This is a genomic window from Nocardioides sp. Root140 (assembly GCF_001426745.1).
In the GTDB taxonomy this organism is placed as follows: Bacteria; Actinomycetota; Actinomycetes; order Propionibacteriales; family Nocardioidaceae; genus Nocardioides.
The window spans coordinates 1-57,671 of the sequence record NZ_LMFI01000014.1 but is presented as its reverse complement, the minus strand read 5'-3'; the positions used below and the strand labels follow the sequence as shown (position 1 = coordinate 57,671).

Below are 57,671 nucleotides of genomic sequence, written 5' to 3'. Positions count from 1 at the left end.
CGAACCGCATCGAGTTGACCCGGGCGTCGAAGACGATGTCCTCCCGCAGACCGAAGCGGTCGGCCACGTGGTTGGCGTACCTCTCGATGTCGGGCTGGGCGGAGAAGTTCTCGGGCCAGCTCCACTCCTGCTGGAGCTCCTCGTCGAAGCTGTAGGAGTACTGCATGCTCTCGATGTCGACGCGGGCACCCGGGTAGCGGTTCCAGTACCAGGTGCCGCCGACGCCACCGCCGGCCTCGAAGCAGATCGTCTGGGTGCCCTCGCTGCGCAGCCGGTGCAGGGCATACATCCCGCCGAAGCCAGCTCCGATCACGACCACCTTGTAGTGCCCGGTGACGAGTTCATTCACGACTGAAGGCCTTTCTTGAGAGCGGTCAGTGCCTCGGCACGCATCCGCTGCGAGACGGCGGCGGCCGGAATCGCGCCACCCGAGCCGTGGAAGGTCCCCGGGAACAGGTGGAGCTCGGTGGGCACGCCGGCTCCCAGGAGCCGTCGTGCGTAGTCGATGCCCTCATCGCGCAACGGGTCGTACTCCGCGACCACGACGTACGCCGGCGGCAGGCCAGTCAGGTCGTGCGCCCGGGCGGGGGCGGCGTACGCCGGAACGTCACCGCTGGCGTCGGGGCCGAGGTACTGCCGCCAGCTGTCGCGAGCGCTCTTCACGGTCCAGATGGGGGCGTCCGGGTAGGCGAGCATCGACGGCGTGCTGCAGCGGTCGTCGAGGACCGGGATGTCGAGCATCTGGAAGCAGATCTCCGGACCGTTGCGGTCCCGTGCCATCAGGGTCATCGCGGCCGCGAAGCAGGCACCGGCGCTTACGCCGGCGACGGCGATCCGCGCGGGGTCGATGCCCAGGGACTCGCTGTTCTTCTCCACCCAGAGCAGGACGGCGTAGCAGTCCTCCACCGGACCGGGGAACGGAGTCTCGGGAGCCAGCCGGTAGTTGACCGAAATCACGACCGCGCCCGCCTCCGCTGCCATCTGCGCAGGAAGGGCAAGGTCGCCGTCGGCGCTGCCGGTGACGAAGCCGCCGCCGTGCGCGTAGACCACCACCGGCCGGTCCGTCTCCTGGTCGTTGGGGGAGAAGATCAACACCGGCACGTCGGGCTCCCCGTCGGGGCCGGGAGCCTCTCCGCTCGTGATGGTGATCCCCTCGGGAGCCTCGAACGGCGGGATGCTGGCACTCATCTGCACGAGCATCGCCCGCGCGGCGACCGGGTCCGAGACGTCCAGGGTGGGGAGCATCGAGACCCAGGGCTGCAGCTCGATGTCGAAGTTGTAGGTCATGGGTCCCAGCCTCGCGGCGCAACGTGACCCGGGTCACCCTCCACGTGGCGTCGATCCGACGCGCCACCTAGCCAACTGGCTCGCTCAGGTCAGCAGGGCGACCCAGGCATCGAGAAGGGCCTCGTGCACGGTCGCTCGCCCGTGCGCCCACCCCTCGGCCGCATAGTGGTCGAATAGGTCGTGGAGCAGCCCCCACGCCGCCCGGGCTCGCACCTGCTGTTCGTCCTCGCTCAGGCGTGACCGGGACCCGAGCCCTTGGACGATGCTGCGCACGGCATCGCCTCGAAGCGTCGCGAGATCTGCGGGAAGGTTCGCCTCGATCTGATCGGCCTGCTGGATGGCCGAGAACGCCGGGGCGAAGGTCTCCCAGTGGTCCAGCGCCACGTCCAACCAGTCCGACATCCCGGTCCGGCCGCGGGCCACGGCGCCCGGAAGCAACTCCCACAGCTCGCTGGTGTCCTGCAGGATGGGCTCCCTGATCGCGTCGACCAGATCCAGCTTCGAGGCGAAGTGCAGGTAGAACGTCGCCCGGGAGACGCCAGCCTTCGTGACGATGTCATCGATGGTCGTGGCGGCGTACCCCTTGGCGAGGAAGACCGCGACGGCCGCGTCGATGAGCCGGGCCCGGGTGAGCGCCTTCTGCTCCTCCCGCTGGCTCGGAACTGCTGTCTGCGTTGCCCCAAGCCGTCTGCTGCGCCCCATTCCGCGCATGTTACGCGGGCCGGCATCAACGAGGGAGCAGCACGCCTCGGTCGCGCAGGATGTCGGCGTCGGCTCCGGTCTGGTCGCTGAAGACGATTGCCTCCTCGATGCTGGAGAATCCACGCGACAGCAGCTCGCGCTGGGCGACGATGCGTCCGGCGGCCTCGTCGGTGATGCCGAGGAACGAGGCAAGGGTTCCCCGGGGAGCGTTGTTCAGGTCGATCAGTCCGCCGTCGTGGTAGGTCCGCTTGTAGTCGGGGCGACCGATCATCAGCTCCCGGGCCAGCGACGGGTCGGAGGCGACCAGCCGGCGCGCCTCATCGCGGCGGTTGCGCGCCGCCAGGGCGTTGCCCACCGCCGGATCCACGAAGCCCTGGTGTGGGTGGTAGGGGGCAGGGTAGACGGCTTGTCGCGGTGCCCGCAGCTGCAGGCAGGCCATCACGATCATCACGATCGCCAGCATGGCCATCACGGTGGAGAGGACTCCGCCGAAGGTGCCCTGCGGGTCGCCGTTGGCGTCGGTCGGGGTCACCGCGCTCAGGCCCAGGAGCACGAGTGCGCCCGCGCCGTACGCCACGGCATTGCGGCGCAGCCCGGGCTCGTTCAGTCGTGACGATGCATGCACGAAGGGGATCCAGGCTCCGATCCCAGCGGTCGCGACGGTGACGGTGTAGTACCACCTGCCCTGCGCGATCAGGCTGCTGTGAAGGCTCACCGGCTCCCCCTTCCACGTTCTTCGCCGAGTGAGCCGAATGCTCGCAGAATCCGGCCCCTGCCGCCGGGTTTTGGGTCGATTCGACAGCGGCGCGGACGTACGGCGGGCATCCTTGGGCGTGGGGTCGAACCGAGGGGGAGTCACGTGCGGTGTGTAGGGGGAGTGCTCGTCGCTGCCCTCCTGCTGTCGGCGTGTGCACCCAGCGGCGCCGAAGGTCCTGACCCCAGCACGCTGGCCACCCCGGCCGAGCCCGCGATGAGTGAGTCGTCGTCGGCAGACACGGTCACGGCCACGGACGCTGAACGGACCTCGACCAACGACACGGCCGTCGCTGCTCTGGCCCTGCTCGCCGTGAAGGGGCGGGCGCCGATGACCGGCTACGACAGGGCGCGGTACGGACAGGCGTGGCTCGACGCCGATCGAAACGGCTGCGACACCCGGAACGACGTGCTCGCCGAGCAGCTCGCGGCCGTCGTCCGGGAGTCCAACGGGTGCGTGGTCGCCACCGGCGAGTACGACGACCCCTACACCGGCACCACCATCGACTACCGACACGGCGACGGCACCCTGATCGACATCGACCACGTGGTCGCCCTCGGCAACTCGTGGGCCACCGGCGCCTTCCGGTGGGACATCAAGAAGCGCGCGGCCTTCGCCAACGACCCGCTCAACCTGCTGCCGGCCGACGCGGGTGCCAACCGGCAGAAGGGTGACGGCGACGCCGCGACCTGGCTGCCGCCGAACAAGCCGTTCCGGTGCGAGTACGTCGCCCGGCAGGTCGCGGTGAAGACGAAGTACCGGTTGTGGGTGACCGCGCCCGAGAAGGCCGCGGTGGCCAGGATCCTCGCGACCTGCCCTGACCAAGCGCTGCCGGAGGACCGTTGGGCGGCATCCACCCGCGTCGACCACGACATCACCGACCCCGGCGTGTTGCCAGCGGTGAAGAGCTTCACGAGCACCTACTTCAAGAACTGTGACGCGGCTCGGGCCGCTGGTGCGGCACCGGTGCGCAGGGGAGATCCCGGCTACGGCTCGCACCTCGACCGCGACGGTGACGGAGTCGGGTGCGAGTAGCCCACTCCACGTTCAGGCGGCCCGCGGTGGTGGCATGGGGGCTCCGGGCTCTCGACTGACGTGTCGATGGCCGGTGGGGGTGGTGACGGTGACCTCGTGTGGTCGGTCGGGTGGCCCCGGTTGATGCTCCCAACCGGGCTGCTCCTTGGTGTAGTTGCACCACTCGCACAGCCCTTGACCGTTGTCGACGCTCGTCTCGCCACCTCGGGAGACCGGGACGGCATGGTCGATGTGGCGCACGGGCGCATTGCAGTATGGATTGCGGCAGATGTCGTCGCGCAGCCTGATGAAGTCGCGCAGGTCGGGTGGGAAGAGCCGTTGGGCGGACTCGAGCGACATCAACGACCCGTCGGGCATCGCGAACACGCGCCGCAGGGTTGAGCGCTGCTCATCGGACGCGGCCACCATCTGGCGCGCGACGGAGGCCGGGACGGGTCCGTGGCCGGGCAGGTGCCCGGGCGTGCTGTCGCCACCGAGCAGGGTCTCGGCCGAGACCAGGAGCTGGACCGCGACCGGTGGCTGCTTGGTGTCGGACTCCAAGCCGGCCAGTCGGGCGGCTGCGAGATCGGCGGTGATCTGCGAGCACGTGCGCTCGTCGCCTGCCGCGCGAACGGAGCCGGCGGCCTTGTCGAGGGAGCCCATGATGGCCGGGAGCATCGTGTCCGCGACGATCGCGGTGACGCGGGCGGTGCCGTCGCCCAGGTCGCGACCGACGACGCGGCGATTGCCCCAGGCCTTGGCGCGGCGCTTCAGGGCTGCGCTCTCGTCGAGCCTCAGGACGATGCGGCGGATGTCCATGGTCAGCGCCTTGTCGCCCTTGCCCTCGAGATCGAGCGTGATCTCGGCGTCGGCCTTCAACCGGTCTTCGCGGGTCAGGTGGGCGGTCTCTTCGGCGATGATCATCGCGCGGCGCTCGTTGAGGTCGCCGCAGGCCAGGGCCAGGTGGGTGCAGGGCAGGTCGTGGGCGAGTGCGAGCCCCAGCTTGGTCAGGCGCTGGCCGACATGGGGCGACTCGCGGCGGGCCGCGGCGACCTCGTTGGGCACCGACGCCGAGGGTCGGCCCGTCTTGGTCGTGCGCGCCTTGGCGAGCTCGGCGGTGAGAGTGGCCTGCAGGGCTGCAGCCGCCGACTTCGTGCGCTCGAGTGCGTCGATCTGGTTGATCAGCTCAGCGTCCGTGGCCGGGGGCTTGGTGCGGGCGATCCGTTCGACGAGGTCGCGCAGCCCGTCGGTGTCGAGCCGAGCGTCGTCGGCGTGGAACGGCGTGCTGGTCATTGCCTCGGCTCCTCTCGACCGGCAGACCCCAGGGGAGGGGTCGACAGTTCAACGGATGCCTTCGAGTCCCCGCCGCGATCGGCGTACTCCAGAAGGGAGAAGCGCTGCCAGCTCGATGAAGCGAGCGGAGCCCGGCACACAGGTCCCGGAGAGTCCGGGGACTCCTCTGAGAGAAGTCGGGCCCGACCGGTCAGTGTCGGTGTATTCGATCGAGCTTGAGATCAGTGTATGCCTGCTCGAAAAGAGGCACAAGCCCCAATTCACAGGTCTTCTGCAGAACATTCTGGCCGGAGGCACCGACAGTCGTCCGTGGGCCGGCGGCGGATTTCACCGAAGCCCGTACGGCGACTCGGCGCAAGCCTCACACTTGCCGCAGACCTGGGCGCGTGCCGGTCTGCGAAATGGCGGGGGAGCGGCGATGGGTGAGCTGCGCAGGTCGACCGTGCTGCCGGTCGCGATGTTGGTCGCCAGCCTGGCTGTGCTGGCCCTGGGCGGGTTCGTCCAGTTCGACGACGTGGCCGAGTCCGGCTCCGAGCGGTGGATCATGCCGCTGGGCGCAGTGGCCGCGGTCCTCGCCGTCGTCGCACTCCGGGTGGCCTGCAGGCACACCGCGTCGCGTCGTACGTTCGGTGCGGCCCTGGCCGTCATCGATGGGGCCCTCGTCGTACTCACCTTCACCCTCGAAGGGTTCCGATTCATCTGGCACGGCACCGAGGGCGAGCTGTTCCTGTTCGAAGTGGCGCTCGGTCTCGTCGCCCTGTGGATGCTCACCCCGACCTTCGAGGTCGGGCGCTCTGATCCGATGCGCGACGGCCGATCGCCCGCCCCGCAGGTGACGACGCAGGTGTCGCCATGGGTGCGCGTGTCGGCCTATGCGACGGGACTCGTGCTCGCGATCTGTCTGGCATTCATGATGGGGGCCGCGCACTTCGAGGCAACCCAGTGCAGCGATCCCGGCTTCGACGGAGAGTGCGACCTCGCCGGGCTGGAGGGCCTGGCCTGGTCGGTCCTCACCTTGATCGTGGTGTCGTCAGGGATCGTCGTCGCCGAAGTCCTGCGGGCACGAAGGGTGTCGGCGCGCTCGCGTCCGGACTCGTGATTCGAGGACAACTGATCGATGAGGCCCTGCCCGAGCCCAGCAGCAATCTCAGCGACGAGCAAGCACCAAGGCGAAGTCGCCGGCAGGATCGCTCCACCATCGCTCGGGGTGCAGTCCCGCGGCGGCGAGCTCGGGCTCGAGCAGCGACCGGCGGAACTTCGCCGAGATCTCGGTGCGGATCTCTTCCCCGGCGTCGAAGGTCACCTTCAGGTCGAGCGCCGCGAGCTGCGCGACGATCGGACGACGCGCCCGCAGGCGCATCTCGATCCACTCGTTCTGCGTGTCCCACAGCGCGACGTGCTCGAAGTCGTCCGGGTCCAGGTCGCCATCGAGCTCGCGGTTGAGCACGGCGATCACGTTGCGGTTGAACTCCGCGGTCACGCCCGCCGAGTCGTCGTACGCCGCCACCAGCCGGTCGGCGTCCTTGACCAGGTCGACCCCGAGCAGGAAGGCCTCGCCCGGGCGCATCGCCGCGGCGAGTGACGAGAGGAAGGTCTGGCGCTGACCGGGCGGGTAGTTGCCGAGGGTCCCGCCGAGCAGGGCGACCAGACGGCGTCCGGGGGCGGGCAGCTGGTCGAGGTGGTGATCGAAGTCGGCGACGGCGCCGTGCAGCACCAGATCGGGGTAGTCGCGGCGCAGCCCGGCCATCGCGTCGTTCAGGGCGCCGGCGCTCACGTCGACCGGCACGTACGCCGACAACCGTCCGCCGCGCGCCATCGCGTCGAGCAGCATCCGGGTCTTCTCGCTCGACCCCGAGCCCAGCTCGAGGAGCGCCTCCGCATCAGCCACCGAGGCGATCTCTTCGGCGTGCTCGACCAGGATCGCGTGCTCGGTGCGGGTCGGGTAGTACTCCGGGAGCCGGGTGATCTCCTCGAAGAGCCGGCTGCCGCGGTCGTCGTAGAAGTACTTCGGCGGCAGCCACTTCGGCGTCGCGGTCAGGCCGGTGCGGGCGTCGGCCTCGAGCGCGGCGCGCAGGTCGGCCGGGGTGAGCAGCTCGTCGAGGGTCACGGTGCCTCCTCAGGTGTTCGCATGCGGACAGGGGAGTGTGAAGCGGGTGGGGCCGCACTGGTCGAGGTCGACGACGGTGCCGACCGACAAGGGCGACCAAGCCTGGTCGTCGTCGGCCGGCGAGCCCACGGCGTACTCCCAGTTACCCAGCTCGAGCAGTGCCAGCCCCCGGCCCCAGGCGACCGCGGCCAGTTGCTCGCCGTCGGCGAGCAGCACCGAGCAGGGCGGCACGTCGTTGCGGGTGACCAGGCGCACCAGTGCGCTGGACAGTGGAAGTCCTGCCTTGCGTATGGGCGCCAACGCATCGATGACCGCCGTACGCTCGTCGGCCGTGGCCGCGTCGACGCCCACCTGCCAGCCGTCGAGCTGGGCGACTCCCTCACAGTCCGGGTGCGCGGCCCAGGTCGCGACGGTCTGGGCATGACCGAGGGCGCCGCGGTGCCGACAGGCCACCGTGCTGGTCCAGGTCACCGTCGCGGCTCCCGCGGCGCGCCGCCGTCGGCGAGGCGTACGCCGGTCAGCGGCCAGCGTGCACCTGGTGGGAAGAAGTTGCGGTACGACGCCCGCGCGTGACCGGGTGGCGTCAGTGCGCAGCCGCCGCGCAGCACCATCTGGCCGGACATGAACTTGCCGTTGTATTCGCCGAGGGCGCCGGCCGTGGGGTGGAAGCCGGGGAAGGGCAGGTACGCCGACGAGGTCCACTCCCAGCAGTCGCCGAAGAGCTGGCGCAGCCCGTCGACCGGTCCGCCTGCGGCACGGGGATGCCACGACTCGGTGTCGGCGAGGTTGGCAGTTTTGTCGGCACCGGCCAGCTCCTGCAGCCGGGCGGCGTGCTCCCACTCCGCCTCGGTGGGCAGCCGCTTGCCGGCCCAGGTCGCGTAGGCATCGGCCTCGTAGTGGCTCACGTGGCAGGCCGGCAGCTCGGCGTCGACCGGCCGGGTGCCGGTGAGCGTGTGCTCGAACCACACGCCGTCGCGCTCGGACCAGTACGCCGGAGCCGCCCACTCCTCGGACTGCACCCGACCCCAGCCGTCGCTGAGCCACAGCTCGGGCCGGCGGTAGCCACCGTCGGCCATGAAGGCCAGCCACTCGCCGTTGGTGACGAGCCGGTCGGCGAGGCGGTAGGGCTCGAGCCACTGCTGATGGCGGGGGAGCTCGTTGTCGAAGCAGAAGCCTCCGTCCAGGCCCGTCTCGTGACCGATCTCGACCAGCCCGCCGTCGAAGTCGCGCCACTCGAGGGTGCCCGACATGCCGCCGCTGCTCGGCTTGCCGGCGTACGACGGATCGAGCGGGTTGAGCGAGAGGACGTGCTTGATGTCCATCAACAACAGCTCCTGGTGCTGCTGCTCGTGGTGGAAGCCGAGCTCGATCGTCGGCGCCAGCTTGGTCAGCGTGCCCTCGTCGAGGGTGGCCATCAGGTCGCGCATGCGGTCGTCGACGTTGCCGCGATAGAGGCCGACGTCATGGGCACCGGGCCGGCTGATCACGCCGCGCATCGGCCTGGACCAGCGCGGACCGACGGCTTCGTAGTAGCTGTTGAAGAGGAACCAGTAGGTGTCCTGGTACGGCGCGAAGCGCGGCTCGTTGTCGGCAAGCACGAAGGTTTCGAAGAACCAGGTGACGTGGGCCCGGTGCCACTTGGTCGGCGACGTGTCGGGCATCGACTGGACGGTCTGGTCCTCGGGCGATAGTGGAGCCGCGAGTCTTTCGGTGTGGGCCCGGACGTCGTCGTACCGGGCGGGCAGTGAGGTCACGTCGATGCTCGCGGCGTCGCTCATGACCCCAACTCTTGCAGGCCGCCCCAACCCAAGTCACGCACTTTTCGTGGCGCCTCGAGGTCGGATCACCGCTTGGGTCGGTAGGTCCGACCGAAGCTGCGCCGGTTCGCTTCGTCGATCTCCACGAGCTCCCAGTCGACGCGACGTCCGCCGGGAACGTCGAAGATCCTGACCCCGTCGCCGAGGAAGACGGGCGCGACATAGACCTGCAGCTCGTCGATGAGATCGTGCTCGAGCGCCTGCCGGGCGATGTCGGCGCTGATGATCTGGACGTCCCTGTCGCCGGCGAGCTCCTGGGCACGTGCGATCGCCTCGGTGACGGAGCAGTTGAGTGCGATGACGGACGGGTCGTCCGCGAGTTCCTCCGGTCGGTGGGTGAGAATGAACTCGGTGCCGGACCACGCCCCGCCGTACGCCTCGGAGGTCATCTCGTCACGTTCGTCGGCCTGCGACTTCGCCGCGTCGTACCCCTCACGGCCGGCGATGATGACGCCCACCTTCGAGGCCATCGCCTGGGTGGTGCCCTCCGCATGGGGCTCGGAGGCGGACAGCCAGGACATGTCGTGGCCCGGCCCCGCGATGAACCCGTCGATCGAGCAGGTGAATCCCCAGGCAACCTTCCCCATCACTCCTCCTTGAGTGGTCTGATGACACCGGAACAGACCAGCCGTAGGCGCGGAAGTCATCGGCCCCGGCGATCGAGCAGCGGGCTTTCTTCGGTGGTCGAGCAGCGACCTCCCCTTGGTGGTCGAGCAGCCCGAGGAACGAGGGCGCCCGTCGAGACCACTTCTGCAACCATCAAGACATGCACACCCAGCCCCGGACCTACGTCACCGGCGACCGTGAGGTCGTCCTCGACCTGACCCGCGACTGCGCCGACTTCGTCGCTGGGCGCGGTGACGGACTGCTGAACCTGTTCGTGCCGCATGCCACGGCAGGGTTGGCGATCCTCGAGACCGGTGCCGGCAGTGACGACGACCTGCTGGCCGCAATGGCCGACCTGCTCCCTCCCGACGACCGGTGGAAGCACCGGCACGGCAGCCGCGGCCATGGGCGCTCGCACGTGATGCCGGCGCTGATCCCGCCATACGCCACGGTGCCGGTGCTGGGCGGACAGTTGGCGCTCGGGACGTGGCAGAGCATCTGTCTGGTCGACCTCAACGTCGACAACCCCGAGCGAGACGTGCGGTTCAGTTTCCTCGCGTGACCACCAGTGATCGAGCGGGCCGTTCTCGCACGCCAGCACGTCGCGATCCGTGTCGTGGCCCAGATGGCGCACTTGAGCCCTATGGTTCCCAATCCGGTGCCCTAGACGGCGGGAGCGCAGCTCAGAACTGGAACATCAAGAACGGCGGAGGGCTTGGTCAACGCCCTGTGCGGGTGGAGGCTGCCTCGACCCACAAGATCCTCGACACCCTGGAGGCCCTGTCAACCTGAGGGATTGCCTGTTTCGACCACCGGTCGCAGACTCGGATGACTGAACCAACTGGGGCAGGGGACGCGAGGAGGAAGTCATGGCGTGCAGTGGGTTGTCGTCAATTTCGGGGCTGCGTGTCGTACCCACGGGGTGGGTGCATCTCGACGGTGTCCACGTCGTTCGTCGTGAGCTCAAGCGGCTACTGACCGCTCACGGAGCGACGATGCATCCCGAGTTCAGTCTGCTGACGGATCTGGTGATCCTTGGTGACTACCGCAGCCACCAGACACAGAACGACCGCGTCGGCGGTACCGACGCTTTGGAACAGGTCTACCTGAGCCGGCAGGAACGCGCCCCACACGTGCACCTTGTCTCCGAACAAGACCTTGCCGATCTGCTTGCGGGAGAGCACGTGCCGTGCCGCCGGATCCCTCCAACGTGGGTTTCGGTGAAGAGGGTGGGCAGGCGTACGACGGTCCGAGTGCGACCACGCATGGATCCGTGAGTTGTCCCTCCGACGCATCCTCCTCGCTAGTGTCACGTGTCATGGATTCCAACCAGCTGGGCCACTTCGTCGGCATTGACCTCGCCTGGAAATCTGCCAACCGCACAGGCTTGGCCGCGGTCGACGACGCCGGGCGCCTGATTGCATCAGCTAGTGTCCGCAGCGACGACGAGATCGCGGCCTGGATCGCAGCCAACGCACCTCAGGTAGTCGTGGCTGCGGTGGATGCGCCGTTGATCGTGCCGAACGAGACAGGGCAGCGCGTGGGGGAGAACCTCGTTGCCAAGGCTTTTGGTGCGTACGGCGCATCGCCGCACTCCTCGAGCCGTTCCAGGTCCATGTTCAACCCGCCCCGGGCGCTTGAACTGGCAGACCGCTTCGGCTGGACGACGGACCCGGCGGAGCACGGACGTGTGAGTGCCCCGGCATGCATCGAGGTCTACCCGCATCCCGCGATGGTGGGGCTCTTCCGGCTGGGAACTGTGCTTCCCTACAAGTCAGGCAGTGGCCGCACACCGGAGTCGCGACGCGAGCAGTTCGCGGTTTTGATGGATCACCTTGAGGCAATCGCGCCACTGGCACTGGGGTCGGGAATGCGATGGCCCGAGTTGCGGGAGGCCGTGGCGGGCAGCACACGACACGTGGATCTGGATCTGATCGAGGACGAGCTCGACGCCATCCTCTGTGCCCACTTGGCGTGGCTGTGGCACGAACAACCCGATGCCCTCCACCTCTACGGAAGTCACGAGCTGGGCTACATCGTGGCGCCACCAGCTCCCAGTCATGCGAGTCAACGTCCGGTGCCGCGGGTAGCAGGAGCAGTGGTGCCGGAGCCCGCCGTCACGGATGCCGTGACGCCCGTGAGCAAGACGCTGGCGAGCTTCAGCCGCCACGTCATCGGTCTCCCGAAAGGCGCAGGCGGGGCGCGGCAGTGGGCTTGGCAGGACGCTGTCCGGGCAGCGTTCGCGGGCTGTGCACTACCGGAGCAATCACCGGTTGCTATCGATCTTGGTTTCACTCTTGACTCGACCCATCAGAGGGATGGCAATGAAGCCGATCTCGACAACCTGGTCAAGGCCACGATCGACGCGCTCGACGGACCGCTCGGCGCACGAAAGGGGACCGGGCTGCGCAAGGAGGCGGACGACGTCCGGGTCACTCGCATCACCGCGACCAAGCGGCACGGTTCAACCCCCGGTGCAGTGATCGTGGTCAGTGAGCTGCCGCCCGAGTGATGGAGCCGGCCGGGGCAGCGGCTGCCGGGGTCTGCTCCATCACTGGGTGGACGAACCCGGACGCGGTACGCCGCCACCCTCGCCGGGCAGTCGCCACCGGGCGTCGGAGCTGGTGGTGCGATCCGGTCGACGCGAGTAGTACTTCGGCGGACGGCCGACCGACCGCGGTGCATCCGGCGGGGGAGAGGTCAACACGAGTTGGGGCTCCATGCGGCGCTTGAACGTGTCCCACCGCAGCTCAGCGTTGAGTACACCCTCGTGGAGCTGGTGCAGTGCCTGCATCGTGAACGACTCCAGCAGGAGGTGTGCCGGGTCGGGGGATGTTTCGTAGCGATCGCGAAGGTCGTGCACCGCCAGACGGAGGATTTCGTCGTGGTCGAAGAGCAGTGGACGGGCGACCGCGCCGGAGTCATCGACGGCCAGCCACTCTCCGTGTGCCTGCACGGCTTCGTCCCAAGGCAGCCCCACCGACTTCACGATCGAGATGGTCCACGCCCGCGCGTCGCGCGTTGGGTCGTCGACCACGGTCAGCAGTCGCGGTTCGAAGTGCGTCGGGGTGATGCCTGCCTTCTCCTCGAACAGCGCCGCGATGGTCTGCTCGACCGTTTCGCGCTCACGGACGAAGCGGCCGGGCAGCACCCAGCCGCGGGGAGAGCGGGTGCGCTTCTGCACGAGGACTCGCAGGCCTGCGCGCTGACTTTCGGTGTCGGGCTGGACGGCGAGGATCGCCACGTCGACGGCCACGTTGGGTCGGGGATGGCTGCTCAGGGGAGTGCTCACGAAGCGACCCTAACAATAAACGGCGCAATTGCGGGAAACTCGTGGTAGAGTTTGAATATCAAGCAACGATGCATGAAAAAGGGGGAACCATGAACCAACACTTGCACCTCGGTCGGGGGATGACCCGCGGAGCTTTAACCATCCTTCCGATCTGGTCGACCACGTCGGCCAGGCCGCGATACACGTTCGACGCGACCAAGCTCCACGTCGCGGAAGCCGACAACCCGGTCGTCTCGCAGCTCATGATCGGCAACGTCGGCGATCGGCCGGCGCTGGTGATGGAGGGCCTGCTCTTTGAGGGCGGCCTTCAGCACCGCATGGCGACCAGGTCGATGATGGTGGGTGTCCACCAGCGCATCCCGCTCCCGGTTGCCTGCGTCGAGCAAGGCCGCTGGGGCGGAGCGTCGCAGCAGAGCACCCGCGGCCGCCGCGCCACGCCATACATTCGCGAGTCAGTACGCCGACCGGCGGGGCACGACGTCCAAGGCGAGGTCTGGAGCCGGGTGGCGGAACGCACGCACGGTCACCACAACCCGACCAGTTCATTCGTACGTCGCCTCGACGTGGCTGACGCCCGCCGGGTCGACTGGAGTGACGTAAAGCCACTCGAGGGGCAGTGCGGCGTGCTGCTCGCCATCGGTGGGCAGCCGTGTGTGGCCGAGGTGTTCGAGTCGTCGATGGTGCTGCATGGGCAGTGGCGCTCGATCCTCGAGGCCGCTGCCCTCGACGCCCAGGTGGCCCCGGCGGTGTTGACGCCCGGACGACGGGCCCGCCGGTTCCTCGAACGCATCGAAGCGCTCGAGCTGCGCGACAACGGATCGGCCGGAATCGGCGACGAGGCCGTGGCGCTCGATGACAAGGTGAGTGTGACCGCGCTCCGCTGGCACGACCGCGACGTGCACACCCGCATGACCAACCTCCGCCACCCGATGTTGGTGGCCTGACGATGGGGAGTGACATGAAGCTGACGAGTGTGCAGTTGGACCGGGCGTGTGGCGTGCTGCTCGGGTCGGCGGTCGGTGACGCGCTCGGGGCGGGCTACGAGTTCGGGTCCGCGGCGTACGGCGGCTGGCCGGCGATGATCGGCGGTGGCCTGGGCAACTTTGCTCCGGGGGAGTGGACCGACGACACGGCGCAGGCGATGGCGATCGCACAGGCGGCAGCGACCGGCGTCGACCTTGCCTCCACCGATGGCCTCGACCTGGTCGCCGCTGGCTTTGCCCGGTGGTTTGCCGAGGGACCGCCAGACGTGGGGATCCAGACCTCGGCCGTGCTGCGCCGGGCCGGCCGCGAAGCAACTGCTGAGCAGATGTCCGCGGCCGCGCGAGCCGTTCACGAGCAGACCGGCAAGTCGGCCGGCAACGGTTCGTTGATGCGTACGGCGCCGGTGGCCCTTGCCTACCTCGGCAAGCCCGAGGCCGAGCTGGTCGCGGCTGCGATGGCGGTCTCGGCATTGACCCATCACGACCCGCTCGCGGGCGAGGGCGCGGCGCTGTGGTGCCTGATGATTCGTCACGCCGTCCTGACGGGAGAGTTCCCTATCGCCGACGACGTATTGCCGCACCTCCCGAACGCCAGCTACTGGGCCGACGTTCTCGGGGAAGCGGAGACGTCCGAGCCCGGCACGTTCGTCACGAACGGCTGGGTGGTCGGTGGCCTGCAGGCAGCATGGTCGGCTATCACCCACACGGCGGTCGCGGACGACCTCGCCTGCCGACACCTGCAGGACGCGCTGGCGACAGCCATCGGGATCGGAAACGACACCGACACCGTGGCCGCGATCGCCGGAGGATTGCTCGGTGCACGCTGGGGCGCAAGCGCGATCCCGCAGGAGTGGTCGGGCCTGCTGCACGGGTGGGGCGTCGACGGGGCTGGTGCCCCGGAGCTGATGCGGCTGGCCATGCGCATCGTGCAAGGTGGCCGCGCCCGCGGCTGGCCGAACCTCGACCGGATGGACTACAGCTCCTACGCGGACCGGTCGACGTGTGTCGCGCATCCGTTGGTGGACGGCATCTGGATCGGCAACGCCCTCGCCCTCGACGAACTGCCCGACGAGATTGATGCGGTGGTCAGTCTTTGCCGAATCGGCGCCACCCAGTTGCCGGAAGGCCTGGTGAGCCACGCCGTACGCCTCCTCGACACCACGTCCGAGGAGAACCCGAACGTCGACTTCGTGATCGACGACTCGGCTCGGACGGTGCTCATGTTGCGTGACGAGGGCAAGCGGGTGCTCCTGCACTGCGTGGCCGGGCAGAGCCGTACGCCGACCGTCGCGGCATGGGTCGCCGTACTTGACGGATACGACCTGGACAATGCGTTGGCTGCCGTGACGGCCGTGCTGCCCGGAGCCCGGCCGAAGAGGTTTCTGGTCGATTCCCTGCGCCGGCTGAGTCTCTACGACGATGCTGGAGCCAACTCGAGGAGGACACGATGAACATCGACAACCTGCCGGACAAGGTCCGCAGCTCGTTGCTGCGTGGGTATGTCGAGAAATCGTGGCGGATGCCGTGGCTGGCGGTCGACTACGCGCACCTGGTGGATGTCCCCGTTGAGGATGCCCAAGCTTACGAGGATGGACTCGGGCTGCGAGGGTGCCTCGACAGCATCTTCTCAGCTGACATGGTCAGTGAACTTCGGAGCGATGAGCGCCGGTATGACGCCCTCGCTGGGGAGCTGAATGAGAGGTACGGCGAAGGGCTCGTGGTGCTGAGTGCAGAACCCGGCGATCCTGGATTGCGTGGCTTCCGGGTCAGCCCGTTCTCCACCGAGACCACCACGGTGCGCAACCCAGACGGGACGCTCGCCGAGTCAGTCAGGGACCTCGAAGCAGAGGTCGAGGCCCAAAACCAGACGGATCGGAAGAATTGACACGTGAGCGACACCGGGAGAGATCCCTCGAGTTGGGCTGAATCGGGACATGTCTTCGTCGTTCTGGGACGAATTGAGGCGATCGTCCACGACTTCGCACTAGTTCCCACGTCCAGCAAGTTCAGCATCCGTGGATACTGGAAACCGCTGTTGGGAGCGACGCCCGAACGGTGGAAGCCCGCAGCATGGCCGGGCAAGGGCTTCGCCATGGCCAACGGTCGGAATGACATTTGGTTCGTCAACGTAGGAGACCGGTCAACCGCCGGCGCAGCGAGGATCGTCGAGCGTGCTGTGGCGGCGTTACACGAGATCGCCGCTCTTGATCACGTGCCAGGCCGTGGCCGGGCGAAGCCACTCGTCGCCGTTCCTGTCATGGGCATTGCCGGTGGTGGGTTGAATCTCCACCGAGGTGAGGTCGTGAGCCAGTTGCTCGCCGGGCTGAGTCTGGCGGCCACTGAATTGAACCTGGATGTCGTCGTGGTCACTCCAGACGCCTCTGTCTACGCCGCGGCGCAGCACCTCCGGAGGCGTTCGAACTCTTGGCCCCTCGCCGCCCGGCAGTTGAAGAGCGCGCAGCGAATCGGTGGTCTGGCCAAGGATGGCCAGCTTGCCCTCTTCCTTGGGGCGGGCGTGAGCATACCGGCAGGGCTGCCAACTTGGGGCGGCCTGATTTCCCAACTTGCTGAGAAGAACGGGACGACAACAGGGAGGTTGTTCGAGAATCTCACGGCGCTTGATCAAGCCCAGTATTTGCACAACAACGTCGATGACTTGGGAACGCAGGTCGCAGAGGTGGTCAGGTCCGCGAGGGTGCCGGCGCTCGGCCACGCGTTGTTGGCAGCGCTCGGGTGTAAGGAGGCAGTGACGACCAATTACGACCGCCTCTACGAAAGTGCCATTCGGATGCAACGGGGCCGAGGCAATGTTGCATCTGTCCTGCCTTGGAGCAACCCTCGAGCGACTAAGCCATGGATACTGAAGTTGCATGGAGATGTCGAGACGCCCCGCAGCATCGTTCTGACCAGACAGCAGTTCGTGACATTCGATGCGATGACGCGGCCCGCCGGGGCGTTGCTACAGACGTTGCTGATGACTCGGCATGTGCTCTTCGTGGGGGCGTCTCTCACGGACGACAACGTGATTCGCCTCGCCGTAGAGGTCGATGTCTTCAGGAAGAACCATGGGCTCACGGGTGGAGTGGGCACGGTGCTCGACATTGACCATGATGAAGTGCGCGAGCAGTTGTGGCGGGGGCAGTTGACCTGGCAGCGAATGCGAGGCTCGGACGTTGCATCTCGCTCCCGCACACTTGAGATCTACCTGGACGCAGTCGCGGCGCACGCTTCAAGTGATTCCTCATGGCTGTTGGATCAGCGGTTTAGGGGCCTTCATCCTGACGATGATGAATTGGTGGCCAAGGCGCGTGATCTGTTCAGACAGGTCAACGGGGCTGGTGACGAGTGGCGCGGGCTCGCCGACGCCCTGCTCGCCTTTGGTGCTGCATCGGGAGAGTATGACGACGAGACGGCGATGCGTCGATGGACGGCTGGTCTACCCCGCTAGCCCGACTATTGACGGCGTCCAAGGCGGCACTCATGGGCATCATCACGGCGGCGCCTAACTACGACCCATAGATCAGCTGCCGGCCATCCGGTTCGGCATCGAGCAAAGCGCTCGGGCAGGGCAATTTACTGGCTCGGAGATTCAAGAGCGTGATTACCGAGTTTCCGCCCCAGCGCTCAGGCAGTTCCATAGGCTGCCGGCATGGCGACGGTGACGTACGTGCCCAAGGGGCGCAATGGGTTCTCGGTGACGGTTCGAACCAACAGTGGAACGCAAATGACCCTCGAGGGTCTGTACCAGTCTCCCGACCCTGCCGAGGTCGACGGGGACGATGTCTTGCGGAACAACCCCACGGTGTTCCAGAACCTCTGGGCCCACGGCTCTCACGAGGCACAGGTCCGTCGCCTTCGGTCAGAAGAGAAGCGGAAGAGCCATCGGAAGGCAGCGAAGGACCACTCGCGTATCGCCGAGTCAGTCGCAGAGCTCGCGGTGACGCAGACCGGAAAGACGAGCACGGCGTGGTGTTCCGGATGTTTCATGAAGACCGACCATCGGCGCGTAAAGGGCACCCGAATCACGACGTACTTGTGCGACAACTGTGGTGCCCCGACGATCCCGTGTGCGGCTCCGAGGTGCAAGAACCACGCGAACCGGGGGAGCGGTTCAGTGACCGGACCCAGGTACTGCGCCGAGCACCGTCACGACATTCCGTCGTTCGAGAAGCTCACGGACGGCATGGCCTCCCTGGACGATTATGCGGACTGGCTCACCTTCGAGAAGCGCAATGCGGCTCGCATCACGAAGGTTGCTGCCCTGACACTGGTCGGGGGAGCAGTCGCAGGGCCAGCGGCCCTCGCAGCAGCACCAGCGGTGGGCGGTGCTGTGGGTGCAGCCAGTGGCCTGAGCGGAGCAGCCGCCACCAGCAGCGGTCTCGCGACGTTGGGCTTCGGCTCCATTGCGAGTGGCGGACTCGGGATGGCGGGCGGCACGGCCGTCGTGACGGCCACGGGTACGGCGTTGGGTGGTGTGATGGGTGGCGTGACGGCCACGGCGTACGTCAGCGCCGACAAGTCCTTCAAGATCGTGAAGTTGCGCGACGGTGTCGGACACCCGGTGGTCATCGCGAGCGGGTTCATGACCGAAGGTGGAGACGACTGGGGCACCTGGCGCGGCCTGATTGACGAGCGCTTCCCCAAGAATCCCGTCTATCGCGTGCTCTGGGGGTCGAAGGAGCTCAAAGCGTTGGGCCTGTTCGCAGGCCCGGCCGTGGCCCAGGAGTACGCGCAATACGTCGCCACGGGGTTCGCAAGAAGGGCCAGCAGGAGCGCCGGTTTCGCTCCGCTCGGTGTTGCATTGGCCGCGATGGGTTTTGCCAAGAACCCATGGAGTGTTGCCAGGACACGAGCGGGAATGACGGGTGCCGCGCTGGCGGCCTTGCTGGCGCGCACGGAGGAGGGGCCTTACATCCTGGTCGGCCACAGCCTTGGGGCTCGTGTGATGGCGACTGCGGCGCGGGCGATGGGCAAAGAAGCGGGACCCAAGCGAATCGCGGAGATGCACCTGTTGGGAGCCGCCATCGGTCGCAAAGGTGAATGGCGGAGTCTCAGCGAATCCGTGGACGGCACCGTCTACAACTACTGGTCCAAGAACGACAACGTGCTCAAGTTTCTCTACCTAGCAGCTGAAGCCGGTCAGCGAGCTGTCGGTCGCCACGGCTTCGCCAGCAAGTTCTCCAACATCAAGGACCGCGACAAGTCGAGGATGGTGAAGGGACACTCGGGCTACTTCGAGGGCGTTCGCCTCGAGCGCTGACCGTCACTCAGCGCAACTACGCGAGAATCGCCCCCATTCGCAAGCCGGCCGCAGCGCTCTCCACTATGGTCGGTCCTGTGACGATCGGGACAAAAGAACAGTTCGCTGCACCAGGCTCTGTGCTCGAAATTCGCGACGAAACTTGGCTCGTGACGCGCGCCGAGCGGGCCACCGACGGGTGGTTCTACGAAGTCACAGGCCTCAGCGAACTTGTACGCGGCACCAACGCAATATTCTCCGATGCCCTCGACGACATCCGCGTGCTCGATCCAGAGCTGGCCACGGTCAAGGTAGACCTGAGCCCGGGCTTCATGCAGTCGAAGGTGTGGCTGGAAGCCACGCTCCGTAAGACAGCGGTCCCGCTGACCCAGACGACCCTCACCGTCTCGACCCAAGGACTTGCAGACTCGCTGCCTTATCAGCTGGCTGCTGTCCGACAAGCACTTGATCCGGAAAACTTGCGGCCGCGCATCCTGCTGGCTGATGCTGTGGGTCTCGGCAAGACCCTCGAGATCGGCATGATCCTGGCTGAACTCGTACGACGAGGACGCGGCGAGCGGATCCTCGTCGTCACGCCTAAGCACGTTCTCGAGCAGACGCAATTCGAGTTGTGGACGCGTTTCGCGCTGCCGTTCGTCCGCCTGGACTCGCTGGGCATCCAGCGGATCCGGCAGCTGCTGCCGGCCAACCGCAATCCGTTCGCTCACTTCAAGCGGGCCATCGTCTCGATCGACACGCTCAAGAGCGACCGTTACCTCGCCCACCTTGAAAAGCAGCAGTGGGATGCGGTCGTGATCGACGAGTCGCACAACGTCACGAACGACTCGACCCAGAACAACCGCCTAGCTCGCCTGCTCAGCCGTAAGACTGACGCTCTGATCCTCGCCAGTGCAACCCCGCACAACGGGCGCAAGGAATCGTTCGCGGAGCTGATCCGGATGCTCGACCCGAGTGCGGTCACACCGACTGGCGACTTGATCGAGGACGAGGTGCGACGCCTGGTCATCCGACGCCACCGTCATAGCCAAGATGTCGCCAGCATCGTCGGGTCGGACTGGGCGGAGCGTCACGAACCGCACAACATCCTCGTCAAGGCAAATGCCATCGAAGACGCCATCGCCGACGAGTTGGAGCACACGTGGCTTCACCCCGAGGCAGGAGCGTCGCCCTACTCCGGAGGCAACGCACGCCTCTTCCCCTGGACCCTCGCAAAGGCTTTCCTGTCCAGCCCCGCCGCACTGTCGGCCACGGTCGGGGAGCGCCTGAAGAAGTTGGGCGACGAAATTGCAACAGCCAAGGAACGCGAAGCGCTCTCGCGTTTGGGTGAGTTGGCCGATCGCAGTCGGGTCGAAGGCAGCGCGAAGTACGACGCTCTGGTGACGCATCTTCGCGAGATCGGGATCAAGAGCAATGCCCCCGATCGAGTCGTCATATTCGCCGAACGAGTGAGCACGCTGCACTGGCTACAAGCCCGATTGGTCAACGACTTCAAGCTCAAGGATGACCAGGTCGTTGTCCTGCACGGTGGCATCAGCGACATCGAGCAGCAGGCCGTTGTTGAGTCCTTCAAGCAGGAGTCCAGCCCGATCCGGATCCTCGTCACTGGCGACGTCGCCTCGGAGGGCGTCAACCTGCATCTGCAGTGTCACGAACTCGTCCACTACGACATCCCGTGGAGCCTGATCCGCATCGAACAACGCAATGGCCGCATCGACCGCTACGGCCAGAGGCATCGCCCGAGGATCACGACGCTGCTTCTCGACCCGTCCACGAGCCGGTTCGGTGGAGACATCCGGGTGCTGCAGAAGCTCGTCGAGAAGGAGCACGAGGCTCACCAGGCGCTCGGTGACAGCGCCTCGCTGATGGGGCAGTACGACGTCAAGGCTGAAGAGGACGCAATCCGCGACGTCCTTGCTGGCAAGAAGGACCTCGACGATGTAGTGAAGTCCGTCGAGGAAGCCAAGAGCGGCGGCGGCATTGACGCCATGTTGGCCCGACTCTTCGCCCTGGGAGCCACGACTCCGGAACCCACCATTGAAGCTGAGCACGGGGCCGACGGCGTCTACGACACAGACTTGGCATTCCTGCGCGACGCCCTCGAAGTCTCCTTTGCGACCCCCGCGGCCCCAGTCGCCGCGAACGGCGTCGCGTGGCGTGAGTTTCCCAACCATGCTCTCGTCGAGTTCGTCCCCACCGACGATTTGAGGCAGCGCCTCGAGGTTCTGCCCCAGTCGTACTTGCGTGAACGCAAGGTCGTCCAAGGCTTCAAACTCGCCACGACGTTGAGCCGTGGCAAGCAAGCGCTCGCCGACGCTCGCAGCGCGGAGTCCAATTCGTTGTGGCCAGAAGCCCACTACCTGTCGCCGCTCCATCCGAGTTTGGAGTGGGCAGCTGACCGAGCCCTCGAAAACTTGGGCCGCAATGAGGTCTTCGCCCTCTCAGCGCCGGGTGGGGGAGACCTTGGCCTCCTGCTCCACGGTTCGCTCACCAACGCGAAGGGTCAAGTCGTCGCATCGACGTATGTCGTCGCACGCTTCCCCGAGCCGACCAACCCGGACTTCGTGATGCCGCAACCCTTCGCGACCGTCCGAGACGCGCTCCACAGTCTTGGAGCAGACGGCGCACTCGTGAACACCAACGCTCTCAAGGAACACGCCGACCTGGACGCCTACGTGGGACCGGCGGTGCGGGCGGCGAGAGTTCTGCTTGACCAACTGCTGAAGGCCGCCTCTGAGAGTGTCACCGCGCGGGTCGATGCGTGGAACGACCGCGTCTCCGATTGGCAGGCTTCGGCTGCGCTTGAGGCGCAACGACTGGACCTCAAAGAGCGAAGGCTCCGTGTCGAGGACGAGAAGGCGATCGCGGAGTCGATGCGCCCTGATCAACTCACGGTTCGACCCCTCCTTCTCGTACTACCCACGGCAGGAGGAAGCAACTGATGTCCGCTGCGGGAACGACCCAGGCCAGTCAGGCCAGCGACGCGATCGTCGTTGGCGAGGGCTGGATCAGCGAGCACTATTTCACGACCGACGCGACCAAGGAATCGTTTAACGCCCTGGTGCGCGATCGCCGCAAGCAATGGGAAGAGATCAAGGACGAGGGGACACCGAGAACGCGCTTCACGGCGCACCGCTCGGTCCTGCTGGACGCCTTCTCCACGATCGATGCAGCTGACACGACTGCCCTCCATGAATTGCACCAGTCGCTACTCCACGTCTTGGGCTACAAGCGACTTGGCCTAGTGGCCAAGACGGAGGGTCCATTGACGATGATCTACTCAGCCGGTATCGACGCCCCTGGGCTGGCCATTATCGAGGCAAGGCCTACCGACGGCCCGGAGGACCTGCTCACCAAGGATTCGGCCAACCTGCTCAGCCCCTTTGCTATCGATGACAAGACCGAGATCACTTCGGTCGCGAGGTTGCTTTCCAGGCTGTTCGTCGATGACGACTACAAGCCCCCGTTCGCGCTCGTTCTCGCTGGGCCCCACGTGCTGATCGCCGAACGCGAGCGCTGGCCCGAGGGCCGCTACCTCTCCCTTGACCTGCAACTCGTCGGCGAACGAAACGACGCCAAGGTCGGCGGAGAGGTTGACCGAGCTCTCACGTGTCTGGCGGCCGATTCTTTGGCGCCCGATGCCGAAGGCAACACCTGGTGGACGCACGCCTTGGCGGCATCCGTGCAACACACGGTTGGCGTGAGCAAGGACTTGCGTGAGGGCGTTCGGCTCTCCATCGAGATCATCGCCAACGAGGTTGTACGGCGCCGTCGCGAACGGGATCTGGAGGCGCTCCCGCACGAGGACGCACAACCGCTGGCGAAGCAGTCGTTGCGATTCCTCTATCGGATCCTCTTCCTGCTCTATGCCGAGGCTTCTCCGGAGTTGGGTGTGCTGCCCAGTGGTGCCAGGGAGTACGACACCGGCTACAGCATCGACCGGCTCCGCGAACTGACTCTCGTCCAGCTGCCGACCAACAAGTCCCGCAGCGGGACTCACCTGTACGAATCCCTTGCCGCGCTCTTCCGCCTCGTGGACCAGGGCCACCAACCACCGAGTGAAAACGAAAGTGGATTCGTCGAGGGGCTGACGTTTCGCTCATTACGCGCCGATCTGTTCAAGCCCGAGGCAACGGGTTTCATCGATGAGGTCGGGCTGGGCAACGGGGCGCTCCAGCGCGTGCTCCAGCACCTGCTCCTGAGCAAGGCAGACAAGACCCGCAAAGGCCGCGACCGCGGATTCATCTCGTACGCCGAGCTTGGCATCAACCAGCTCGGTGCGGTCTACGAGGGCCTGATGTCCTACACTGGCCGTTTTGCTGAGACCGACCTCTACGAGGTGTGCAAGGACGGAGACGCCGAAAAGGGCTCCTGGCTCGTCCCGGTCGCTCGCGCTGAGGGGATTGCGGCCAAGGACTTCGTCACGACTGAAGACGAGATCACTGGCGAAATCAAGCCGGTGATCCACGACGAAGGCAACTTCGTCTTCCGGCTTGCGGGACGCGAGCGGCAGCAATCGGCGTCCTACTACACGCCCGAGGTGCTGACCCGATTCACCGTCTCGCAAGCCCTTGGAGAGCTCCTGGATCAGGATGGCCGAACTACCACCGCCGAGGAGATCCTCGCTCTCACCATCTGTGAGCCAGCCCTCGGATCCGGCGCCTTCGCGATCGAAGCTGTTCGTCAGCTCGCGGAGCATTACCTGGTTCGTCGTCAGGCAGAGTTGGGCGAGACCATCGACCCAGACGAGTACCCACGCCAGCTTCAGCGTGTAAAAGCCTATCTCGCGCTGCACCAGACGTACGGGGTTGACCTCAACGCCACTGCCGTCGAGTTGGCCGAGATCTCGCTCTGGCTCGACACCATGGTTGAGGGCCTCGAAGCGCCGTGGTTTGGGCTCCATTTGCGGCGCGGCAACTCCCTGGTCGGCGCACGGCGCAGTGTTTTCACCCGCAAGCAAGTCGATGACAAAACTTGGCTGGACGCTGCGCCGAAGAGGCTGTCGGACGAGTCCTTGTCGGGGCGCGTGCACCATTTCCTCTTGCCAGCTGCCGGTTGGGGCGCTGCCGCAGATGTCGGCAAGGAGGTCAAGGACCTTGTGCCCGACGCAGTGACACGGCTCAAGGACTGGCGCAAGACCACGAAGGCGAAGCCAACCAAGAAGCAAGTCGACCAGTTCGTTGACTTATCCGAGCGCGTCGAACGCCTCTGGGAGATCGCCACCCGACGGCTGGAGATCGCCGAGCAGCAAGTCCGAAGGGACATCCCGCTGTGGGGCCGCGATTTAGAGCCGATTGACGAGGTCTACGTCTCCCGCGAGTCGATTGAGGAGTCGCTCGCCGATTCGGACGGCGCTTATCAGCGCCTCCGTCGGATCATGGACGCGTGGTGCGCGCTCTGGTTCTGGCCCTTGACCGAGAGTGAGATCGCGCCGCCGACGACCGCCCAATGGCACGACGCCTTGAGCATGATCCTCGGCAGCAACACGACGATGTCAAAGGTGCAGGCCAAGAAGGGTGACGACACGTTCGCCGACGTCCAGACGTGGGATGAACTCGGCGACGCCGAGCACAACGACCGTGTCTTCGCTGGGGCCCGGTCGATGGGCGATGTTCTTGAAAAGCACACCTGGCTTGGGGTGTGCGAACGGGTTGCGCTGCAGCAAGGTTTCTTTCATTGGGAACTCGACTTCGCGACGGTATTCGTGGGCCGCGAGGGCTTCGATCTGCAAACCGGAAATCCACCGTGGGTGCGGCCCACGGTCGATGAACAGGCGCTTCTCGCAGAAGGTGATCCTTGGTGGCAACTGGCAGTCAAGCCAACCCAAAAGGAGGTCGGTCTTCGCCGCGAGGCGACGTTGGAAATCTCGGGTCTGATGGACCTTCTGCTGGCCGGGACGGTCGATACGGTTGCTATGGCGACCTTTGTGGGGTCAAGGCAATTGTTTCCCGAACTCGGTGGCCTGCAGCCCGATCTATACCGATGCTTCGTGGCGTCATCGTGGCGTCATCAGTCCCGCCGAGGTGCCATCGGATTCATCCATCCGGAAACGCACTTCACGGATGAACGTGCGGGTGCATTCCGCGCACCTGTATATCGGCATCTCAGGCGACATTGGCAGTTCGAAAATACACTCGGTTTGTTCGACATCGGCCCCACTCGCTCGTATGGCGTACACGTATACGGGCGAGCGCGCGAGCACGTCGACTTTCTTTCCGCGGTCGGCTTACTGCATCCGGATACGGCGTCACGTTCGCTTGTTCACGACGGTTCCGGCCCAGAGCCAGCCATGCGAACCGAAGACGGCGAGTGGGACCTTCGACCACACAGCTCTCGCGTCTTCAAAATTGGCCTCAGCCAGCTTGCCGGATGGCACGCGCTGCTTGAAACCGATGACGTTCCTGTGCCCCACACCCGGATGGTGTACGCAATCAATCGATCGGTCGCCGGAGTCCTCGACAAGTTGTCTGGAGCAGAGCGGATTGGTGCTCTTGGGCTCCAATACTCTGGTGGGTGGCATGAGAAGGGAGATCGCGCAAAGGGTCGCTTCGACGTCCGTTGGGGCGCCGTGGCCTCTTGGGATGATGCAATTCTTCAAGGGCCCCACCTCTACGTCAACAACCCGGCCTTCAAGTCGCCGAACCCAACGATGCTCCACAAGCAGGACTGGTCCTCCATCGACCTTGAGGACTTGTCCCCAGACGCCTTCCCAGTGACTTCATACAAGCCGATGGGTACGCCAGCGGCATATGGCCGCGCATACACGAACTGGGAGAGCGAGGGCGAGGCACTACCGGCGCGTGCTTTCTATAGGGTCGCCTGGCGGAACATGGCTGCGAACATCGGCGAGCGAACTCTAATTCCTGCAATTATTCCCCCTGGGGCTACACACATCCACGGAATTTCATCGGCGGGTGCCCCCCACGATGAGCGCACCCTCGTGGTGGTTGCGGGTTTCATGGCGTCCCTTGTCGGTGACTTTGCAGTTCGTGCAGCTCCGAAGTCAACAATTTCAGGGACCACAGTCGACAGATTGCCCGTCAATCTGGGTTCTGGTGCTAGCGAGCTCCTATCGCGCATACTGCGGTTGAACTGCGTGACGGCTGCGTATGGGGACCTTTGGGCACGCTTGGTCCACGAAATGCGTGGGGGCTCTGGGTGGGCAGGCGGCATCGATTACCCAGGGAGGCCCTTGCTTGATCAGGTTGCTCCCACGTGGACGAGCTCAATGCCACTCAGGCGAGCATCAGATCGCCGTCAGGCCGCGCTTGAGGTGGATGCGCTGTGTGCTCTGCTCCTGGGTCTCACGGCTGATGAGTTGTGCGTCATCTACCGGACGGAGTTCACGGTCCTCTCAAACTATGACCGGAAAACGAACTATTTCGACGCTAACGGTCGCCTCGTTCCGACGCCCGTCCTGCAGGTGTTCAAGTCGAAGGGTGGAGCCATCGGCTTGGACGAGCGGACGCACACGAATGCCTCCGGTAATACGTACGTCTATGAGCTGCCGTTCGTGACCTTGGATCGTGAAGCCGACATGCGGACGGCATATGCACACTTCGAGACGGTGTTGGGTGGGCGTTCCGATGGGTGAGTTGCTACCAACCATTGCGGCAGAGAGCGTTCGGAACGGACTTTTAGAGTTCCTCGAGACAACGTTCGCGCTGTCGGACGACTCGGCGCGGGTCGCACTGAAGGAGTTCCTCGAGCATCCGACTGACGGGATCTTCAAAGGGCCGTACCTTCGTCTGCGGATGCCGTTTGGCCCGGCCGAGGACGGCTGGAAGCGGTCGATGGAATGGGCCCCTGTCGGGTTCACGCCGTACGGACATCAGGCAGCCGCCTTTGCCAGGCTGGGTTCCGCAGACCTGAGTGGTTCAAAGCCGCGCCCCCTGTCGACCGTCGTCACGACGGGCACGGGGTCAGGAAAAACTGAGGCGTTCCTCTACCCGATCCTCGATCACGTCCTACGTGCCAAGGCACGCGGCGTGACTGGGATGAAGGCGCTGTTGCTCTATCCGATGAACGCCTTGGCCAACGACCAGGCACAACGTCTGGCGGGTCTGATCAGTGCCGATCCGGCCTTGGGCGGTGTTACTGCCGGTCTCTACACGGGCCAAGAGGGACCGCAGCGGACCAAGGTGGGTCCGGAGGGGCTCATCACGGACCGCTATGTGATGCGCAGCAGCGCCCCGGACATCGTGCTGACCAACTACAAGATGCTCGACCAGCTGCTACTACGTGAAGCAGACGCGAAGTTGTGGCAGCAGAGCGCGACGTCGTTGCAATACCTGGTGCTGGATGAATTCCACACGTACGACGGTGCCCAGGGCACCGACGTTGCGATGTTGCTACGTCGTCTTGGTCTGGCTCTGAAGGCGAACGGGCGGGAGAGCGTTGACCTCACTGCGGTCGCGACCTCGGCGACCTTGGGCGACAAGGGCAGCCCCGAATCTATGTTGGAGTTCGCGGAGACGGTCTTCGGCGAGACCTTCGATGTCGGCGCAGTGGTTACAGAGTCGCGGCTTACTGTCGAAGAATGGGCCTCCGGCGCAGCTGTTGAGGATCCCGTGCTTGGGACCGCCCTGGTGGAAGCCATCGACGAGGCAGTGCGATCGCTCGGTGAGGACCCGGAGGCTGATGTCCTCGCCGATGCTGTGGTCGCCACCCTCTTTCCAACCGCTGACCCTGATGCTGAGACGAAGGTGCGTGCCCACCCGCTCACAGCGGAGATTTTGCTTGCCTGTGAGGCAGCGGAATCGATCCGCGACCTGGCGGCACGGCTGTTTCCCGGTGCAGACAGCTCTCAAGCCGAGCGCTGCATCGTGGCGTACGCCGGGATGCTGAGTCACCTGCGCAAGGTTCACGGTCGGTCCTGGCCGTCGATCGAGTTGCATCTCTGGATCCGCGAGCTGACACGGATCGATAGGGAGGCGTCCTCGTCTCCGGCGTACTTCTGGTCCGATGACGGGACCGCGCCGATGGGTGCTGGCGAGGATGAAGACTCGGCAGTGGCGTCGGGACAAACCTTCCCTGCCGTCTACTGCAGGCACTGTGGACGGTCCGGCTGGGGTGTAGCCCTGTCTCCAGCGAATGCCAGCGATCTCGACACGACCGATGAGGACATTCGCCGAAACCACGCGAGCAAGGAAGGGCGCTTCCGGCCGCTGTTGTATGCCGGTCGTGAAGGTGATCGGGCCCTCGAGGGTGGGGACATCGACCCGGGTCTGCGCTGGTTCCACGTTTCGCAGCGCCAGATCCTTACGAAGGCGCCCGAGGGGGAGGCCGCGCACGATGGCTCAGTGCTACCTGTCCTGACCCACGTAGACGGGGACGCCGATGGCTCCTCGAACCGTGATGACTGCCCCACGTGCCAACAGCGCGACGGGATCCGCTTCCTCGGCTCGGCCATTGCGACCCAACTTTCGGTCGCGCTGTCCACGATCTTCGGCAGCACCAATCTGGATGCGGTCGAAAAGAAGACCCTCGTCTTCACCGACAGCGTCCAGGACGCGGCGCACCGCGCTGGTTTCGTACAAAGCCGCTCGCACAGTCTCACGGTCCGATCGATGCTCCGCGAGGCGGTCGGCACCACCGCTACGGCGCTGGACACCCTTGCGGACAAGGTGATCGAGCGAGCAGGTGACGATGCCGCGCTGCGTTTCCGGATCTTGCCTCCCGATCTGGCTGAGAAAGACCAGTTCAGGGACTTCTGGCAAGCGAAGACTCTCGCCAAAGTCCCGCGTGCGGTTCGAAATCGCGTTAAGAAGCGCATCGCCTTCGACGCCGTCATCGAGTTCGGGCTGCAATCTCGTCTGGGTCGGACGCTCGAGCTGACTGGAACTGTCGGCGCCGAGGTCGAGGTCGCAGAGGCGCTGATGCGCACTGCTGCTCGGCAGGCATTGGACGACGCTAGGGAGACAACCCTGGTTGAGATGTCGGACGACGACACGCACCTGCTGTGGTGGGTCCGTGGTGTGCTCGAGCGGATGCGCGAGCGGGGGTCGATCGAGCACCCGTGGTTCCAGAAGCTCATTGAAGAGGACGGGAACCGATACTTCATCTGGCGGGGGAGGCCGCGCTCCGATGGGATGCCCGCGTTCCCGATTGGTCGGACGGCGCCGGCATTCCCGCGCGTGGGCCAACCGCCGACGGGAACGCGCGAGAACGTTCTCGACATCGCGAGCAGCAACCGGTCTTGGTACACCGGTTGGACGCAGCGGTGCCTCGGGGTCAGCGCCAGCGAGGGGGCTGTTCTCGCCAGGCTCCTGTTGAAGCGACTGTCCGGACACCATGTGCTTACCGAGACGAGCAACAAGTCTGAGGCGAAGGTCTACTCCATCCCGCAGGAGTCCGTTGTTGTATTCCCCATCGGCAATGCGGACTTGGCGGCAGGCAAACATCTCCTTGTATGTCTGACCTGCCAAGGCGAGGTGCCCGGAAGCGAGACGGTCGTGGATCAACTTGAGGGCGCTCCCTGCATGGTGAGCCGATGCCCGGGGAAGCTCGAACCCAAAGCGGGCGTTCCGGAGAACTTTTACCGCAGGTTCTTCTCCTCCCACGAAGTCCAACGCGTCGTTGCGCGCGAACACACCTCGCTGCTCCCCGACACACTGCGCCTTGAATACGAAAACGGCTTCAAGAGCTCAGCCGCCGAGGCCCCCAACGCGCCGAACGTGCTCGTTGCCACGCCGACCTTGGAGATGGGCATCGACATCGGCGACCTCTCCACCGTCATGCTGGCTTCGCTGCCGCGTAACGTCGCGTCGTACTTGCAGCGGATTGGTCGTGCCGGCCGTCTCACGGGCAGTGCCCTAAGTCTGGCGTTCGTGTCCGGCCGCGGTGAACAGTTGCCGCAGCTGGGTGAGCCGGCGTCGATGATCAACGGCGTCGTTCGCCCGCCGGCGACGTATCTCGATGCAGAGGAGATCCTGCGGAGGCAGTACGTCGCGTCGCTGGCTGACCGGCAGGCGCGAGACCCTGACGGCGTACACCCGCGCACGGCCACCGTGGCGATGGGGTCGATTGAGCCGGGCACCTGGCTCCACGCCATCGCGGCGCATGCCGAAGCCAACACCGCGCATCTGGACGAGTTCTTGGCTGCTTTCCCGACACTCACCAAGGAATCGCAGACGCGCCTCCGTGAGTGGGTCGCGCCAGTCAGTGGTGAGCTAACCAGTCCTCTGGCCGAACGCTTGCTCGTGGAATCGCTGCGTTGGCGCAAGCAACTTGAGACTCTGAACTTCCGCATTGGCGAGGTTGAGGCTGAGATCCCCGAACTCCGCCGCCTCGCCGAGCTGCCCACGGCGATCGAGGACGATAAGCACGCGTACAGGTCGGCCGAGGCAGCGCTCCGGCTAGCCAAGCGTCAACGTGGGGACTTGCAAGGCGAGCACTGGATCTCCGTTGTCGAAGCCGCGGGCATTCTGCCCAACTACACACTTCTCGACGACAGCGTCACTCTCGATGTCGGGCTGTCGTGGCTAGACCCGGACTCCGGCACCTACGAGACCGAGGCAATGTCCTACACCCGCAACGCGGCATTGGCGTTGCGCGAGTTCGCGCCCAAGGCTCGCTTCTACGCTCGCGGCTATGAGGTTGAGATCGATGCTGTCGATCTTGGGAGCAACGGCGAGGCCGTTCGGACCTGGGTGTTCTGCCCAGCGTGCGGATTCAGCGTCGACATCACGGAGGCGTCAACACCGAGCTCGTGCCCGCGTTGCGGGAGCCCCGGTGTGGCAGACGTTCGGCAAGCGTTGGATGTTGTTGAGCTCTCCCGGGTCTCATCAGTGATGCGTCGTGACGAGGCAACGATCGACGACAGGCGCGACGAGCGAATTCGGGAACGCTTCGACCAGGTCGTCATCGCGGACATCTCTCCGGAGAAGGTGACGCGCCAATGGTTTGTTGCTGGTCATGGATTTGGTGCCAAGCACCTGAGGAACCTAGATCTGACCTGGCTGAACTTCGGGCGATCATCCGGACACGGTTCCACACGTTTCGTGGGTGACCATGAGGTCGATGCTGAGCTGTTCCGGCTGTGTTCTGAGTGCGGCAAGCTCGATCAGGAGACGGGCAAGAACAGCAAATACGAGCACCGGCCATGGTGTTCTTTGCGGACCGCCGTTGACGAGACTGCCCGCCAGATCGCGCTGAGCCGTCACCTTCAAACCGAGGGACTCTTGCTCCGGTTGCCGCCGATGATCTCGGTCGGCAACGTGTTCGCGGTTCCCTCGGTCGCCGCGGCGATCAAGCTCGGCTTGCGTGAATACATTGGTGGTGCACCTGACCACCTCTCGCTGGAAGTCGTCGTTGACCCGACCCTCTCGGACGGATCCGAGAACAGCGAGGCGCTGCTGCTCCACGACCTGGTCCCGGGCGGCACTGGCTATCTCGCTGATCTTGTCGATCCGGAGACCCTGCGCACAGTCCTCGTCAAGGCTGCCGACGTACTCCGCGACTGCGACTGCGCCTCCACGGAGCGCCAGGCCTGCCACAAATGCCTATTGCCTTTCGCAGGTATGGGGGAGGGACGACTGGTATCTCGGGTGGAGGCCCTGCGTCAGCTTGAAGAAATCCTCGCCTCGGGCGGTGATGATCCAGAGCAACCCTGGGTCATCACTGACCTGCCGGTTGTGTCCTTCGACCCCGAGTCGAAGATGGAACAAAAGTTCAGGGCCGTCCTCAAGGCTCGTTTGGCTGCGCTCGGCGCCACGGTCAAAGAACAACCCGGCAACAACGGAGTACGTCTCGACATCACGCTCGGCGGGCGGCCTTGGACGCTTGAGCCTCAAGTTGCCGTGGCAAACTCGAAGCCCGACTTTCTGCTGCGCTGTCAGGACGCGAACGTCCCCGATATGGCCATCTTCTGTGACGGCTGGCAATACCACGCGAGCGAGTTGCACAACCGGATTGCCGATGATGCGGAGAAGCGTCGTACGTTGCGGGACCAAGGTCTCGTGGTGCTCGGTCTGTCCTGGCTTGACCTCGAAACCGAGGGCGCGGCAGATCCGCCGTGGTTTGCGGCGGCAGCTGCACCGGACGTCATGCAGAACGCTGGGATCCCTTTGAAGTCGAGTCACATTGATCTCATCCGACATCGCGGGATTGACCTGCTCACCTCATGGATCCAGGCCCCTGATGCTGAGGGGCTCGCGAACGTTGGTCGGGTACTGCCCTTCTTCTTGGCGGTGACAGCGCAGGTCCAAGGCACGACCGGCCAGCGAACCAACCTTGCGCCCGCGGCCGTCGACGTACTTGATGGACACGGCTTTGACGGTGGAGGAGCCCCCGCCTGGGCATGGCGGAGCGGCTCCGTCGTGGTCGTGTCGCGACTGGACACCAAGACCAAGGCAACCGAGGTGGCACTGGTCCTCGACGACAACGAAGTCGGATCTGACCACAGGGGCGCGTGGCAGGAATGGCTTCGGCTTTCAAACTTGTTGGGATCCCGCGTGACGGGAACGACAATCACGGCGCGATCGCTGGTTGCCTCTGGCAACGCAATGGCTGTTCAGACCGACGTCGTGGACGCCGACGAGTTCGTCTCGAAGATGGATGTTGTCTGGGAGTCCCAGTACAAGTTGGCTCTCGATGAAGAGCGTCCTTTCCTCAAGTTGCTTTTCGATGCGGAGGTAAGGCCCCCGGAAGTCGGTCACGAGGTCGATGGGATCCCCGTGCTTTGCTGGCCCGACGTGCTCGTGGCTGTCGACACCGGACAGTTCGACGATCAAGACCGCAATGAGTTGGCCGCGCGAGGTTGGACGGTCGTTCCGATGAATCTGGACAGCGTGACCGCAGCCCTGACAGGAGTCTCCAACTAATGCCCTTCGTCTTGTATGCACCGGTCAAGGACGGGCTTCACGACCCGTCAATCGCCAAGCAGGTCACAGCTTTCCTGTCCAAACTCTTCCAGGACGACACCACACCGGGGTTGCACATCGAGCCGATCAATAACGCGGTCGACCCCAAGGTTCGGACAGGTCGGGTCACTCAGATGTACCGAGCCGTGCTTTTCAAGCTGGTGAGCGACGGCGTTCCGCACTACGTATTCACCGGTGTCTGGCCACACGACAAGGCGATCGAAGTCGCGTCCAAAGCCGTGCTCAAGATGAACCCGGTCAATGGGCTGCCTGAGCTGATCATGGCCTCGGAGGTCGACCTGACTCCTGTCGTCGAACGCGTCGCTCGAGTGCCTGTCGCAAGCGTGGCCGCTGAGTTCCCGTTCCTCGAGTACAAGAGTCCAGGGCTCACACTGGCTGGACTAACCGAGGAACTCGGACTTGATCCTGATGTCGCTGAGCACGCGTGGGTTGCGACCAGTGAGGACGAGGTCATGGAGCTGGCCGGCAAGCTCGGAGGGTGGCGAGGTGAGGCCCTTCTCGAACTCGCTGTGGGAGCGACGATCGCTGATGTCCGCATCTCGCTAGGCATGGATACGGCTCCGACAGTTGAGGCTGAGGCTGTAGAAGACGAACAACTCGTCTCCGCGATGCGCACGCCGACGGCGCAGATGCAGTTTGCGTGGCTCGAGGACCAGGAAGAACTCCGCCGAGTCATCGAGGGCGGCGACCTCGCCGCCTGGCGCATCTTCCTGCACCCGGAGCAACGCAAGTACGTTGAGGCGGCGTACGGCGGCTCGTTCCGGCTGTCCGGGGGAGCAGGCACCGGGAAGACCGTCGTGCTGCTTCACCGGGCTCGGATGCTGGCGAAACGGAACCCCCAGGCACGCATCCTGCTCACGACATACACCCGAAACCTCGCCGACGGCATGAAGCGCAGCCTTCGAGACCTGGATCCTTCACTGGTGCTTGCCGATGCCCCTGGCAAACCGGGCATCTACGTTGCCGGCGTCGACCAGGCGGCCAGCCAAGTTCTGGGCTCTGCCAGTCGCGACGAGTTGGCTGCAGCTGTGGAAGCCGTGCTCGGAATCGGCGGCAACCGAGCCACGAGCCGGACCTCGAGCGCGCAGAAGGCGTGGCGTGACGCCATCGAAAGTGTAGGAGGGGACCTCGGCCCCGAGCTCCGTTCACCGACGTTCTTCGATGCCGAGTACGACTCGGTGGTGCTGGCTCAACACATCACGACCCTCGACGAGTTCCTCCGCGTGCGCCGTCCAGGTCGCGGTGTCGCCCTTGGTCGACTGCAGCGTCAAGCCGTGTGGGAGGTCATCAGGAGCTATCGCTCGTCGGCTGCTGTGGCAGGTGCGGTCGACTTCGGCGAAGTGTGCGCCATCGCCGCCCAACTGGCCGCGTCGGGCCCCATCGCCGACCACGTTCTTGTGGACGAGGGGCAAGACCTCACACCACCCCGTTGGCAATTCCTCCGCGCCGTCGTTCCAGAGGGCCCCGATGACCTGTTCGTCGCTGAAGACTCCCAGCAGCGGATCTATGGCCAACGCGTCGTTCTCGGGCGTCACGGGATCAAGATTGTTGGCCGTTCCCGGCGGCTGACCCTGAACTACCGGACGACGGCCCAGGTGCTGCGTTTTGCGACATCGGTGTTGGCGGGGGAGAACTTCGTTGATCTCGACGATGAGGCCACCGACGACACCGGCTACCGGTCAGCCCGTAGCGGTCCGGTTCCGATTCGCGTTGCGACCGGGTCAATCACCGAGGAACTGGATCGTGCCGCAGCACAGCTGGCTGAATGGTTGGCCGCTGGCGCAGCTCGCGACGGAATCGGCATCCTGGTTCGGGACCAGCGCATGGTCGAGCGTGTGGCCAGAGGGCTCGAAGACCGGGACGTCCGAGTCCGCCAGGTCTCCAAGTCGGCGGCGACCGGCAAGGACCCTCAGTTGATGACCATGCACCGTGCCAAGGGTATGGAGTTCACCCACGTGTTGATCTTCGGTGCCAACGCAGATCTGTTGCCGGCGGCGTACCTGCTCAAGGACCTCCCCGAGGAAGAGCGCGCTGACCTACTGCAGCGTGAGCGGTCGCTGTTCTACGTAGCAGCCACCAGGGCCCGCGACGAACTTGTTGTGATGTGGGAGGGGAAGGCAAGCGATTTCCTTGATGCATTCACTGCCAAGGATCACGTGCGGTGACCCATTCCCGTCTCGCGATTCCGCTCCCTCTGTCGGTGCCTTCTGGCAGCATCCAGTACAGCGGTAAAAGTACAGGGGGAAATCGAAATGTCGGAGCACGAGAGTGTGGCGCTCGAGGTGGTCACGCCTCAAGGACTACTCGACCGCCGGGAACGAGTCTGGGCGGAGCAGTTGAGCACCGTCTCGCTGGCGGCGGAGTACCCAGTCGACGACGAGTTCCGAGAGCAGGCCCTTGAATGCTTGGGCCTGCTCTACCGCCGCGGGACCGACTCCCGCGCCCGCGCGCGGGTGCTACGCCGCTGGCCGGCCGTCCATGTCCTATCCACGACCGGAGTTGCCACTGACCACTACGTGGCCGGCACGTTCTGGCCGAGCCTGACTAAGCTGATCGCTACATCGCTGGACCAAACGGTTACCAAGGAGTGGGGCGAGGCATTCCTCGAAAATCTCTCCACCCTCGACCTGCCTACCTTCGACGCCTCAGACGACGCTGGCACTAAGTACGTCGGCCGCATCCTGATGCATTCTGGGATGCCTACTCTCTGCCTCGCCGACCTCTACCGGTTGATCAGCGAGCGTCGAAACAAGATTGCCGGCCTGAGCGCCGCCGACTTCGTCGCCTGGGTCACGGTCCGAGCTGCCCACAAGCAACTGCACAACGTGGCCAAGCCCGTCGCTCGGTTCCTGCAGTATGGCAACGAGTTTGCAGTCGATGTCACCGACCGCGCATTCGACCTCCTCGACGCCATCGCCGCCGGTGGCGACGGCACTGACGTCCCACTGCCCGACCGCTTCCGAAAGGTTGCGATAGAGCTGAACGCCCAGGGCGAGATCCATCCGGTGTCCCGCCGGTCGAGCCGCTCGGGTGGCGACGCCGACCAGCAGCCCCGGCTAGTCATCGACCCGTTCGGTCAGGGCCTCATGCTCCGGCTTCCGGCGGTCGGTGACGCTCCCGACGGCTCCGCCACCTGGATTGTCGGGCTGGACGCCTCCAGCCAGCGAGTCGCAACCCGGGCCCTCGCCCCAGGCCTTAACGAGCCCGCGCCGCAGACGGACGTTGCTCTCCTCGTGCCCACCCGGATCGCCACTGTCGCAATGGCCGGCCGCGAGGACCTGACGGTCACGCTGACCATCGTCGACGAGACGGACCCGCTATTGGCATTCGGTGAGGACGGCGTCAGGCTGGCGGCCGGCTTGCCGCTTCCCAGCCGACCCACCTGGCTGCTCTTTCCTGGTGATCCCGCCACGCTTGAGGCCAAGGGCGGTGCGGTTCTCTCGGAGAGTCCGCTGCCGCCCGGCTGGTCTGGCTGGTGTCTGCTGCTCGTCGACCTCGAGAAGTGCGTGTCGGTCCGGGTGCTGCATGACGACTACACCTATCGCGCGCACGGAGTCCGCAAGTACGCCACGGCGCGGGTCGTCGCGGACGACCCGTTGCGTGGGATGCGGACCTCCACCGGCCTCCCGGTGATCTCCTCGCTCCCGACTGTCCACCTCCCCGAAGAGCTCGGCGAGGCGAACTGGCAGGTCACGCTGCTCGACGGTAGCGGGGAGCTGGTCGCGCGTTGGGTCAGCGGCGGTGACAACGACGACCCGAACTCGATCTGGGGCGCGGTGCCGCGTCCCGTCGTCGGCGCATTCACCGTGCGCGTCCGCGGTCCGTGGGGTCGCGGCACCAGCCGGGCCCTGAAGATCATCGAAGGTCTGCAAGCCTCCTTCAACCCGCCGTGGCGACGCTTCGTCACCCGGGGCCTGCAGCCGTGCAAGGTCAAGGTCTCGGTCGCCGACGGGATTGACACGCCACGCACGGAACTGGACTTCGATGAACGCGAACTCGAGCACTACCTCCGCGTCGGGGCCCACGGCGACTACACCACCCTGGTCATCACCCCACCGCACATGTCGATCGCCTACCAGTCGACCTCGGCAACGACCGCGCCATCGATCAAGCCGCTGCGGTTGTTCCGCGAGGACATCGTCGAGGACCCAGGTACCCTGGTCCTGGACATCGGCGAGTCCGCAAGCCCGGTCCTCAGGGTGATCGTCACCGCTGGCGTCATCCAGGACGTCGAGCCGGGCGCCGGTCGCAACGGCGTCTACCAGTTCAACCTCGCCAAGATCGTAGACACCCTGGCGGTCTACCCTCAGGCCAAGCTCTCGCTCGACGCTGACAGCCAGCTGGTCGTCGGCCACATCAGACCACAGTCCCTGTTCAGCGGCGTCGAACTCGTTGACGACGCCTTGGAGTTCGTCGACTGCGTCGATGTCGAGGGCCTGACAGCCCTCATGTACACCGTTCGGGCGCCCTGGCGTGAACCAACGTCCCTCCAAGTCGTCAACGCCCGGACCGAACTGCCCGAGCACCTGCGCGGCGCCGGTCCGCTCCGTGTGGTCCTGCGGATTGAGGACCCGTGGGTCCCCGAGCCAGTGCCAGCTTGGCCTGCGATCGGACGATCGGTTCTGGTTGAGGCTGACGGTCACCCTTGTGACGGCGAGGCCGAGGAGACCTTGCTGTCCGCCTACCTCGCCGGGGAGGGCGAACTCCCGGCGGGCGACCTCGACTTCACGCGGTTGTGGACTATCCGGGGCCTCATCGGTGGTCTGGCCCTGGAGGAGCGGGCTGGCGACGTCGTCCGAGCCATCGACGATGCCGTTTTCGCCGACCCGCGACCGGCGCTCAACGCGCTGACTGCTTCGGGTGTGCCCGACCGGTCGATCCCAGCCTTGATCGTCCGCACGGGCCTCGCCTGGGCCGAGCTCGCCGCCGCCCACGACGACGAGCCGCCGACGTGGACCGGTCGCGGCGCACTACCAGCGGCGTTGATCTCGGCGGCTGACTTGCACTGGTCTGAGGACGAGGTGCTGGCGGCCGTCGACATCTGCGGAACGGTTGCGACTGACATGGCCGCAGGTCGTGACCCAGAGGCGAAGGCCGGACGACTGGACGACAGCGCTGACTTGTTCGACAAGATGCCCGGGCTCCGCGACAGCTTCGTCCGGCAGGCAGGCCTGGTCCCCAGTGGCCTCCTCTCGGGCGACGCCCGGGTGATCGCCGCGATGGAATTCATCAAACACCGCCATGATCCTGACATCTCCTTCATTGTGAGGAACGCGCACAAGTTGCTCGACGAGAGCGTGCGGATGTTGCGCATCCTCGACGACACGCGGGCGACGGCAGCCTTCGAAGCACGCCGGCATCCCACCCGGGAGGGCGGCTGGCGGGTGGTGCCGGAGATCTCTCTCGCGCTCGCGCTTGCAGCGCGTCACGCCGCCCGCGGTCACGAGGTTGCCCGGAACTGGATGAACGCCAAGCAGCGGGTATGGGGAGACCTTGCCAAGGTGGTGCCGCAGCTGGTCACCACCGACCTGTTGATCGCCGAGCTACTTGTTGCGAGCTCGTCCGCACCTGCTGAGGAGACCCCCGCGTGAACGCCAACATCGATGCCGTCGCTACCTCCGAGGACATCAAGGCGACTTACCGACGCTACCTTCAGTCGCTGTTGGCAGTGCGGGACCCGCAGATCGATGCCGCCCTGCGGGCCGCGATCGACAGCACCTCGATGCTGGACAAGGGGCCGTACCTGGAGGCGACGCCGCCGTATGCGCCCGGCGCCTCGCTGCAGGACCTGATCAACGAAGGTGTCCTGCACCCGGGATTTTCCGCGCTGGGTTCCGCGGTCGTGCCGCTGGAGCGCCCGCTGTACGTGCACCAAGAGCAGTCGATCCGGAAGGCCGGCCAGGGCCGCAATGTCGTGGTCGCCACAGGCACGGGATCCGGCAAGACCGAGTCGTTCCTGCTGCCGATCCTGAATAGCCTGGTCGCGGAGAACGCAAGCGGCGGACTCGGGCCTGGCGTCCGCGCGCTGCTGCTCTACCCGATGAACGCGCTCGCCAACGACCAGATGAAGCGCCTGCGCCAGGTGCTGGCGGCCTACCCCGACATCACCTTTGGCCGGTATACCGGCGACACCGAGAAGGACCCGAAGAAGGCCCGCGACCTGTTCGGTGCCCTCAATATCGGCGAACCGCTGCTTCCGAACGAGCTACTCAGTCGGCAGGAGATGTGGGCGAAGCCCCCACACCTGCTGCTGACCAACTACGCGATGCTCGAGTACATGCTCCTGCGACCTCAGGAGATGAGCCTCTTCGCCTCCGGCGAGGACTCGAAGTGGCGGTTCATCGTCGTAGACGAGGCGCACGTGTACGACGGTAGCCAGGGAGCCGAGATCGCGATGCTGCTGCGCCGGGTCAGAGACCGGGTTGCCGCCAGCCGCTCGATCCAGTGCATCGCAACCTCGGCCACGGTCGGTGGCGACGGCGACCCAGCTGCCGTCACCCGGTTCGCCTCGAATCTCTTTGGCCAGCCCTTCGAGTGGATAGACGATGACGCCTCCCGCCAGGACCTCATCCTCGCCCAGCGGGTGGAGATGCCGGCCGGCCCCTTCTGGGGTCCCCTGTCGGCCGGGGACTACCAAGCGCTGTTGGCCCAGCCGGACCGGTCTGCCGCGGTGCTCGACGCCGCCGATGCCGCCGGCTGGAAACCCGGGTCCGCCGAGGACGGAACCGCTGCACGTGCTCTACTGCACGAACAGTCGCTGGCCACCCTGCGGGCTACGCTCGCCGCCGGACCGAAGACCTTCGACCAGGTTGCCGCGATCCTGTTCGGGGACGACCCCGCCGCCCGTCCCGGCCTGTCCGCGATGGTCGAGCTCGGCAGTTCCCTGCGCGCTGCCGACAGCACTACACCGCTCTCGGCGCGGTACCACCTGTTCCTGCGTGCCACCGAGGGCGCGTTCACCTGCCTCTCGGACAAGGGCCCGCACGTCCAGCTGGCCCGGCACACCGACTGTCCCGACTGCGATGCGCCGGCCTTCGAGATCGGATCCTGCAAGCGTTGCGGAGCCGTGCACGTCGTCGGGACCCCGACCACTGAGGGCGGGGTACTCCGGCTGCGGCCCCGCAAGGCCGGCAGCAAGGGCACCTGGCTAGTGCTCGGAGACCAGGATTCGATCACCGATGAGGACGAGGACGCCGTCATCGACGAGGATGCCGACGTGGACGGTGACGACGCCCGGCTCTGCACTGACTGCGGCGTGGTCGCGACCGCGAGCACGTCGTCCTGCCCCGGGTGCGGGTCTGGCACCCTGCGTCGGGTCCGCAAGCTCAAGCAGCGCGGTGAGGAGATCGCCGGCTGTCTTGTCTGCGGCGCCCGTGGCTCCGGCACCGTCCGCGTCTTCGAGACAGGATCGGATGCAAGCAGCGCGGTGATCGCCACGTCTCTTTATCAGGCGCTGCCACCCAGCACAGACGTCCACGAGGCGCAGCGCCCCGGCGAGGGTCGCAAGCTGCTTGCCTTCAGCGACAGCCGACAGGCAGCCGCGTACTTCGCGCCGTACCTTGAGGACTCCTATGGTCGAGTGCAGCGGCGTCGTCTCATCACCCAGGGGCTGCTCGCGGCAGGGGCCGAAGAGGAGCCGGTCGCGATCGAGGACGTCCTGTACGACACCCGCAAGTGCGCCGCGAAGGTCAAGAACTTCCCCGGCTCGATGACTGCCCAGCAGCAATCCCGAAAGGTGGCTCCGTGGGTGATGGCCGAGGTGCTGGCCACCGACGACCGTCAGTCCCTGGAAGGGCTCGGCCTGATCAGTATCTCGCACTACCGTGACCCGGCCTGGGTGGCGCCGGCCCCGTTGGTGGCACTTGGCCTCAGCGCAGACGAGGCCTGGGACCTGATCCAGGAGCTGATCCGTACCCTGCGCCAGCAGGGTGCGGCGACGATGCCGGACGAGGTGGACCCGAAGGACGAGATCTTCGTGCCGCGACTGGGTCCGATCCGGGTCCGGTTGTCCGGGCCGGAACCGATCCGAAAGGTCCTGTCCTGGCTGCCGGGCAAGGGCAAGAACCGACGACTGGACTACCTGACCCGGGTGCTCACCGCGCTGGGGTCGACGAGCGACCCGACACATTTGCTCGAAGGTATCTGGAACGTCCTCACGAACGAGCACTCGCCGGTCGACTGGCTACGCCCGACCACCGAGCAGGGCCTTGGGAAGGTGCACCAGGTCGACCATGAGCGGCTGCGGCTCTCCTGGGTCACGGACGCTGTCCCGGTCCATCAATGCACTGTGTGCCGGCGGACCGCACCCGCCTCCGTCCGCGGGGTTTGCCCGGGGATGGGTTGCGAAGGTCGGCTCGAGGTCTTCGTCCCGCCCGCTGTCGACAAAGACCGCGACCACTACCGGGCCGTCTACCGGTCGATGTACCCGGTGCCGCTGAGCGCGCTCGAGCACACCGCCCAGTGGGCGAACACCGAGGCCGCAGCGATCCAGCAGAAGTTCGTCCGCGGTGAGGTCAACACGCTCTCCTGCTCGACCACCTTCGAGCTCGGCGTCGACGTCGGGGAACTACAAGCGGTGCTGCTGCGCAACATGCCCCCGCGCACAGCGAACTACCTGCAGCGTGCCGGTCGCGCCGGACGACGGTCTGGGGCAGCCGCCTTGGTGGTCACATATGCGATGCGCCGGTCCCACGACCTGACTAAATTCGCCGAGCCGGAGCTGATGATCACTGGTGAGGTGAGGGCGCCGTATGTGCCGCTGACCAACACCCGGATCGACCAGCGGCATGCGCACTCGGTAGCGATGGCCGCCTTCTTCCGCTGGCTCTTCGAGACTACCGGCCGGATCGATCGGACTGCTGGCGAGTTCTTCCTGCCCACCGACGGCAACGACCCCTCGGTCGGGCTTGTGGCGGGGTTCTTGAACCCGGTTCCGGCCGACTTGACCGAGGGGCTGAAACGGATCCTGCCTGCTGAGGTGGCCGTGGCCCTGGATATTGCCAGCGGCGGCTGGGCCGAGTACCTGCTCGAGCTGCTCGAACGGGTGCGGATCGAGCTCGTGGCCGAAATCACGACCCTGGAGACGCTCCAGGAGGAGGCCGCGGCAGCCGCGAACTACCTCGTGGCCGGGCGCTTCCAAAAGGTTGGCAACACCCTGCGCAAGCGCGACCTGCTCGGCTTCCTGGCCAACCGGAATGTGCTGCCGAAGTACGGCTTCCCGGTGGATTCGGTCGAGCTGCGGACGAACTTCGGATTCGGGCAAAACGCTGGTGCGATGCTGGACTTGTCCCGCGACCTGTCCCAGGCGATCTACGAGTACGCCCCCGACGCCACCATCGTCGCGGGCGGCAACCTGTGGACTTCGCGCGGCATCTACCGGCTCCCAGGACGGGATCTGGTCGAGTACCAGTACTACGTGTGCAAGCGCTGCGGCGGCTTCCGGCACGCGTTCGCCAACGTCGAGTCGGCCTGCGGGCACTGCGGCGAGGTCGCTCAGACAGCACCGCGCAAGGTTACTATCCCCGAGTTTGGGTTCGTTGCTGGCCGGGAGCCGGAGAAGCCCGGTCCTCGGCCGCCACAGCGGTCCTGGAGCGGAGCGGTGCACGTGCTGGCCGAACCACCCGAGGTACACGCGCACACCAAGCCCATGGCGGGCGGCAGCATCGCCGTCAGCGTCGGCCCCCGCGGCCAGATGGTCGCGGTGGCCGATGGGCCTGCCGGGATGAGCTTCTGGGTCTGCGACTGGTGTGGGCACGGCGCGGCCCGGGCGCTGCACCCCCAGAAGCCCCCAAAGCACAACCACCTGATGACCAACCACCCATGCAATGGACCGAGCCGGGCCCTCGACTTAGCGCACGTCTACGAGACCGACCTGCTGACCCTCGACATCGGGTTGCCCGGGTTTCAGGGCTCGCAAGCGGCGTGGAAGTCGGTCCTGTACGCCCTCGTTGAGGCTGCCTGCGAGGCGCTTGAAATCGCACGTGACGACATCGGCGGCTCACTGACGCCGATCGGGGCCGACGCATGGTCGGTGGCACTGTTCGACACGGTCTCCGGAGGAGCGGGCCACGTGCTACTGGTCGAGGAGAAGCTCGACCTGGTGCTGGCCATGGCACTGCGCCGAGTGAGCACCTGCGAGTGCGGCCCCGAAACTTCCTGCTACGGCTGTCTACGCAGCTATGGCAACCAGCGCGACCACGATGAACTGTCCCGGGGTGCCGCCGAGCAGATCCTCGGCCGCCTGCTGGCCGGCGCCGGCACGATAGACCAGACCTACCGGCTGCCGACTTCGATAGAGGCCGTGGCTGGCGCCGGCCACGACTCGTCCTGGACCGACCTACACGCCGCCGCGAGCATCGCGGAGCGGGCGCTCCTGCTGGTGCTCGAAGAAGCGGGCACGCTCCGTCCGGAATTGGGCTTCGAGAGTGCCGGGGGCATACCGATCCCACTTGCTTGGCCGGATCGGCTGCTCGCTGCCGACCTTGAGATCGAGGACGCCGACCGCGACGACCTGATGGACGAGGGTTGGATGGTCGTCGAGCCGGGAGCGACCCTGATCGAGGCGGCCAGGCGGTAGGGACGCAGATCATCGGGTCCCCGGCTCACTCGTCGAGCGTTACATCCGCTCTGTTCAGCCGTCATCATCGACGGTGTTCGGCGGGGAAGCGAAGAATGGCGCGTAAGCCGGAGTTGCTGCGATGAACGAGCTCGGAGCGGACGTGGTGTCGCCGCCACGGCGAGGCGCCTGCCAACAAGGTACGGCGATCGGACGTGCTGGTGGTTCCGCAGCACGTGAGCTCAAGGTCTCAGCCTGCAACATTCGGTCGGCGAACTGATGGGACCGTAAGCGTGACTAGCTTTGGAGGTTGTGCCAGTCTGGCATCGACGCCGTCTCATGGGGGTATGAATGATTAAGTCTGCGAACCAGCACCCAGTCTTCAGTCTGATAAGTCACGAGGGAAACACCCACTATCGGGTTCCGCCATATCAGCGCGAGTATTCGTGGCAGAAGCCACAGTGGGAGGAGTTGTTTGACGACCTCGTGGAGTCTGAGAGCGCACACTTCCTAGGGACGATCATTTGCCTCAACTCCACGACCGACACGGTTGAGGCAAACGTTCTCGAGCTGATAGATGGCCAGCAACGGATGACGACCATCACTCTGCTGCTTGCCGCGATCCACGCCGTACTTGAGGCCCACAAGGAGGACCTCGATGACGACTCGCGTGCAGATCTTGCCAATCTCCGGCGCCAACTCATCCGGAAACAAGATGGTCAGCCTCGGCTGAGGCCCCAACGCCAAGGACACAACCTCGCCGATTATGTGACCATCCTGAACAACGCCGGGCTCCCGGTGGATCCGAAGCCGGTCAATTACCGGCCTCTGCGAAAGGTCGCACGGTGTTTTGCGCACTTCCAGAGCGAGATCAGCGACTACGCCGTCGACCAAGGGATCCCGGTGGTCGAGGCAGCGCAGCGAATCCTGTCCGCGGTATCGAGAGCGATCATCGTGAAGATCGAGGTCGACACGCATGCTGACGCTTTCGTGTTGTTCGAGTCGCTCAACAATCGGGGCATGCCGCTGACGCCCGTAGATCTCATCAAGAACCACTTGCTTGCCGAGTCCGAGCGTCGGAACGTCATGGACGTCGATGCGGCCTTCAAGGAGTGGAACACGATGTTGTCGAATCTCGGTGACAACTACGCGACCCAAGAGCGGTTCCTTCGCCACTACTACAACGCCTTCAAGGGGCAACTGCCACCTGTCGCGAAGGCCACCTTGGCAACTCGCTCGAATCTCATCCGGATCTACGAAGTCCAGGTGGCCGCCGGTGTTCGGCAGTTCCTCGACGGAGTCGTGCCGGCGTCCGCGGTCTATGGTCGCATTTCTGGCCGGAACTCACAGGAGTTGCCGTTGGACCGTGAACTAACGGCACTTGCGCGGGCTCAAGGTGCTCCTTCGTACGTCCTACTGTTGTTCTTGATGGTCGACCAGGCAAAGCGACGGTTCACCGACGATGACTTGGTCGCGGTAACCAGACTGTTGACGAACTTCTTCGTGCGAAGGAATCTGACCGGCTTCCCGCAGACTTATGCGTTGCCGCGCATCTTCATGGACATCATCGATGAGCTTGCCAACGATCCCGACGCGGACGTAAGCGGTGTGGTGTTGCAATCGATTTCTCCGCAGTCCGTGACCGACGACGCCTTCCGAGAGAGACTCCTCGGGCCGGTCTATGAAGACAACTCGGATGTCACTCGATTCATCCTGACGAGTCTTGCTGAAGACGCGATGACGAAGGAGAACACGCAGGACCTGTGGGGCCGGGAGAAGAACCACTACGTGTGGACGATTGAGCACATCCTTCCGCAGGGGCAGAATTTGCCTCCGGCTTGGCAACAGATTCTTGGGGGGGCAGAGGCTGCACGACAAGCTCAGGATCAGCACGTGCATCGGCTGGGGAACCTGACGATCACCGGATATAACAGCAGCCTGGGAAACAAGTCATTCGAGGAGAAGAAGCAACGCACGGACGCGAAGGGGAATTCGATCGGCTTCAAGAACGGCCTCAAGCTCAATGAGGACGTTGTCTCTGAGTCGGAGTGGACGGTCAAGCACATCGATCGACGCACCGAGAAGATTGCCCAACGAGTTCTTGATCGGTTCCCCCTGTCGATTTGAATCACCGACGACGGTCACGCACTGTGCGCATGGCGAGATCTCTAAGGTCGGGGGGTGGGCGCCTCAGTACCTCTCTCGGGCGTCGGCTTGGGCTAGCTGACCACCCTTCCGGGTGTACGTGCACTTGGGGAAGGCGCTGCAGCCCATGAATGCGCCACCGTCGGACTTGCGCTTGCGCGTGACTAGGACGCCGCGGCCGCACTTCGGGCAGGGCTCTGAGAGCTCAACGGTGCTGAGCGGTGACAGCTCAAGGAGCTTGTCCTTGAGCAACTCGGTGATGAAGGCCGACTCGCGACCTCTCACCCCGATCAGAGTGACGTGGCGGCGTGCTCGAGTGAGTGCGACGTAGAAGAGTCGTCTTTCCTCGGAGTGCGGGTATGGGTCGGCCTCGGTCATCGCCAGTGAGAGCACCGGGTCGTCGACAACCTCACTTGGGAATCCGTAGGTGCCGGAGGAGACGTTGGGAAGAACGACGTAGTCGGCCTCCAATCCCTTGGAGGAGTGCACCGTCCGGAAGGTCACCTTCAGCTCATCGGGAAGCATTCGTGGCATCAAGTCACGATCGAACCGGTAGCGACCCAAGACGTCCACCTGGACTTTGCCGGACGGTCCGGGACGCACTTCGCCGCATCGCACCTGTTGAGCCAGGTTGGACAGCACATTGGTGAGCGCGGCCTCGACTTCCTCCGGCTTGCCGAGCCTGACAAGCGACATCTTGGGTCCGTAGTCGGAGTGGCTCGAAGAGACCTTCTTGGTGAGCTGGCGCGGGTTCTTGGCGACGAAGTTGCTGGCGGTGTCACAGATCGACTGAGGCGAGCGGAAGGTGGTCTGCAGTTTGAGGGTTGGCCCGTCGCCGAACCACTTGTTGAACGACGTCATCACTGACAGGTCGGCGCCGGCGAACCTGTTGATGGACTGCCAGTCGTCACCGACCGCCAGTAGGTAGCGATGTGGCTTGTCGACGAGCGCCCGTGCAAGCCGTGCCCGCGCTTGGCTGGCGTCCTGGAACTCGTCCACGAGCACAAGGTCGTAGCCCATGTCGACCTTCCCGGCCTCGAGGTGTTTGGCTGCCTCGACGAGCATGTCCTCGAAGTCGATCGAGTCGTCGGCGGCCAGGCGGGCTTGCCACTCATCGTGGATCTGCCAGTAGAGGTCGAGGAAGATGCCAGCGCGGTATTTCTGAATGCCGGTGGACGTCATGAGCCGCGTGTCGAGGTCATTTCGCGTCAGGGAGTTGGACTTCACGTGTGCCATGAACGACCTGATCAGCCGCGCAAGATCCTCGTGCTTGACAGGTTTCGCGCCCGGAATGGATCGATCGGGGTTCCAGTCGAGCTCGAGACCCTTCGCCTTGAGTTCCGCCGCGAGCGGTTGGAAACCGCTCTGGTCGATGATCTTGGCCCACGTGGTCTCGATCAGGTCGGTGCCATGACGATGGTGGAGAGACTTCTTCCAGGCCATGCCCTCGGCGTACCCCTTGAACTCCTTGGGCGGGCGACCCTGGTGATCGAGTGCCCAGTGCTCATGCCAGACGTCGACCTTCGGGTAGTAGAAGTCGGGACGGTACTGCGAGTGCTGGGCGTCAGCGACGTCGTATGAGTAGGGCCGTTCGTACTCGTACTTCACGCCGTTGAGGAAGAGGAAGTCGGCGACCATCCGCTCGCCCTGGCTCTTCACGGTCTCGCCGTTGAATGTGCGGAAGCCGGTCTCCTTGGACTTGAAGTCATAGCTGTCCGGCTCACCACCTGCGGGTTCGTCGGCCATGCGCGCGAAGAGCAGGCGATAGATGTCCCACTTGAATCGGAACTCCTGAGAGCTGTCCCGGAGCTCGTCGACGATCCGGCTCACCATGGCGACGTCCTGGTTCCCGCTGAGCCACGACGCCAGCCTCTTCTTGCGGCCCGTCGCCTCGCCGATCACTCTGAGCCCGAACGAGTGGAACGTCGCGGCCTTCAAACCCGAGCCATCAATGCCCGCAGTGCTCAGCCTCGTGTCCACGCGCTCCTGAAGTTCGGTGGCAGCGTCCTTGTTGAAGGCGAGCAACAGGATGCGCTCGGCCGGCACGATCCCACGCATGATCGCGTACGCCGCCCGCGCGACCATCACGGATGTCTTACCGGAGCCTGCCGCGGCGACGACCTGCACGCGGTTGTCGAACGTGACAACCGCCGCGGATTGTTCGCGGGTGAGCGGTTGCGTCTCGATGGTGCCGAAGAAGGACTGCCGGCGACCCAGCTCGTTGACGAGAAACTTCGCGTTGGCGGCGGCGATGGTTTTGTCCGCGCCGTGCTTCACATACTCGAGGAGTTCGCGAGCCTCCGCGCCAGGTTCATCATTCCTCGAGAGCTCGACGAGTGCGGGGGAGGCCTTTGGTCGTGCGGATGGCCACTCAGCACGAGTGTCGCGAGAGATCCAACGTTCAGCCGCGTTGGCCTGAAGGATTCCGTCGTTGACCGCTTGCTTCCACGCCCGGTGCTCCTCGAGCGACGGTCGGGCTGCCGCCTCCAACTCGACCAGTGCCTGAGCAGCGGCCTCTTGCCTGCGGAGCGCCATGGCAGTCCGGTAGCGGACAAGCGCGATCGTGGACACAACAACGAGAGCCGTGAAGATCAGGGCCATCAGCACGGTCGTCATGGATCCCTCCGCCCATCGAGTGCCTCCTAACACGCTAGACCGAAACACCCGTAGACAATGCGGAATCGATCGCCAGTCCCCAGCCCTGGGTAGCGAGGTAGGAAACTCGCGTGACACCTGGAGTTCGGGCGCCGTGCCCGATTGGTGATGCAGACTGACCTTATGGAATGGACCATGGAGAGCCTGCTCGCCAACGGGTTCAAGGGGTTCGTGCGCTTCGCGGATCTCCCATCGGCCGGGGTTCCTCGCGGTCCTGGGGTCTACGTCGTACTTCGTGACGCTGCGACAGCGCCCGCATTTCTGAGTGTCAGTCCTGCAGGTTGGTTCAAGGGCAGGGACCCGTCGGCGCCGGTTGCGGCGCTCGAGCGGGCCTGGGTTCCCGGCTGTGCCGTTCTCTATATAGGCAAGGCGGCTGCCGGTACGACAGGTCGACGCGGGGTCGCGAAGAGACTCGATGAGTTCCGACGACATGGCGCGGGTGCACCGGTGGGTCACTGGGGCGGCAGGTACCTGTGGCAGCTCGTCGACAGCGATGAGTTGCTTGTCGCATGGAGAGAGACCCCTGACCTGGATCCTGAGGACGTCGAGTCGGATCTGATCAGCCGGTTCGTTGCAGATTGGGGCGTCAGACCGTTTGCCAACCGCAAGGACGGCCGTGCGAGGTCAGCCGTCGTACGTCAGCGTGATGGGTCGGAGTGAGGCAACGGCGACTCCAGGCAGGCACGCGAGCGCTGCGCAGACGAAGGACGACCGCTTGATGTTCAGATCGTCGGCAGCGAGGAGTTCGCGGTTGGTCAAGGTCCCTTGCGTGGTGAGCCGCTCCCAGGCAACCTCGAGCATCCACGCTGGGACGTGCTGTGGTCCCATCCCGGTAGCGCGTGACTTCTCCGTCTCCACCCGCAGACCGTCGTCTTCAATCGCCGTCACCCAGTTCGGCTTGCCGTTGGCAAGCGTGTGGAGCGGCCCGGTGCGGGGGAGATAGTCCCGGAGCAACGTCAAGAGCTCAGTATTTAAGCGGTTCGGCTGATTGATCACGGACAGAGCCTGACACTTGTTGCCGCGTGATGGGTACATACGCGGTGGTTAGACGCAAGTCGTCCGCTGCCAGTTCGTGCGCAACCCCGCTCTCCGGAATCGCAAAATATGCCCCGGCCTCAGCGGTGGGTTTGGGCACGCTCTCATTTCCTACCCAGGTGACCGTGTGAATGTGTCGCTGAGGTCCACACACAGGTGATTTCCGAACTTGTAGTCGAGCAGTCTCATGCGGTGCATCTGATGCACCGCAACACCTGGCGACACTCCGACCTCGCGTGCGATGCGCGCGATCGCGCCGTCGGACGTGTGACCTTGGAATGCCTCCAGCCCGGCCTCTCCGAACAACAGGTCCCGGGCAAAGCCGTTCGCGTTCTTCTCCGCGACGCTGTTGCGCTGCTTCTCAGATTTGAAGTCCAGGTGCATCTCGCCTCGTGGGTCGTTCAGGACGTGGCCAATTTCGTGGAAGAGGGTCCAGATGATGAAGCCGTCCTTACCCCATCGACCTGTTTGCTGAATGACGGGAACCTTCTTGTCGATCCATCTGGTCATTCCAAGGAGCGGAAACTTGGCTGGCGGCTCCACCACCACGAAGACGACGCCGACTCGGGCGAGCATGGCTGCAAGGTCGTTCAAGAGGTCCGAATCGGACCAAGCCGCACGTTCGCGAAGGTCTGGCAGGATGCTTCGCAGGCTGGCGGGGTCGTAGCTGTACCTTCGGCCGGCCTCGTAGTGCTCAGTTTGTTCTCCGGCGCGCAGCCAGGTCGATAGCAGCGTTGAGTCGATGGTGATGTCGGCTGCCTGCTTGAGCGCGGCTAGCGCGTAGTCCCCCTGACTCGCGGTTTCGTTGAGAAGTTCGTAAGCACCCCACGTGCCGCAGCGGTGGAATGTCAGAAAGTCGGAGACCAGTTGTCCCGGCTTGGTCTTGGTCGCAGTCGTGGCGCCGATCTTGCGCAGGTACTTCGCGGCTTCTGTGTCGATCCGGTCCGCATGCGTGGCCAGCTCTTGTTCTTCAGCGATTCGGGCTTGGTCCGCTTTGTGCAACGCTTCATATCGGAGCCACGCGTCCGCGGGTATGCCAACGACGCGTTCAAGTCGCATGGCGGTGTCGGCGGTGATCGGTGCACGCGCGTTGATGATTTCGTTGACCTGCTTCCGACTGCATCCAAGCATGTCGGCTACCCGCTGCTGGGACAGACCGTTCTCGTCGATCCATTCCTCTAGGTAGGCGCCAGGGGCGACTGCGTAGTTGGTCGTGGTCGTGGTCATGGTCTTCACTCCTCTCGGCTCTGTCTGTGCCACTAGCTCGATACCGATGGGTCAGTGGTAGTCGGTGATGTCGGTGACGGTGACCAAGTCGGCTTCCCAGGTCTCCCCGTCTCCTTCGGGGCGGATGACCAACCGGTAGTTGTCGCTCACCTTCCCGGCCCAGTGCCCCGGAAGATCAGCCTTCAACTCGTGCCACTTCCCGAGCGGGTCATTGGTAGGCAAGTCGCCCACCGTGTCCGCAGCCTCCAACGCCTTGATGCGGAGCGGGAGCTTCTTGGCGATGTCCGCCCGCTTCCGCCGCATCCAAGCGTCGTCGGTACACAACCGTTCAAGCTTCGGGTCGTCATACTCGACTCGCACAGGCTGTCACCGATCTCGTTACACTCTACAACGTCTTCACGTGCATCATTCCCGATGTGAGCAGTTGAACACGGATGCGACTCGCCTCACTGAGACATCAAGTCGGAGTGGGGCCTCGCGAGCCGTCGGGATCAGTCGCCGCACAACAGATGTACGGAGAACAAGGGGAGGACCGCGCCTTAAATATGGATCTGGCCAGACCTTCCAACGTCCGGCACCCGATCGAGGCTGCCAGGCAAATCGGTACTTCATTTTCGGAACCGAGAGCCTCACCCGCTGGACAACAACTTCATGTGACGTGAGCTCACCAGATGCCTGCGCGGGTCGGTGTACACGCACCAGGCTCCGAAAGGCCACACGATGCGACTGCGCACGATCTACGCCCGCTTCTACCGTTCGCTCAATTATGACTACCTACGCGCCTCCCACGACGGCTTCGTCGCGGAGCCGGGGGACTCAACCCCGGACGGCAACGACTACCCGTTCGTGAGCCTCGACCTGGAGCCGGACATCACGACGGTCGTCGGGGGCAACGAGTCGGGCAAGAGCCAGGTGCTGCGCTCGATCAAGGCAGCGATCAACGGCACCGGCATCGCACGTAGCGACTTCTGCCGTTACTCGCCCTTCTTCGGTGCAGACGCCGTCATGGTTGAGCCCGAGTTCGGCGCGCTCTACACCGACCTGGACGCCGACGACGTGTCCGTCATCGAGAAGATGACGGGTGAGCCCGATCTCGGCGCCGTCAGCCGCCTCGCCATCTTCCGCATGAACCAGACCTACAAGTTGCGGTTGTACGTAGAGGTTAAGGGCCGGTGGTCCGAGGCCATGGACATCAAGAAGCCGACGCTCACCGCCGCCCTGGGTGTGCCGGCGATCACCGAAATCGACGCCGACGTCCCGCTCCCCAACGCCATCCCGTGGGACTTCCTCGTGAACGGCGAGCCGACGCGCGGCCCCAGCGGCCACAGGATCACGTCCCTGCTGGAGCAGCTTCAGGCGAAGAAGGCCTGGTTCAGCACGGCCACGACCGTTCAGGGAGCGGCAGCTGAGATCGCCGAAATGTTTGCCCCCAGCGTCATCGCGGAGGCCGTGGACGGCAACCTGCTTAAGCAGTACCAGCTCGGCGCCGATCTGCTGTTCAAAGTCGCCAAGATCGAGCCCGACCAGATCGCCGAGCTCAAGAACGCCATCAAGAGCAAGACCGGATACGCCTCCAGCCTGGTCGACCGCATCAACGAGAAGATCGCCAAGGCGCTCAACTTCCCTAACTGGTGGTCCCAGGACTCCCAGTTCGAGCTTGTCGTGTCGGCTCTGGAGTTTGACCTTCAGTTCGAAATCCGCGACCGCACAGGCAAGTCCTACAGCTTCGACGAGCGCAGCGACGGACTTAAGTACTTCCTGTCCTACTTTGTGCAATACCTGGCCCACGAGCCCGATCCACACGCCAAGTCCGAAGTCCTCCTTATGGACGAGCCTGACCGGTTCCTGTCCTCCTCGGCCCAGCAGGACCTCCTGCGCATCTTCGAGGACTTTGCGCACCCCCAGGATCCCAACCGCGTGCCGGTTCAGGTCGTCTACGTCACCCACTCGCCCTTCTTGATCGACAAGAACGACGCCCGCCGGATCCGCGTCTTGGAGAAGGGCGAGTACGACGAGGGCACACGCGTGGTCAAGAGCGTCGCAGCCAACCACTACGAGCCGCTTCGCTCGGCCTTCGGCAGCTTCGTCGCCGAGACCACCTTCATCTCCGGGTGCAACCTGGTCGTCGAAGGTCCCTCCGACCAGATCCTCATCGCCGGCGCTACACGATGGCTCAAGCGCCGCAACGCCCCGGCCCGGGACCGCCTCGACCTCAACGCCATCACCATCGTCCCCGCCGGCGGCACCCAGCACGTGCCCTACATGGTCTACCTGGCCCGCGGCCGCGACGTCGAGAAGCCCGCGATCGTCACCCTGCTGGACTCCGACACGGCAGGCGACGAGGCGCGCAAGCGCCTCCAGAAGGGCGCCGCGCCCGGCAAGCCACTCATGGACGACAGCTTAGTCCTCCAGATCGGCGACGACCGGCTCACCGTCAAGACCGACAGCCCGTCCGGCGCCATCGCGATCGAAGACCTCTTTCCGACCAACATCGCCATCGACGCCGCAGCGCGGTACTGCCGCGAGTTCGTCCCTGACATCGACGTCCACGCGCTCGAGCTGGCTCCTGCCACGATCTTCTCCGGCGCCAAGGCGGGCAGCAAGGGCATCCTCACGGACTTGGAGGCAGCGATCGGCGCCGCCACTGACCACCACGACTTCCATCTAGACAAGATCGCCTTCGCGCGCTGCGTCGTGGAGATCCTGATGGGAGAGGACGACTCGGCCCAGTCCCGCCTGACCACCGACGACGACCTCGAACTCGCGGAGCAGAACGTCCAGCAGTTGCTCTCTACTCTCGCGCGCCTCCAGCGCGCAGCTGTCCGGGCCGAGAGCGTCGACCGGATCTCCTCGCGGATCAACCGCATCAAGCGTGAGTTCACCCGCACCCAGAAGGGGACGGCGCGACGCGAAGACGTGCTCGATCTCATCGAGCAGATCGAAGCGCAGCTGGACTTCTCCGCCGAGTCCGACGCTGTCAAGGAGTCGATGGCCCGCTGGCGCGAGATATTCAGCCTCAACGCCGATCCCCGCGAGGAGATCGAGGACTACGACGCCCTGGACAAGGCCATCACCAGCCTCGCGTACCAGGCGATCCGCGACTCCGAAGCCCAGCCGGCCGTGACAGACCCGCAGTAGCCCCGAACCAACGTGAGGGTCCCCTGCTCGTGGTTCAAATCACCGGTGCACGACGCTCGGAGGAGGACGGAAGAGCTCATACCAGGCGCGTCATAGTGGGGGATTGACGCACCTGGTCCGAGCCAGTCCGTCATCCTCCAGGCAATGTCGGTGGTCCCGGCAATGATGTGAGCAGACGTCACGACAGGCCTCATCGCAGGCCAGTCTTCCGGCGGTCACCAGCGCGACGGGGGGATCCATCGCGCACATCACAAGGGGGAACACCATGAAGTTCAACGCATTGCTCGACATCAATGTCGTCGCCCACGAGGCCGATGAAGAGGTCGCCGTACTCCTCGAGCTCGAGGCGCCGACCGCAGCACACGACGCGGCTCGGCCGCAGGCTTCCTTGCAGGTCGTGCTCGACCGCAGCGGTTCGATGGGCGGAGCACCGCTCGAGGGCGCCAAGAAGGCGCTCATCGCCCTGGTCCGTCGTCTCGAGCCGACCGACAACTTCGGACTGGTCACGTTCGACAGCTCCGCACAGGTCGTCGTACCCGCCGGTTTGCTGACCGACAAGGACACGGTCATCCATCTCATCGAGCATGTGCGGTCCGGTGGCACGACGGACCTGTCCGCGGGCTACCTGCGCGGGCTGCGCGAGATCCGCAGGGTCGCGACCGCCGGCGGCACGGTGCTGGTCATCTCCGACGGCCACGTCAACGCGGGCATCTCGGACGTCGACGAGTTCTCCTCGCTCACGGCGAAGGCCTACAGCGAGGGCATCGTCACCTCGACACTCGGCTACGGGAGCGGCTACGACGAGACGCTCCTGTCCGCGATCGCCCGCGCGGGGTCCGGCAACCACGTCTTCGCGGACCACCCCGACGGGGCCGGAGCCGCGATCGCCGGTGAGGTCGACGGTCTGCTCAACAAGGTGGTGCAGGCGATGTCGCTGACGGTGCGCTTCGAGTCCTCGGTCGAACTGCTCAGGATCTACAACGACCTGCCCGCCCAGCAGATCGGAGACGGCACCGTGATGATCGAGCTGGGCGACCTCTACGGCGAGGAAGCCCGCAAGCTGCTGCTCAAGTTCAAGGTGCCCGCGCTGGCCGGGCTCGGGCTGGCGAAGATCGCGACCCTGGAGCTCTCGTACGTCGAGCTGCCGGGGCTGGTCGAGCACGTCGTGACGCTGCCGATCAACGTCAACGTGGTGCCCGGTGACGAGGCTGCCGGACGGGTCGCGCACCCGACGGTGGTGTCGGAGGTGCTCTTCCAGGAGGCGCAGGACGTCAAGCGGCAGGCCTCGGAGGCGTTCGAGCGCGGCGACCTGGAGAGCGGCAAGCGGCTGCTCGGTGAAACCAAGACCCGGCTGACGAAGTCGCTGGAGGCCGCACCCGACGAGCTCAAGCCCGACATCCGGGCTGAGCTCGACGAGGTCGACCGCATGGACGTCATGACAGACGATGTCGGTGCGGCGTACATGTCGAAGATGAGCCGGGAGTCCTACCACCGAGGCAACCGCAAGCGCGGCCGCGGTCGTCAGGACGGCGACACCTCGCGCGACCATTGGTGAGCAGTGTTCCTGGCCTAACTCGGATCGTGCTTCCGTGCAGTGGAACGCCGGCGGTCACAAGTCGAGGTGCGTCCCGCTGATTGGCGCGCCTTCGAGGCGAGCGAGGTGCCTGTCGAGAACGGCTTGAACAGCTCGCATCTCGGGGGAGTCCTGGCTGAGCCCGACGGAAGCCAGAAGTCGTTCCCGTGCGGGGAAGTACTTGTCTCGGAGAAGTCTCGCTGCTTCGTCCGGCTCGTTGCGCGCCAGCGAGGGGTTGCAGGTGATGTTCCATGCGTTGTCCACCAACTTCACCAGGCGGCCCAGCGGATCGGCACAGGATCGGGTGATGAGGTCGTTGTACGGCTCGCCGGCCTGCTTGGAGACTGATTCCACTGCGGTGACGACGAGCGGCGCGAAACCCGACTCCAAGAGGCTCTCTGGCGTGACGGGCACGGACGCCTTCCTGGTGTCCTCGATAACGTCGTGGAGCCACCCTGCTGCCTCGGCGTCTGGGCCGAAGACAGCTGCCGCTTCGGCGATGGGTGTCAGATGGGCGTCGAAGTAGTCACGCTTGAGCTTGTCCTCCTGGCCCTTGTGCTTCTCTCGGGCGAACTCGGGTGCGTCGGCTGACATGTGCTTCTCCGGTGGTCGAGTGGTCAGGGGTCACGCAGAGAGTGCTGCTCGTTCCGATCGCTGGCAGCTCCCTTGATGACACGATCATCTTCGATGGGAGCGTCGTGGGAGGGGGTTTGCCTCAATTCACTTTGGTTGAAGGGTATGTCCGAGAAACCACTGACACAGGTCGAGCTCGACCGGCAGGATCAGGCGACAGAGCCCCGTGGGGTGGTGGGCTTTGAGGTGATCCTCGGTGCCTACGCGTCGCTGCACTCGATGGCGGCGACGGGGTCAGTATCCACGGTGTCGTAGAGCTTGGCCATGGATCCCTCGGACAGGTTGTTGGCCATGGTCACCACGTCGACTCCCNGACAGAGCCCCGTGGGGTGGTGGGCTTTGAGGTGATCCTCGGTGCCTACGCGTCGCTGCACTCGATGGCGGCGACGGGGTCAGTATCCACGGTGTCGTAGAGCTTGGCCATGGATCCCTCGGACAGGTAGCGGCGGTCGCCGGCGATCCATTCGTCGTGCATGTCGATGAGCACGGCGCCGACGAGACGGATCACCGCCGCGGGGTTCGGGAAGATGCCCACGACCCGGCTGCGGCGCTTGATCTCCTTGTTGACCCGCTCGAGCGGGTTGGTCGACCAGATCTTGCGCCAGTGCTCGCGAGGGAAGCCGGTGAAGGCGAGGACCTCGGCCTTGGCGTCGTCCATGTAGGGACCGATCTTGGGCCACCTGACAGCGAGTTCGTCGCGGGTCTTGTCCCACGCGGCGTGGATGTCTTCGGGCTTGGCCTGGGCGAAGATCATCCGGAACGCCGCGGCCACGTAGTCGACCTGTCCCTTCGGGACATGAGCCAGGAGGTTGCGTGCGAAGTGGACTCGGCACCGCTGGTGCGCTACGCCCTGGAACGCACGGCTGAGGGCTTTGACGAGGCCGGCGTGCTGGTCGCTGATCACCAGCTTCACGCCCGCGAGTCCGCGTTGCTTCAGCGAGTTGAGGAACCCGCGCCAGAAGACCTCGTCTTCGCTGTCGCCGACGTCCAGGCCGAGGATCTCCCGCTCACCACGGGCGGTGACGCCGGTGGCGACCACGACGGCCATGGACACGACTTGGCCGCCCTTGCCGGGCTTGTTGCGAACGTGGAGGTAAGTCGCGTCGAGGTAGATGTAGGGGAACTCGACGTGGTCCAGGCGCCGGGTGCGGAACGCGCCGACGGTCTCGTCCAGGGCTGCGCAGATCCGGGAGACCTCGGACTTGCTGATCCCGGTGCCGCCCATCGCTTCGACCAGGTCGTCGACCGAACGGGTCGAGATCCCGTGGACGTAGGCCTCCATCACGACCGCGTACAGCGCCTGGTCGATGCGGCGGCGGGGCTCGAGGATGATCGGGAAGAACGAGCCCTTGCGCAGCTTGGGGATCCGCAGCTCGACATCGCCGGCCTTGGTGGTCAACATCCGCGAGCGGTGACCATTGCGCTCAGCGACACGGTCCTCGGTGCGCTCGTAGGGTGCCGCACCGATGCGTTCGGTCGCCTCGAGCTCGATCAGCTCCTGGAGCGCGACGCGGACCGAGTCGCGGATCAGATCGACGCCATCGCCGGCGCGGAATGCGTCGAGGATCTCGGACAGGGCAGACTGGGATAAGGCCATCGGTGGCTCCTTCAGGTGTGTGACTTCGCCGTCCACACCGAAGATCCCGCCGATGGCCGTCTACGTCTTCACGCCTCGCCGCTGGCCCTCAAACCCCACCACTCCCAGGGACTCTGAC

The 57,671-nt window shown here is 65.2% G+C and carries 35 protein-coding genes (1 of these 35 running past the window's edge); 18 read left to right on the top strand and 17 right to left on the bottom strand.

The window, feature by feature from the left end; translation table 11 throughout:
- From ASD30_RS22495 to ASD30_RS22480, 4 genes are all read right to left on the bottom strand, one after another.
- On the bottom strand, positions 1-349 hold the beginning of the coding sequence (locus ASD30_RS22495) for a flavin-containing monooxygenase (protein WP_200951225.1). It extends 1,259 nt beyond the left edge of the window; the window shows 349 of its 1,608 coding nt (coding positions 1-349); the start codon lies at positions 347-349; its stop codon lies beyond the left edge, outside the window.
- Complete coding sequence (locus ASD30_RS22490; RefSeq protein WP_056687480.1) at positions 346-1,287, bottom strand: alpha/beta hydrolase; 942 nt, start codon at positions 1,285-1,287, stop codon at positions 346-348. The genes ASD30_RS22495 and ASD30_RS22490 overlap by 4 nt, the downstream gene beginning before the upstream one ends.
- A gap of 84 nt (positions 1,288-1,371) precedes the next feature.
- Entirely contained in the window at positions 1,372-1,989 is a 618-nt protein-coding gene (locus ASD30_RS22485; protein ID WP_056687478.1) for a TetR/AcrR family transcriptional regulator, read from the bottom strand.
- Positions 1,990-2,014: 25 nt separating this feature from the next.
- Complete coding sequence (locus ASD30_RS22480) at positions 2,015-2,704, bottom strand: hypothetical protein (RefSeq protein ID WP_056687476.1); 690 nt, start codon at positions 2,702-2,704, stop codon at positions 2,015-2,017.
- A gap of 162 nt (positions 2,705-2,866) precedes the next feature.
- Between ASD30_RS22480 and ASD30_RS22475 the strand changes: the two genes are divergently transcribed.
- Positions 2,867-3,778, top strand: a complete 912-nt coding sequence (locus ASD30_RS22475; protein WP_235532661.1) for an excalibur calcium-binding domain-containing protein — start codon at positions 2,867-2,869, stop codon at positions 3,776-3,778.
- Positions 3,779-3,790: 12 nt separating this feature from the next.
- On the opposite strand, the gene ASD30_RS22470 is transcribed toward ASD30_RS22475, so the two are convergent.
- Positions 3,791-5,050: an HNH endonuclease gene (locus ASD30_RS22470; protein WP_056687471.1), complete on the bottom strand. Its 1,260-nt coding sequence runs from the start codon at positions 5,048-5,050 to the stop codon at positions 3,791-3,793.
- Positions 5,051-5,468: 418 nt separating this feature from the next.
- Between ASD30_RS22470 and ASD30_RS22465 the strand changes: the two genes are divergently transcribed.
- Positions 5,469-6,149: a hypothetical protein gene (locus ASD30_RS22465; protein WP_056687469.1), complete on the top strand. Its 681-nt coding sequence runs from the start codon at positions 5,469-5,471 to the stop codon at positions 6,147-6,149.
- A 48-nt stretch (positions 6,150-6,197) separates the two neighbouring features.
- On the opposite strand, the gene egtD is transcribed toward ASD30_RS22465, so the two are convergent.
- From egtD to ASD30_RS22445, 4 genes are all read right to left on the bottom strand, one after another.
- Positions 6,198-7,157 carry an L-histidine N(alpha)-methyltransferase gene (gene egtD / locus ASD30_RS22460; RefSeq protein ID WP_056687467.1) on the bottom strand — a complete coding sequence of 320 codons (960 nt, stop codon included), beginning with the start codon at positions 7,155-7,157 and terminating at the stop codon, positions 6,198-6,200.
- A gap of 9 nt (positions 7,158-7,166) precedes the next feature.
- Entirely contained in the window at positions 7,167-7,628 is a 462-nt protein-coding gene (locus ASD30_RS22455; protein WP_056687465.1) for a hypothetical protein, read from the bottom strand.
- Positions 7,625-8,935: an ergothioneine biosynthesis protein EgtB gene (gene egtB, locus ASD30_RS22450; RefSeq protein ID WP_056687464.1), complete on the bottom strand. Its 1,311-nt coding sequence runs from the start codon at positions 8,933-8,935 to the stop codon at positions 7,625-7,627. Before egtB ends, ASD30_RS22455 begins: the two co-directional genes overlap by 4 nt.
- 65 nt (positions 8,936-9,000) lie before the next feature.
- Positions 9,001-9,561 carry a dihydrofolate reductase family protein gene (locus tag ASD30_RS22445; RefSeq protein WP_056687462.1) on the bottom strand — a complete coding sequence of 187 codons (561 nt, stop codon included), beginning with the start codon at positions 9,559-9,561 and terminating at the stop codon, positions 9,001-9,003.
- 179 nt (positions 9,562-9,740) lie between these two features.
- On the opposite strand from ASD30_RS22445, the gene ASD30_RS22440 reads away from it, so the two are divergent.
- Positions 9,741-10,142: a YjbQ family protein gene (locus ASD30_RS22440; RefSeq protein WP_056687461.1), complete on the top strand. Its 402-nt coding sequence runs from the start codon at positions 9,741-9,743 to the stop codon at positions 10,140-10,142.
- A gap of 409 nt (positions 10,143-10,551) precedes the next feature.
- Here the strand turns inward: ASD30_RS22440 and ASD30_RS22435 are convergent, their stop codons facing one another.
- A complete protein-coding gene (locus ASD30_RS22435; RefSeq protein WP_056687456.1) occupies positions 10,552-10,764 on the bottom strand; it encodes a hypothetical protein in 213 nt (70 codons plus the stop codon).
- Between the two features lie 134 nt (positions 10,765-10,898).
- Between ASD30_RS22435 and ASD30_RS22430 the strand changes: the two genes are divergently transcribed.
- On the top strand, positions 10,899-12,092 hold the full coding sequence (locus ASD30_RS22430) for a DUF429 domain-containing protein (RefSeq protein WP_056687455.1): 1,194 nt from the start codon (positions 10,899-10,901) through the stop codon (positions 12,090-12,092).
- Between the two features lie 39 nt (positions 12,093-12,131).
- Here the strand turns inward: ASD30_RS22430 and ASD30_RS22425 are convergent, their stop codons facing one another.
- Entirely contained in the window at positions 12,132-12,872 is a 741-nt protein-coding gene (locus ASD30_RS22425) for an NrtR DNA-binding winged helix domain-containing protein (protein WP_156393757.1), read from the bottom strand.
- 89 nt (positions 12,873-12,961) lie between these two features.
- On the opposite strand from ASD30_RS22425, the gene ASD30_RS22420 reads away from it, so the two are divergent.
- From ASD30_RS22420 to ASD30_RS22365, 12 genes are all read left to right on the top strand, one after another.
- Positions 12,962-13,816 (top strand): ARPP-1 family domain-containing protein, encoded by an 855-nt coding sequence (locus ASD30_RS22420; protein WP_056687449.1) that lies wholly within the window; start codon positions 12,962-12,964, stop codon positions 13,814-13,816.
- A 14-nt stretch (positions 13,817-13,830) separates the two neighbouring features.
- Positions 13,831-15,306 (top strand): ADP-ribosylglycohydrolase family protein, encoded by a 1,476-nt coding sequence (locus tag ASD30_RS22415; protein ID WP_056687736.1) that lies wholly within the window; start codon positions 13,831-13,833, stop codon positions 15,304-15,306.
- On the top strand, positions 15,303-15,740 hold the full coding sequence (locus tag ASD30_RS22410) for a hypothetical protein (RefSeq protein ID WP_056687447.1): 438 nt from the start codon (positions 15,303-15,305) through the stop codon (positions 15,738-15,740). The genes ASD30_RS22415 and ASD30_RS22410 overlap by 4 nt, the downstream gene beginning before the upstream one ends.
- A 3-nt stretch (positions 15,741-15,743) precedes the next feature.
- Positions 15,744-17,303 (top strand): SIR2 family NAD-dependent protein deacylase, encoded by a 1,560-nt coding sequence (locus ASD30_RS22405; protein WP_156393756.1) that lies wholly within the window; start codon positions 15,744-15,746, stop codon positions 17,301-17,303.
- A gap of 666 nt (positions 17,304-17,969) precedes the next feature.
- Positions 17,970-19,115, top strand: coding sequence for a DUF726 domain-containing protein (locus tag ASD30_RS22400; RefSeq protein WP_162251037.1), 1,146 nt, complete (start codon positions 17,970-17,972; stop codon positions 19,113-19,115).
- A gap of 77 nt (positions 19,116-19,192) precedes the next feature.
- Complete coding sequence (locus ASD30_RS22395) at positions 19,193-22,054, top strand: helicase-related protein (protein ID WP_235532660.1); 2,862 nt, start codon at positions 19,193-19,195, stop codon at positions 22,052-22,054.
- Positions 22,054-26,706 (top strand): restriction endonuclease subunit M, encoded by a 4,653-nt coding sequence (locus ASD30_RS22390; protein ID WP_056687439.1) that lies wholly within the window; start codon positions 22,054-22,056, stop codon positions 26,704-26,706. The genes ASD30_RS22395 and ASD30_RS22390 overlap by 1 nt, the downstream gene beginning before the upstream one ends.
- Positions 26,699-32,935: a DEAD/DEAH box helicase gene (locus tag ASD30_RS22385; protein WP_056687733.1), complete on the top strand. Its 6,237-nt coding sequence runs from the start codon at positions 26,699-26,701 to the stop codon at positions 32,933-32,935. Before ASD30_RS22390 ends, ASD30_RS22385 begins: the two co-directional genes overlap by 8 nt.
- Entirely contained in the window at positions 32,935-35,160 is a 2,226-nt protein-coding gene (locus tag ASD30_RS22380) for a 3'-5' exonuclease (protein ID WP_082564103.1), read from the top strand. Before ASD30_RS22385 ends, ASD30_RS22380 begins: the two co-directional genes overlap by 1 nt.
- Before the next feature lie 87 nt (positions 35,161-35,247).
- Positions 35,248-38,586 carry a hypothetical protein gene (locus tag ASD30_RS22375; protein ID WP_056687437.1) on the top strand — a complete coding sequence of 1,113 codons (3,339 nt, stop codon included), beginning with the start codon at positions 35,248-35,250 and terminating at the stop codon, positions 38,584-38,586.
- Positions 38,583-43,571: a DEAD/DEAH box helicase gene (locus ASD30_RS22370; protein ID WP_056687436.1), complete on the top strand. Its 4,989-nt coding sequence runs from the start codon at positions 38,583-38,585 to the stop codon at positions 43,569-43,571. The genes ASD30_RS22375 and ASD30_RS22370 overlap by 4 nt, the downstream gene beginning before the upstream one ends.
- Positions 43,572-43,901: 330 nt before the next feature.
- Complete coding sequence (locus ASD30_RS22365) at positions 43,902-45,677, top strand: DUF262 domain-containing protein (RefSeq protein WP_056687434.1); 1,776 nt, start codon at positions 43,902-43,904, stop codon at positions 45,675-45,677.
- A 63-nt stretch (positions 45,678-45,740) separates the two neighbouring features.
- Here the strand turns inward: ASD30_RS22365 and ASD30_RS22360 are convergent, their stop codons facing one another.
- The 4 genes from ASD30_RS22360 to ASD30_RS22345 form a co-directional block, all read right to left on the bottom strand.
- The gene (locus tag ASD30_RS22360) at positions 45,741-48,311 is read right to left on the bottom strand and encodes a UvrD-helicase domain-containing protein (protein WP_056687432.1); all 2,571 of its coding nucleotides are present in this window, start codon (positions 48,309-48,311) and stop codon (positions 45,741-45,743) included.
- 663 nt (positions 48,312-48,974) lie between these two features.
- Positions 48,975-49,346, bottom strand: coding sequence for a hypothetical protein (locus tag ASD30_RS22355; RefSeq protein WP_156393755.1), 372 nt, complete (start codon positions 49,344-49,346; stop codon positions 48,975-48,977).
- A 150-nt stretch (positions 49,347-49,496) separates the two neighbouring features.
- Entirely contained in the window at positions 49,497-50,612 is a 1,116-nt protein-coding gene (locus ASD30_RS22350) for a HigA family addiction module antitoxin (protein ID WP_056687429.1), read from the bottom strand.
- 51 nt (positions 50,613-50,663) lie between these two features.
- Positions 50,664-50,972 (bottom strand): type II toxin-antitoxin system RelE/ParE family toxin, encoded by a 309-nt coding sequence (locus tag ASD30_RS22345; RefSeq protein WP_056687427.1) that lies wholly within the window; start codon positions 50,970-50,972, stop codon positions 50,664-50,666.
- Positions 50,973-51,332: 360 nt separating this feature from the next.
- Between ASD30_RS22345 and ASD30_RS22340 the strand changes: the two genes are divergently transcribed.
- On the top strand, positions 51,333-53,750 hold the full coding sequence (locus tag ASD30_RS22340; RefSeq protein WP_156393754.1) for an AAA family ATPase: 2,418 nt from the start codon (positions 51,333-51,335) through the stop codon (positions 53,748-53,750).
- Between the two features lie 265 nt (positions 53,751-54,015).
- Positions 54,016-55,305, top strand: a complete 1,290-nt coding sequence (locus tag ASD30_RS22335) for a vWA domain-containing protein (RefSeq protein WP_056687424.1) — start codon at positions 54,016-54,018, stop codon at positions 55,303-55,305.
- A 54-nt stretch (positions 55,306-55,359) separates the two neighbouring features.
- Here the strand turns inward: ASD30_RS22335 and ASD30_RS22330 are convergent, their stop codons facing one another.
- Positions 55,360-55,917, bottom strand: a complete 558-nt coding sequence (locus ASD30_RS22330) for a hypothetical protein (RefSeq protein ID WP_056687422.1) — start codon at positions 55,915-55,917, stop codon at positions 55,360-55,362.
- Positions 55,918-56,314: 397 nt separating this feature from the next.
- Positions 56,315-57,553, bottom strand: a complete 1,239-nt coding sequence (locus ASD30_RS22325; protein ID WP_056687420.1) for an IS256 family transposase — start codon at positions 57,551-57,553, stop codon at positions 56,315-56,317.
- Positions 57,554-57,671: the final 118 nt, after the last annotated feature.

Bases quoted from the DNA above. Each gene is read 5' to 3' on its own strand.
- ASD30_RS22490 (WP_056687480.1), bottom strand. From the start codon at position 1,287: ATGACCTACAACTTCGACATCGAGCTGCAGCCCTGGGTCTCGATGCTC.
- ASD30_RS22485 (WP_056687478.1), bottom strand. From the start codon at position 1,989: ATGGGGCGCAGCAGACGGCTTGGGGCAACGCAGACAGCAGTTCCGAGC.
- ASD30_RS22470 (WP_056687471.1), bottom strand. From the start codon at position 5,050: ATGACCAGCACGCCGTTCCACGCCGACGACGCTCGGCTCGACACCGAC.
- ASD30_RS22465 (WP_056687469.1), top strand. From the start codon at position 5,469: ATGGGTGAGCTGCGCAGGTCGACCGTGCTGCCGGTCGCGATGTTGGTC.
- egtB (WP_056687464.1), bottom strand. From the start codon at position 8,935: ATGAGCGACGCCGCGAGCATCGACGTGACCTCACTGCCCGCCCGGTAC.
- ASD30_RS22445 (WP_056687462.1), bottom strand. From the start codon at position 9,561: ATGGGGAAGGTTGCCTGGGGATTCACCTGCTCGATCGACGGGTTCATC.
- ASD30_RS22440 (WP_056687461.1), top strand. From the start codon at position 9,741: ATGCACACCCAGCCCCGGACCTACGTCACCGGCGACCGTGAGGTCGTC.
- ASD30_RS22430 (WP_056687455.1), top strand. From the start codon at position 10,899: ATGGATTCCAACCAGCTGGGCCACTTCGTCGGCATTGACCTCGCCTGG.
- ASD30_RS22420 (WP_056687449.1), top strand. From the start codon at position 12,962: ATGAACCAACACTTGCACCTCGGTCGGGGGATGACCCGCGGAGCTTTA.
- ASD30_RS22415 (WP_056687736.1), top strand. From the start codon at position 13,831: ATGAAGCTGACGAGTGTGCAGTTGGACCGGGCGTGTGGCGTGCTGCTC.
- ASD30_RS22410 (WP_056687447.1), top strand. From the start codon at position 15,303: ATGAACATCGACAACCTGCCGGACAAGGTCCGCAGCTCGTTGCTGCGT.
- ASD30_RS22390 (WP_056687439.1), top strand. From the start codon at position 22,054: ATGTCCGCTGCGGGAACGACCCAGGCCAGTCAGGCCAGCGACGCGATC.
- ASD30_RS22385 (WP_056687733.1), top strand. From the start codon at position 26,699: ATGGGTGAGTTGCTACCAACCATTGCGGCAGAGAGCGTTCGGAACGGA.
- ASD30_RS22380 (WP_082564103.1), top strand. From the start codon at position 32,935: ATGCCCTTCGTCTTGTATGCACCGGTCAAGGACGGGCTTCACGACCCG.
- ASD30_RS22375 (WP_056687437.1), top strand. From the start codon at position 35,248: ATGTCGGAGCACGAGAGTGTGGCGCTCGAGGTGGTCACGCCTCAAGGA.
- ASD30_RS22365 (WP_056687434.1), top strand. From the start codon at position 43,902: ATGATTAAGTCTGCGAACCAGCACCCAGTCTTCAGTCTGATAAGTCAC.
- ASD30_RS22360 (WP_056687432.1), bottom strand. From the start codon at position 48,311: ATGACGACCGTGCTGATGGCCCTGATCTTCACGGCTCTCGTTGTTGTG.
- ASD30_RS22350 (WP_056687429.1), bottom strand. From the start codon at position 50,612: ATGACCACGACCACGACCAACTACGCAGTCGCCCCTGGCGCCTACCTA.
- ASD30_RS22340 (WP_156393754.1), top strand. From the start codon at position 51,333: ATGCGACTGCGCACGATCTACGCCCGCTTCTACCGTTCGCTCAATTAT.
- ASD30_RS22335 (WP_056687424.1), top strand. From the start codon at position 54,016: ATGAAGTTCAACGCATTGCTCGACATCAATGTCGTCGCCCACGAGGCC.
- ASD30_RS22330 (WP_056687422.1), bottom strand. From the start codon at position 55,917: ATGTCAGCCGACGCACCCGAGTTCGCCCGAGAGAAGCACAAGGGCCAG.
- ASD30_RS22325 (WP_056687420.1), bottom strand. From the start codon at position 57,553: ATGGCCTTATCCCAGTCTGCCCTGTCCGAGATCCTCGACGCATTCCGC.